A 57,671-nucleotide genomic window follows, 5' to 3' on the forward strand; every position below is an offset into this window, starting at 1 on the left:
TTTGATAAATAGAGAAAAATTTATGCTTTAGCAATAGTTTCTAAAAACACATTCACATTAGGGGAACGCCACTTTTTCTTATGCATAGCCGTATATATGGCCAGGGGAAATTCTTCAGAAGTGCTATGTCCATACAGCTCTTTATTCTCCAGCTCTTCTTTTATAGTGAACTGTGGGAGCATGGATGTTCCTAATCCAGCGAGCACACACTGCTTTATGGCTTCAATACTAGGCAGTTCAATTTTAAGAGCATCTTCTTTTCCTTCACTTTTTAAATACTCCTCAAAAAGAAAGCGCCAGCTGCAGGAATATTCTGGGAAAAGCATAGTTTCCGCACGGAAAGGACTGGATGATCTCACTAATAGCAGCTTATCTTCTACAACTTTCTCCACGAGCAGGTCGATAGGATCCCAAGCTGCATTTTCAACTAATAATGCTAAATCAAATTCTCCGCTTTTTAGCTGTTCAGATAGTTTTGTGTAATGGATAGGCTTAATAACTAACTCCACTTTAGGATAATCCTTCATAAACTTTCTTATGATCTTCGGTAACCAATAGATCATGACAGATTCACTTGCTCCAACCACTAATTTTCCGGAAGGATCATTCCCTCCTTTTATAATCTCTTTCGATTTGGAATAAAGATCGATAATTTCTATAGCATAGGGGTGGAATTGCCTTCCCTTCTGTGTTAATTCAATTTTCTTGCCCAGACGGTCGAATAGCGGGTAACCCAGTTCTTTTTCGATTTCTTTAATGTGAGCCGTAATAGATGACTGGGCATACCCTAATTCATCAGCAGTTTTCTTAAAGCCCCCTGTCTCTACAATGGTCTTAAATGTAATAAGATGACGTAATTCCAACTTTACATCTCCTTCACCTATCAATTTTATTGAACTATATTATCTAATATATCTATTTTACTGATTGATACAGTTATTATATGTTATAGGTACCGGGATTTCAATTTACGAACAGGAAAGAGGGCTATAAATGAAAATTCTTACAGTCGTTACCCATCCAAGGCAGAATTCCCTGACCTTTGTGGTTGCCAATAAGTTTGTTGAAGGGTTAAGAGCAGCCGGTCATGAAACTGAGATTTTTGATTTGTATCGCAGCGGTTTTAATCCAATGCTCTGGGAAGATGATGAACCTGATTGGGAGGCAGACCACCAGTCCTTTTCCCCAGAGGTCGAAGGAGAAATGAATCGATTAAAACGCTATGATGGACTGGCATTTATTTTTCCGCTCTGGTGGTGGAACATGCCGGCCATGATGAAAGGATATATAGATCGAGTGTGGAATTATGGTTTTGCTTACGGGCCTGACAAGCTTTCTCATAAAAAAGTAATATGGTTGCCTTTAGCGGGAGCTCCGATTTACAGGTTTGAAAAATGGCAATACGATCAAATGATACATCATTATTTTAATGTTGGTTTAGCGAAATACTGTGGGATAGCGGATTCACGTGTGGAAATGCTGTATGAAACTGTAAAGAATCCAACAGAGGATGTTAAAAAGAAGTGGATGTCGCTGGCTTATTCTGCTGGAACTTCTTATTAAAGGAAAGGGGGATGATATCATTTCTGTTTATAGTCGTAATGTCAGTTTTACTGCTGGTAAATAAAAGAAAGATGAAACATAAAAAAACCAGCTGGGCTTTACGCTCAGCTGGTTTTTAAGTCAGAAATCGAAAAAATATATTGTTTTAACATAAATGATGTGGTACATTTAATCAGTAACTCTTCATTGTTTTATAATGAATCATAGTATTCCTTATTTTAATTATAAATCAATATTTATCTGGAGTCAACCCCCAATCTGCATTTTAAAAAGGAGTGGTTTTCTTGAATGAAGAAATGCAAAGAGAACAGAAGTACTTGGACCAGGTGATGGGAACCATTGCAGAGCAAATCAAAGAGGTTGAAGCAGAAGCGGTCAAACGTAAAGAAGAAGTGATCCATATCCGCAAGCATTTTTGGGATGACCTTAAGATCAATATGGATACGTTTGACGATTATCTTGAAACGATTATCGGCATGCGGCAGCAGACACAGGATTTATCAGTAAGCCAAAGTACACACCGCCATGCTTATGACAGGCTGGCGAGACTAAAAAGAATTGAAAAATCGCCATTCTTTGGGCGGATTGATTTTACAGAAGAAGGAACGGACGATACCGAGCAAATCCATATTGGCGTTTCTACGATCATGGATGAAAAAGATGACACCATCCTTATCTACGATTGGCGGGCTCCGATATCGAGTATTTATTATGATTATCCACCGGGCCCGGCTGAATATACGATTCCCGATGGAACTATCCAGGGAGAGCTAGAGAAAAAGTTGCAGTATAACATAAGCAATGGTGTGATTGAATCCTTATTCGACACGAGCCTTACGATCGGTGATGAGATCCTGCAGGGAGTACTCGGTAAAGGTTCTAATAAACATATGCAAAGCATCGTAGCTACCATTCAGAGGGAGCAGAATAAGATTATTCGGAACTTGAGTGGGAGACTTTTGATCGTGCAAGGAGCGGCGGGAAGTGGAAAAACGTCAGCTGCTCTTCAGCGAATCGCTTATTTTCTCTATAAGTTTCGAGGAAGTTTAAAGGCGGACCAAATCATCTTATTTACACCTAATACGATGTTCAGCAATTATGTATCTCACGTGCTGCCTGAACTTGGCGAAGAAAATATGCAGCAGGAAACCTTCCAGAGTTATTTGGAATACCGGCTGGATGATTCTTTTCAAGTGGAGGATCCTTATGATCAATTGGAATATTTGCTGGAATCGTCAGATGATCCTCACTATCAAACGAGAAAAGCAAGTATTCAATTTAAAGCTTCCTACAGTTTTTTTGATGGAATCAGAAAATATCGAGAAGCCTTGGAATCATCCGGAATGATTTTTAAAGGGATTAAGTTCCGTGGCAAATCAATTGTTACATCTAAACAAATCGCTGACTATTTTTATAACGAAAATACTACACTTCGCTTTCATAATCGAATCGACAAGCTGAAAGAGTGGATATTGAAACAGATAGATCAAACGGAAAAGGCTGAAGTGAAGAAGCAGTGGGTGCAGGAAGAAATTGAGCTGCTCAGCAAAGATGATTTGCAGAAGGTTTATAAGCAATTAGATATCGAGGAAGATACGTTCGATTTTTATGATAAAGAGAACAAGCTGCTGGCCCGTATCATTGTTCGAAAGAAACTGAGATCTTTACGTAAAAAAGTAGAGGACCTTGAATTTATCCATGTCAAAAAGTTATACAGACAGATCTTTGAAGATTCCATAAGTCAGGAAATATGGGAGAAAAAAGATCTTCCGGCTGAGTGGGAAGAAATCTGCTTGCTGACAAAAGCGATGATGCAGGAAGGGCGGCTATATCACGAAGATGCCACGCCATATCTGCTGCTGAAGGAAATTATTTTAGGCTTTCAGTCCAATACTTCTATTAAATATGTGCTGATCGATGAAGCACAGGATTATTCTGTCTTTCAGTTCGAGTTTATCAAGAGGCTATTTCCACGAGCGCGAATGACGGTGCTCGGTGATTTTAATCAGGCGATATTCGCACACTCCAATCATTTTGCCGATTTTGGTTCTCTTACCAGCTTGTATGGTTCTGAGGATACAGAAAGAATCAACTTAGAGCGCAGTTACCGATCGACTAAGCAGATTATAGAGTTCACCCGTGAACTTGTGCCAGAAGGGGAACAAATCAAAGCTTTTGATCGAGAGGGAGAGAATCCGACACTGACAAGCGTGGGCGGCTATGATGAATTGCACCGAGAAATCATTTCTAAAGTTGATAACTTGCGAAAAAGCGGATCTCAAACGATCGCAATCATATGTAAATCAGCTTCCGAAAGTTCCTTCGCCTATGAGTCACTAAGGGAAATTGAAAACCTTAAACTCGTGAAAAAGAATTCAGGCGAGTATGAACAAGGTGTAGTTGTCATTCCAGCTTACCTGGCAAAAGGAATCGAATTTGATGCAGTCATTATTTATAATGCCTCAGAACAGGTTTATGGTGACGAAAGTTTACGCCGATTGTTTTATACCGCGTGCACGAGAGCGATGCATGATTTGCATCTATATAGTGTGGGTGAGGTTAATCGATTTTTGGAGAAGGTTCCATCGGGGAATTATGAACTGGGGACCTAATATTGGATAGGGGAAGCTGTCGGGAAGGGATCCCGACAGCTTTTTTGTGTTTGCTGGAGTTGGGGAGTTTTGTCGTCGTTTAGGTAGTCTTTATCGGCGGATCGGCGGGTTCTTTCGTCACTTCTGGGCTCTATCTCCGCTTCTCCTGTTTCTTTTGCCGTTTCGAGAGTGTTTATCGGCGGATCAGCGGGTTCTTTCGTCACTTCAATGCTCTATCGACGCTTCTCCCGTTTCTTTCGCCGTTACAAGGTTCTTTATCGGCGGATCAGCGGGTTTATTCGACGTATCTGCCCTCTATCGCCGCTTCTCCTGTTTCTTTCGCCGTTACGAGGATCTTTATCGGTGTATCAGTTGGTTCTTTCGCTGCATCTGCCCTCTATCGCCGCTTCAAAGGCGTACTTCGGCTACTGTCTACTCAATCCCTGTAAAAGTATCTTTATTAATATTTTGTTTAGAGACATCCTTCTTTTTTAAGTGAGTAGATATAGATTCAACCATGGATTTGGAGCCGGAAATAAAGTATTGCGCATTATTTTTATGTGTGGCAATAAATTGATCCACTTTTTGATAGAGATCATTTCTAGAATCGAGGTAGTGGATGACTATGGGAATTTCGCGGCCGATGTGATCAAACTCCTCCTTAAACAGGTGAGTGTTTTGACTATCTAAATACAGAATCTCTACAGGCTGGTTGTCTGTATGCCATTCATATACTAATTGTTTTACCATTGCTCGAAACGGAGTGATACCTATGCCTCCAGCCATTAATAGGGTGGGGGAGTTCTTTTTTATATAAAATGAACCGACAGGACCGCTCATCGTAATGGTCATCCCTTCTTCAAGTTCCAGCAGGGCTTTTTTAAATTCACTTGGCTGTTCATCACTCACCTTTGTTGTAATTTTAACTACACCTTCTGTAGGGGAGGAGGCTACAGTGAAGGGACGTATAGAATCTTTAAGTTTCTTGTGTGTAATCGTGAATAATCCATGCTGCCCGGCCTTCCATGATAAGTCTGCTTCCTTTTTAAAAATGAAGGTGTAAACATGATCTGCTTCTTGGATCTTTTTTAGAAACTGGAGTTCAGTTTTTTGAAAAATAGACAATTTATCTTTTAAAAAGCTCATTCCTCAATCTCCTTTTGGATTGATATCGTCGAACTCTTAAGCTTCCTCAAGCAATTCTTTCAGCTGATCTGCCATATGGGCCCAGCCATACTTCGCTCCCATATACGCCTGATTCTTTTCTTCAAATCCTGTGTGGTCAAGGTTTAAGTAAGTGGTTTCTCCTTCTTGAGTTAGTGTCCAGGTGACGATAGTGTCGATCGGGCCGCCTACCCACGTATAGGATAATTTATGAGGTTTGTCTACGACCAGCACTTCACTATCAACGACCAGATCAATTTTGTCATTTCGAAATTGGCATTTGTATCCGACGATAGGTTTGAAGTTATTCTCCATGACCCATTGGGCCAGAATTTCTGATTGTGTCAAAGCTTCCCATACTTTATCAATGGAGCTCTTGAACTTAAATTGCAAGGCTAAATCTGCCATTTTCTATTCCTCCAGTATGCTTTTTAGTTTGGCTGCACTCTCATTCCAGAACTTCTCATAAAAGGCCAGCCAGTCTTTTACTTCCTGTAAGGGTTCTGGATTTAGTTTAAATCTAGTCTCTCTGCCTTTTTTACGGTCAACTACTAAATTTGCTTTTTTAAGAATAGTCAAATGCTTAGAAACAGCCGTCCGCCCCATCTGAAAGTGAGTCGTTAATTCATATAGAGGCAGTTCATCTGATTCTGCTAACAGCCGGATTAATTTTCGTCTTGTAGGATCGGCAATGGCTACGAAAACGTCACGTTCCCGCTGAGTTTGATTCATAACCTCCCCTCCTTTTTTAAAAATAGGACACCAATTGGTAACATAATTATATGACACCATTAAGTGTCTAGTCAATTAGAAAATAATACAAATGAATGATGTCTGGGAGAGGGAATGCCTCTTTTTTGCAGAAGTAACACAACAAGAGGATTAGTTACGACAGGAGGAGCCAATGATTAAAGCTGTCATTTTTGACTTAGACGGAACTTTATTAAACAGGGAGGAATCGGTGAAAGATTTTATAGAGCATCAGTACGAGCGGTTGAATAAGTGGCTGCATCACATTCCTAAAGAAGAATATATACAAAGATTTATTGAACTGGATCATCGAGGTTATGTATGGAAGGACAAGGTATATAAACAGCTTATAAACGAATGGTCTATCAGGGGAATAACCTGGGAGGATTTGCTGCAGGATTACTTAAATCATTTTAAATTACACTGTGTACCGTTTACTGATCTCTTGGAAACACTGAGAGAGTTGAGGCGAGCTAACTTTCTAATTGCAATAGTGACCAACGGAAAAGGCCAGTTTCAAATGGACAATATACAAGCTTTGGGAATAGACCAACTCACAGATGCCATTTTGATATCCGAATGGGAAGGGGTGAAAAAGCCTGATCCGACTATTTTTTATAGGGCGGCGGAAAGGCTTAAGGTGCCCCCGAGAGATTGTTTGTTCATTGGCGATCATCCGGAAAAAGATGTGAAGGCAGCTCAACACGCTGGCATGAAAGGTGTTTGGAAAAGGGACCATCAATGGAGTGAAGTAGAAGCGGAGTATGTGATAGATGAATTAAATGAAATACCTACACTAATAGAGCGGTTGATATAGCGTGGTCTTGCTCGGTTGGTAATTTAATTTTTCAGTTGATATGTATCGTTAAAAAAGAGAAGAGGAAGAATATGATTTATTTTAAAACAGAACGCTTAATGATGAGGCAATTAGAACGAAGCGACATTGATGAATTCCACAACATGCAAAGCAATTATAAAGTGATGAAGCATACAGTTGGAAGAGCGAAAACGAGAGAGGAAAATGAGAGAGAATTAGAGAATATTATAGAAGAGTATAATCAGATTGAACCCTCGAAAATAATTATGGGGATATCAACAATATCCGATGATTCACGTTTATTAATAGGGGCATGCGCTGTGATCAATCACACCGTAGATTCTTTGGAAGTTGGATATAGACTGCTGGAAGAGCATTGGGGGAAAGGTTATGGCCTTGAAACTTTAGAAGGTCTATTAAGACATTGTTTAATAGATTTAAGAGCAAAGAAAGTAAGAGCTGAAGTGAACAAAGAAAATATTTACTCGATTCGTCTGCTCGAAAAGTCTTCTATGAAGTTTATAGAAGAATATGAGGATGAGAGTGGAACAGTATATGTCTATATGGCTGAAGGGGAATTGTTCGCCTGAAGAAACGTGAAGGAGGAGGAGACATGCAATTTGAAGTAAGCAGCCCGCAGGAATATTTTAATGCTCTGGATGATGACTGGAGAAAAGAGAAGCTTCTTATTGTTAGAGAATGGATTTTAAAATATGGTCCTGAGCTGAAGGAAGGAATCCAGTACAAAATGCTTTCATATGGAGGGGGTTCTGCCCCACTATTTCACTTAAACGCTCAAAAAAACTATGTAAGTCTTTATGTGGGCGATATTGAAAAAATAGAAAAGGCAAAAGAGTTTTTAACGGGTTTGGATTATGGAAAAGGGTGTATCCGTATAAAAAAGTCTGTCGATGTCAAAGAGAGCGGCCTTGAAGATTTTATAAAACAGACGATTGATAGCTCTAGAGCTGGAGGGGATACTTCCTGCTAGATAAGTGGTAGATCATCAAATAAATAAAATTAATAAGGGGGAGACCAAGTGGCAAATGTGTTGGAAAACCTGCCAGTATTAGAGACAGAGCGTTTGATCCTTCGGAAAATTAGTAAATCAGACGTAAACGATATGTACGCGTATGGTTCAAATCCATTAGTCTCCGAATATGTAACGTGGGAGACCCATACGTGTCAAGAAGATACTGAGGGATTTATTGATTTGATTCTGGAAGGATACTTAAATAAGGAAAAGGCGCTTTGGGCGATGGAGTTGAAAGCAAACGGTAAAATGGCAGGCACCATTGATTTTGTATCCATCGATAAAAAACATAGGAGTGGAGAGCTCGGGTACGTCTTATCCGATAAATTCTGGGGCCAAGGCTTAACGACAGAAGCTTCCAGGAAAGTCATTGAATTCGGGATAACTGAACTGGGATTAGAACGGATTCAGGCGAGGTGTCTGGCTGAAAATATCGGTTCTCAAAGAGTGATGGAAAAAGCGGGCATGACTTTTGAAGGGACGTTAAGAAAAGGGTTTTTTGCTAAAGGAAAGTTTCATGATTTAAAGGTCTATTCGATATTGAGAGAAGAGCTCCAGGGGTGAGTACCTGGCGGAATTTATAGTGCTTTGAAATGGTGATAGCATGTTGGCGGTAATATTCAGCTTGATAGGTTTTATTCTTATTCTGTCAAGCTTCCTCGTTTGGAAGAAAAGGATGTACTTCTTAATAGCGGGTTATTCGGAAGGCAATGTGATGAATAAAGAAAAATTCGGAAGGGTCAATGGAATATTTTTAAGCCTCTTCGGTCTGATAACAATTGGATATGGTTTTGTCGCTCATATCATACATATAGGTATATATATTGTTTGTATGTTAGGGGCTGTGATGGCTCAAATAATTTTAAGTTACCGGGTAGATAAATCATAAACACGAAGATTGATAGTTGCAAAATACATAGATTTACTCTGGAGGTGCATACAAAGTGAAAACAAAAAAGGTCAGAAATTGCGTGGTCGGTTTTTGGGCTGCAATTACACTGACTTTTGCCTCTGCTTCCAGCTACAGTGGTTATATAGAAGCCAAAACCACATGCGAGAAGAGCGACGGTACCATTACAGAAGATAATGTGAGTGTGTTAGCTTTTAATTGGTCAGTATCATGTGAAAATGAGGAATCCTAGTGAAAATCCCTTAAGTCAGCAAAAGACTTAAGGGATTTTTTATTTTTTTCTAAAAAGGCTAAACTAAGGACATTCCATATATGGCAGCGCTTACCTTAACATGAATATGTTAGGTTTCCTTACATTTAATGTTGCTTAATTGTCAGAATATGCTATATTATTCAACATATTAAAAAAATTGGAGGATGCCTATGTTACCATCTTACGTTGGCTATGGTTTGTTGTTGGTCTTTGGATTGTTCTTTACTTTGATTACTTTTGTAATGCAGCGAAGAAGAAAGCAAGCGATGACGGCGGAACAGTTCAGTACGGCTGGGAGAAGTGTCGGGGTTGGCTTAGCAAGTGCTTCTATTATTGCCGCCTGGACGTGGGCGGCGACACTGATGATGTCTTCCTCTACTGGCTATCAATATGGGATAAGTGGTCCTTATTGGTATGCGGCGGGTGCTTGTATTCAAGTTTTACTTTTCGCGATCGTTGCCATCCATTTGAAAAAACGAGCGCCGAATGCGCACACTTTCCTGGAGTTTATTGGCCAGCGGTTTGATAAGAAAAATCACCGTTTAATTCTTTGTTTTGCTTTAATGACGAACATTCTTGTAACATCCATGGTCGTACTTGGCGGTGCGATCGCATTGAATTCTCTTACAGGAATGAACATATATGCAGCTGCCTTTCTCATTCCTCTTACCTTCACGATTTACACAATGATAGGTGGATTGAAAGCCTCTTTTGTAGCGGACTACTTTAATACAGTTATGATTTTTGCCATCCTGGCTATTTTTGCGACAGTTGTTTATGTCAAGTTTGGCATTGATCCGATTTACGAAGGACTGAGCAGTATGCCAGAGTCTTCTTCTATGCTTACGATGGCCTCTGTGTCCGGTTTGTTTTTCGGAATGATTAACATTATTGGAAACTTCGGAGCGGTCTTCGTTGACCAGGCGTACTGGCAGCGGGCCATTGCAAGTAAAGATAGTGCGGCCTCAAGAGCCTACATATACGGCGGGATCGCGTGGTTTTCCATCCCGTTCGCGATTGCGACATTTCTGGGAGTAAGTGCTGCAGGTCTTGGACTTTCGGTTGCAACACCTGATGCTGTTGCACCGGAAATGGCGGCACATCTGCTTGGCGGTATTGGTTCGATCTTGTTTCTGGCTATGTTGTTTATGGCCGTGATGTCCACAGGCGCTGCTGAACTAACTGCGATTACGAACATTATCGTGACAGATATTTACAGGACATCGATCAACCCGAAAGCAAACAGTCAGCGGCTATTAAATGTTTCCCGTAAAGTGACGTTAGGATTTGGCTTGATGATGGGGCTGCTGTCAATTCTGTTGTTTAAAATCGGAATCGGATTGGGGTTCGTTTATATGGCGATGGGTATTTTTGTAAGTGGGGCGGTTATTCCTGTCACGCTTGGATTACTTTGGAAAAAAGCTACGAACGAAGGGACCTTCTATGGTGCTTCCGCAGGGCTGATCGCCGGGGTTATGGTATGGCTCACTTCAGCTAATCTTCTTTTTGGAGAAATTAGTATAAGTTCTCTCGGTGAGCTTCAGTCAATGTTTTTTGGAAATATTACCGTGTTTCTCGTAAGCGGCACGATTTCGATCGGCCATGCACTAATCGCCAATAGAGAGTTTGATTTTGAATCATTGAAAGATAAGTTCCGCAGCTTTGATGATGAAGAGACTAGCGACGATACCGTAGAGGAGGAGTGGGCGTATGAAGGAAAACGAGCATCAGCTAAGTAAGGACGCCAAGATGTGTACGAGGTGGGCTTTCACGCTGACAGCCCTGCTGATCATTGCGTTTCCAGGGATTATGTTCATTACAGGCTACAACTACAGCCTGCAGTTTTTTAAAGGATGGACGTATTTATCGTTTACCTGGTTAATTATTGCCGGTTTATATATTGCGTTTCGTCCGGTCGTTGAATATATGAAAGGGGAGAACGGCCAGCCGTAAAGGCATTTTTAAAGAGAGAGGAGGTGCTAATGTGAAGTTAACATCTCGAGAAATGGAAAAGCTGATGGTCGTGACGGCGGCTGATCTGGCAAGACGGCGCCAGCAGAGAGGGTTGGAGCTCAATTATCCAGAAGCCGTCGCCATCATTACATATGAAGTCGTTGAAGGAGCGAGAGATGGAAAATCTGTTGCCGAGCTGATGCAGTATGGCGCCACGATCCTTGAGAGGGAAGATGTCATGGAAGGGGTGCCGGAGATGATTTCTGACATTCAAGTGGAAGCGACTTTTCCTGATGGTGTAAAGCTTGTAACAATTCATGACCCGATTCGCTGATAAGGAGGCTGCACAATGATACCAGGAGAATTTTTATTACGAAAAGAATCGATTCTTTGTAATGAAGGAAAAGAAACAGTCAAAGTTAACGTGTTAAATCGAGGAGATCGTCCTATTCAAATCGGCTCTCACTTTCACTTTTTTGAAGTGAATCCTTACTTGGAATTCGACCGCGAGCAGGCGAGGGGAAGGCATTTGAATATTCCAGCTGGAACGGCCGTCCGCTTTGAACCTGGCGATGAAAAAGAAGTAGAACTTGTAGCATTTTCCGGAGAAAGGAAGATTTACGGCTTGAACAATCTCGTAAATGGGAGGGCCGAGATATGAGTTTTAAAATGTCACGAAAGCAGTATGCCGAAATGTTCGGCCCTACGACAGGGGATGCGATTCGATTAGCGGACACCGAATTATTCATTGAAATAGAAAAGGACTATACAACATACGGTGATGAAGTGAAATTTGGCGGCGGAAAAGTGATCAGGGACGGTATGGGACAGCATCCTTTAGCGACTAGCAAAGAGGCTGTCGATCTTGTCATTACAAATGCCGTAATTTTAGATCATTCGGGCATTTATAAAGCAGATATCGGTGTAAAAAGCGGATGGATTGCAGCGATTGGGAAGGCTGGAAATCCTTTGCTGATGGATCATATTGATATTGTCATTGGAGCTTCTACGGAAGTTGTGGCTGCAGAAGGAATGATTGTTACGGCCGGCGGCATTGACGCGCATATTCACTTCGTATCACCGCAGCAAATTGAAACCGCTCTTACGTCAGGAATTACGACGATGATCGGGGGAGGTACAGGACCGGCTACGGGTTCAAAAGCGACGACTTGTACACCAGGGCCGTGGAATATTCAAAAAATGCTGGCAGCTGCAGATGAATATCCGATGAATTTAGGTTTTTTAGGAAAAGGAAACTCCTCCAGTGAAGCTGCCATTCAGGAGCAGATAGATGCAGGAGCTGTAGGGCTGAAGCTTCATGAAGACTGGGGCACGACTGCGGCAACAATTGATACATGCTTGCGGGTAGCTGATCAAAATGATGTGCAAGTCGCGATACATACAGATACATTGAATGAAGGCGGGTTTGTAGAGCATACACTTGATGCGATTAATGACCGCGTCATCCATACGTATCATACCGAAGGAGCGGGAGGAGGACATGCGCCGGATATTATTGAAGCGGCGAGCTATCATAATATCCTCCCATCCTCGACGAATCCAACACGTCCTTATACAGTCAACACGCTTGAAGAGCATTTGGACATGCTGATGGTATGTCACCACCTCGATCCTAGTGTGCCTGAAGACATCGCTTTTGCTGATTCACGGATTCGAAAGGAGACGATTGCGGCAGAGGACATTCTCCATGATCTTGGCGTATTCAGTATGATTTCATCTGATTCCCAGGCGATGGGGCGGGTGGGAGAAGTGATCATTCGTACATGGCAGACTGCGGATAAGATGAAAAAACAGCGCGGTGCTTTAGAGGGAGATCATGAGAAGAAAGATAACTTCCGCGCCAAGCGATATGTAGCCAAATATACGATCAATCCAGCAATCACTCACGGTATCTCCGAGTATGTCGGATCTGTTGAAGTGGGCAAACTGGCCGATCTCGTACTGTGGGACCCAAAGTTTTTCGGCGTAAAGCCCGAGCTGATTATTAAAGGCGGAATGATCGCTAACAGCTTAATGGGAGATCCGAATGCAAGCATTCCGACACCGCAGCCGGTGTTTTACAGAGAAATGTTCGGTTCACACGGTCAGGCCAAATACAAAACATCACTGACGTTTTTATCAAAAATAGCTTATGAAAACAGCCTTCATGAAAAATTGGGTTTGCGTAAGCAGGTACGCCCGATTTCCGATGTACGGGAGTTAACAAAGCGATCCATGATCCATAATGGAGAAACACCAAAGATAGAGGTCGATCCACAGACATATGTCGTGAAAGTGGATGGAGAAGTTATCGATTGTGAACCGGCAGAAACCGTACCTTTAGCTCAACGATATTTCTTATTTTGAGGTGAAAAGATGATTATTGAACACATAGTTGGAAACGTAGCAACTTTAGAGAAACGCGCCCCCCATATCGAATATGTCTACTTAGAAAGCGATCAGCTTGTTAAAAGGATTCAGCGAATGAAAACAGATCACGGCAATGAGATTGGTGTCAGGCTTTCGAAAAACGACGAGCTTTCAGACGGTGACGTGTTGTATATGGATGAAAAAAATATGGTCGTCATTTCTGTGAAAAAAGATGATGTCTTAGTGATCAGCCCGACAAGCATGCAGCAAATGGGGGATATTGCCCATCAGCTCGGAAACCGTCATTTACCTGCCCAGTTTATAGGCGAAGAAATGATCGTGCAATACGATTATTTGATTGAAGAATTGCTGCAAGAATTAGGGGTGCCGCACAATCGGGCAAAGAAGAAGGTTCCGAAGCCCTTCCGCCATATCGGACATCATCATGACTAGCGGATTAATGCCGCTCCTGCAGCTCAGCGACTCTCAGTTTCCATCCGGCGCCTTTTCCCATTCTTTTGGTTTTGAAACATATATCCAGGAGGAATTGGTGACAGGAACTGAGAGCTTCAAGCAGGCATTGACCGTCTTTTTGAATAAACAGCTGAGTTATAATGACGGACTCGCCTGCCGGCTGGCTTATGAAAGTCTGGAGAACGGCATTCGTGAGGAGCTTATAAATATCGATCACGTGCTGTTCACAACGTGTGTAGCAAGGGAATCAAGAGAAGGCAATCGGAGAATGGGAGAACGCCTGGCGAAGCTGTGTATGGAATTATATCCATCCCCTGGTTTGAGTGAATATTTAGCCGCCATTAAGAAAAAGAATGCCTATGGCCATCCAGCCGTCGTGCTGGCGGCCGTTTATCATTCATTAGCCATTCCGAAAAAAGCGGCGATAGAAACCTTCTTGTTCACCAACCTTTCTTCGAATGTACAAAATGCAGTCAGAGGAATACCGATTGGTCAGACGGACGGGCAAAGAATTTTAGTACAGCTGCAGCCCTTTATCAAGGATGCCGTGGATTCTATTATGCACCTGTCTTCCGACGATTTAGGAGCGGGAAGTCCTGGTCTGGAAATTGCCCAAATGCATCATGAGCGGCTGAATGTGCGCCTATTCATGTCTTAATTAAAATTCAACATAGAGGAGTGGAAACGATGGAACCGATTTGTATTGGAGTAGGTGGTCCAGTCGGTGCAGGAAAAACAATGCTCGTGGAGCGGATCACCCGGGACCTTAAAGATGAATTGAGTATGGCAGTGATTACAAACGATATTTATACGAAAGAAGATGCAATGTTTCTTTTAAAAAACGGTGTGCTGGAGGAAGACCGAGTGATCGGAGTCGAAACGGGCGGCTGTCCGCATACGGCGATTCGCGAAGATGCGTCGATGAATTTTTCAGCGATTGATGAATTAAAGGAGCGCCACAATGATCTTGATTTGATTTTTGTAGAAAGCGGTGGAGATAACTTAGCGGCAACCTTTAGTCCGGAACTGGTCGATTTCTCAATTTATATTATCGACGTTGCCCAGGGAGAGAAAATTCCGAGGAAGAATGGACAAGGTATGATCAAGTCAGATTTGTTTGTTATTAATAAGACAGACTTGGCGCCATTTGTCGGAGCTGACCTCGAAGTAATGAGGGAAGATACGATCAAAGCGAGAAGAGAAAAACCTTTTGTTTTCACAAACTTAAAGACACAGGAAGGACTCAATGAAGTGATCGATTGGATTAAATCCAACGCCTTCCTTAAAGGATTGAAAGCATGAGGGAGACTGGCCTTCTCAGCCTTGAGGCGAAGAAGCGCCATGAGAGGACGATCATTCATGGATACTATGAGGGAGCCTTCAAATATACGCGTCCCGTTCGACTTGAGGATGAATCCCTGTCTGTCTACCTGATCCACGTGGGCGGCGGATATGTCGACGGGGATACATACGGAACGAGTATTACATTGAGTGAAGGAGCGCAGCTTTTAGTAACAAGTCAAGCCTCCACAAAAGTGTATAAAACACCTTCGAAGCCCGTAGTACAGCAGACAGCGATCCACTTGGAGAGCGATAGTGTTCTTGAATACTGCATGGACCCATTGATTCTGTACGAAGGAGCGAAGTTTATACAGAACACGACCGTATATATGGATCCTGGCGCGACATTCTTTTACAGTGATATCATTACCCCCGGCTGGTCTGAAGATGGAGGTCACTTCCGCTACGACTGGGTGCGCAATAGATTGAAAGTCTATCAAAATGGCAAGCTCGTTTTGTTTGATCACCTTTTACTCGAACCTGATGAGGAATTGGAAGGGATTTTGCAGCTGGAAGGACACACCCATGTAGGCTCTTTCGTCATCTCTCATCCGGAAGCCTCCCGTGAATTTGCGGCACGGTTGTATGAAAGCTTGTATGAAGACTTCTCCCATGTGCGCTTCGGGATCTCTGATATGGAGGCCAGCGCTATTGTCGTGCGTATTTTACACCATCGCACACAGACGATTGAAAAGATGATTCATCACGCTCACATGCTGGCGAGAAAAGAACTTTTAGGCAAAGGGGAGATCTCCTGAAGGAAATATTAAAAGCCGCCGCTTCTATAATCGGAGCGGCGGCTTTTAATGAATTAAGGCCCAGTGTAGTGATGGGAAAACCTTATTCGACCAGTTGCGTAAGTTGATCGACCGTTTGGGAAATCTCGCTTAATGATTGGAAGACTTCCGTGTTTTCAATCACTGAAGGATCCAGTGTACCATTTTCTATATTGTTTAAATAAACATCAATTCCACTAAGAGCCTGATGGTTATAATCGACGACCTGCTGATGAAGGTCGGCTCCGACGGACGGTTCTTCCAATTCATTAAACTCATTTATCTTCTGTTTCATGTCTTCCATACGTTGCTCTAAATCGGCAGCGGCCTGTTCATCTGTTACGGCCTGCTCAGCTAGTGAAGGAACTTCCTCTACAAAAGTGCTGACTTCATTCGCATATTCTGTGGCCTCATTGGCATAATTCAAGGTGTTATTTACCCCTTCAAGCATCGAACAGCCACTTATAACAACCGCAGCAAACATCAAAAATGCGATAGCTATTTTTTTCAATAAAAAAACCTCCTGAAAAATCTTTCTACACACAGCCTTCATTATAGCATAGACGTCTGGCGGGGCTATTTACTCGGGGTTTTTCTTATTGGGTGGGATTCTTAAATAAGTCCTCGTTATTCTCAAATATCTGCGGGGGATTCTTAAATAACTACCTATCATTCTCTAATAACTATACTCGATTCTAAAATAACGAATCCAACTCCTTTAATACACACCCTTAATGCTGGTAACATAAATCTAAAGTAGTAGTTTTAGAAGGAAGGAGGAAAATCAGTGAAATCTCATCAACGAATGGAAAAATGGAAGAAAGTCAGGGAAAACGGAAAAAAGCATTACATAATCAATTACGGAATACTAGGCTGGGGGCTGTCGACTGGAATATTATTTATTCTATATAGCCAGTTAGTAGGAAACGGTCTCCAGTTTTTGCAATACACAGCTGGGGATTGGGTAGCGAAGCTGCTCTTAACTTTAGGGATTTTCCTGCTGGGCGGTGTCTTGTTTGGATATGCGACATGGCAAATAAATGAACGTTTTTATTACAAAAGATATGCAGCGGCACGTTCAACATACTGAACGTGCCTTTTTCGAAGTAAGCTTGAGCTATTAATAGAAGAGACTGATGATCCCGGCAAGTAATAATAAGAGGGAACTTGAGAGTAGGGCGATTTTCATGGGACGATTTGCTTTGTGAAAGATTCGAAAGAACACTGGACTCACCCCCTTGGGAAAAATAGATTCACCTTTTATACGAGAAAAAGGAAGAAAGGATTCAAACCATATTTACCCAGTCTATTAAAAAAGCCTATATTTCAGCGAAATATAGGCATGTACCCTCGGTCTGATCGAAGCCTTGAGTAAATATTGAGATCTATAAATCTTCCTCTCGAACGCTGAGCCTGCCGTAACAGCCCTTCATAAGTAAAGTTCAACTTTTGCAGAACTCTGATCGAGTTCGTGTTCGGAGGCTCTACTTTGGCTTCCACCCGGTTCATCTGTAAGGAAGTAAAGGCGTAATGGATCAGAGCGCTTGCGACTTCGGTAGCATATCCTCTGCCCCAGGAAGCTTTAGCTAAATCGTACCCAATTTCAGTGACAGCATTTACATAATCTATGGAATTGTAGCCGCAGGATCCGATAATCTGCTGGGTATTCAATTCAATGATCGAATACCGAATCGCAGAGTATTCTTCTGTCAGCTGATTCAGATATGTAATCATATCCTTTACTTCATTCTCATTTTTAAAAGGATGGACGTTCATAAATCTGGCCACATCGGGGTCCGACCAAATCGGATACAGGCTGGATGAATCAGCAACTGTCATGCTTCTTACATAGAGCCGGTTCGTGTAAAATTCTTTAATCAATATTTTTACCTCCAATTCTGGGTTTTGGTGTGGGGTTAAAAATACTGATATCTGCGCATCGTTCAGTCCTTTCCAGAAACACTGTTTATCTTAAGTATACGAGGAAGAATGGTCTTTTACCATGAGTTTCTTATTTTTCAAAAAACATAAAGAAGAAGGGATACAAAAGCGGATGTCGAAAGTTGTAGAGGGGTGGAAATTAAAATATAAATTAGAGGAGGAGCCTATGCTTAAGCGAACGATTAGAGGATCTAATTACATAATGCAGCGTTATTTACCGGATCCATTCTTATTTGTCATTTTATTAACTTTTGTAGTATTTATCCTTGGGTTGATTTTTACGAACAATTCTCCTGTTCAGATGGTTCAATACTGGGGAGAAGGCTTCTGGGATCTGCTCGATTTCTCGATGCAGATGGTCCTTATTTTAGTTACCGGCTTTGTACTGGCCAGCAGTCCCATTTTTAAAAAAGGCCTCGGAAATTTGGCTTCCTTAGCAAAAAGTCCAGGTCAGGCCGTCGTTCACGTGACGTTAGTTTCGTTAATCGCAAGCTGGATCAATTGGGGATTTGGGCTCGTCATTGGTGCATTATTTGCGAAGGAGCTTGCCAAAAGAGTAGCTGACGTCGACTATCGGCTTTTAATTGCAAGCGCTTACGGAGGATTTATCGTCTGGCACGGCGGCTTAGCAGGATCCATTCCATTAACGATCGCCACACCTGACCATTTCTCACAGGATACACTCGGAATCATTCCAACCTCAGCCACTATTTTCGCCGGATTTAATCTGGCCATTGTAGCCGTTTTATTTATCGTACTGCCGATTTTGAATCGAGCAATGACTCCAAGCAAAGAAGATCGGGTGACCATCGACCGATCACTTCTTGAGGAAGAGTCCGGCATGGGAGCAGCTACTGTGGAGCCGTCAGCGGACACCCCGGCCATTCGCCTGGAAAACAGCAAAATTCTATCATTAGTAACCGGCCTGCTCGGAATCACTTTTTTATTGTACTATCTCTTAACATCCGGTTTTCAACTGAATCTTAATATCGTAAATTTCGCCTTTTTGTTCTTCGGTATTCTGTTCCACGGCACGCCAAGAAATTTTATAAACTCAGTGGCCGATGCGGTAAAAGGAGCAGGCGGCATTATTATTCAATTTCCTTTCTACGCAGGAATCATGGGGATGATGGTCGCTTCAGGACTCGCGGCTCTCATGTCAGAAGGCTTTGCATCGATTTCCAATGATTTCACCTTTCCATTCTTCGCCTTTATCAGCGCGGGAATCGTCAACTTCTTCGTACCGTCCGGCGGCGGACAGTGGGCCGTTCAAGCCCCAATTATGATTGATGCCGCTCAGCAGTTAGGAGCCTCTCTGCCTAAAACCGCGATGGCTGTCGCATGGGGAGACGCCTGGACAAACTTAATCCAGCCATTCTGGGCACTGCCGGCACTCGCAATCGCAGGATTAAAGGCCAAGGACATTATGGGCTTCTGTTTAATCACTCTTTTTGTAAGCGGTACCATTATATCGCTCGGACTGTTATTTTTATAAAAGTATTGAAAAAGCAGCTTGGAATCCCAAGCTGTTTTTTTGAGCTCTATTTGGGTTTATGGAGTGAATACGGTTTGTTGAAGAGCTGAAAGAGGATGGAGAAGCGCCGAAAGGGCGGGGAAAAATGCCAAAAGAGAGAAGGTGAACGTCGAAAGAGGGGAGAACCGCTGAAAGGGAGAGGAGGAGCGACGAAAGCGGAGGGAAAAACGCTGAAAGAGAGAGGATGAACGTCGAAAGAGGGGAGATCCGCTGAAAGGGAGAGGAGAAGCGACGAAAGCGGAGGGGGAAGAGCTGAAAGAGAGAGGCTGAATGTCGAAAGAGGGGAGATCCGCTGAAAGGGAGAAGAGAAGCGTCGAAAACGGAGGATGAAGAGCCCAACTCCGGGAAAATAAGCGGCTTGATACTCTAGTTTTCCTTTTTCAATGTTTTGTCTTCGGTTTGCTCTTCACGTTTCTAATCGACGCATTGGGGAAAAGAATAAACAGAGGCTATTATCTGGTTTATCTCTTACTTTACATATTGGCAGGCTGCTTCATGCTCATCCTGTTTATCGATGTAGTTATAGGCCTCGGCAACTCCCTTATATAGAGTAGGGTTTTATTTGTGGGATCTGCCGCATCAATTGTTTAAGCGTACTGTTTGATTCCGGAATAATCAAAAGAGCGGGGAGCTTTAGACATGGGAGAAAATAAGACGGAGCTGTCTAAAACGGAGAAACGAAAAGATATAGCACGGTTGCTCTATATCCTTGTGTTTATTTTGCTGAGTCCGTTTTTAACCTCGACATTCCATCCATTGATCGCACTTACCATTGTGCTTGGGCTATATCCTCTTTTGATGTCCATAATCGAGGAGATTACGAAAGAGTAATTTCTCCCTTCAAGATGGGGTGAAAAAGGAAATGAAAATTCATCAGAAAAGGCCCTCCCATAGAAAGGAGGGCCTTCGTTCTATCCTAATGCAACATCCAGTGTCATCATCACCGCAAATCCAACCATTAAGCATATGGAAGCGATCTGTGCATGCCCTTTTTCGTGAGAACCGGGGATGATTTCTTTAGCGACGACAAAAATCATCGCTCCGGCTGCAAAGCTTAAGGCGTAAGGGAGGAGGGGCTCAATAAAAATAACAGCCAGTGCTCCTGCGACAGCAGCTATCGGCTCTACAATGCCAGAGGCCTGCCCGTAAAAAAAGCTTTTCCTCTTAGACATTCCGTCCCGGCGCAGCGGCATTGAAACAGCCGTTCCTTCGGGAAGGTTTTGGATTCCAATCCCTAGCGCCAGAGCCATGGCACCTGTAAGGGAGGCTGTTGAGAAATCAGCCGCTAAGGCACCGAAAGCCACTCCAACCGCAAGACCTTCCGGAATATTGTGAAGGGTGATTGAAAAAATCAAAAGTCCGGTTCTCCGTTTGGCTTTTTTATCTTTAATATCATATAAAAATTTATCATTTTTCTCTAATATTGGCATGACCTGGTCCACCATGAGCAGGAACACGCCGCCTAACAGAAATCCGATTAAAGCCGGCATCCATGAGGGGGTTCCATTGGCTTCAGCCATTTCAATTGCGGGAGCCAGCAGAGACCAGAAGCTGGCGGCGATCATTACGCCCCCGGAAAAGGCAAGCATGCCATCCATCGCTTTTTGATTATCTTTCTTACCGATAAAGACAAGGGCTGCGCCTAAGGCGGTCATTCCCCAGGTGAAAAGCGAAGCTATAAAAGCTTGCATTACAGGGCTAAAGTTATTGAACATATCCATCATTGTCAGGAACTCCTTTTTGCATTAGCGAAATGTTTTTCCTTAGTGCAAAATTATATGCCTGTAGCAACTGGATTGTCAACCGTTGGGTTTATCCAGCAAAAAACTCTTCACCCCAACAAGGAGTGAAGAGTTTTACTTACTTATATTCATCCATCGCTGCCTGAATAGCAGCAGCATAGGCTTTAAAAGTTTCGGTTTGATTGGAGGCGTTATTCCTGGAAGCATAGCTGATATCGCCGTTTTTAAAAAAAGCTTCTCGCTGTGCCCGGGTAATTTCCAACTGTACACCTTTTCCTGTCTTCGTTCTGTTCGCGATGTTTTCCGGGTGATCACCGTCCAGATGTTCCGGAGGTTTTGTGACGACAAATCCTTTTTCTCTTAAGTGAAGGCAGATGATGTCTTTTAAGTTTTCATCAAGCCCGCCGATCATTGTCTGCGGCAGATTCCCTGAGGTCCCGTGAATAGAAATATTGGATTCAGCAGCACCTGCCATTTTTAAAGCCCGGGGTTCATCAAAGTGGGTGGCCGTAATGTGCAGGTTGCTGTAATTATTCGATGACAATCTTCCTTTAAACGTATAAAAAGGGAAGGAAGAGCCGGCAATGGCTTCCGCGAGATTGGAAGTCGCTGCTTCAATGCCGCCGCCGTGGATAGCACTGACAAGCCAGCGCTGATCACCGTTTGTGTTTGTCATAATTTCATAATCTTTTCCTTCCTCATACACCTCAGCAAGCTCGGCGTATGAGCAGAAACGATCGCCGGAACAGTCGTTTTCTTCCGCGTTTGATGAATCTTCGTTCCTGTTCATCAGGGAAACAATAAAAATTCCTAAAAAAGCTGCAGCGGCTAACACTGGCAAAAGTATTTTTGTATTCACCATCATTCTCCTCCTTCTACTTATAGTATCGGCTGCAAACTTTAAAAAATAAGTCCGGTGTCCATTACTAGGAATGAGGGAGGAGGTTTAGAAGATGAGACTATAAGCGATCCCAGGAGATTTTTCCTTCGTTTAAAAACTGTTCTCTTGCTTTCAGACGCTTCTTCTTTTTTATCGTGCGGCAAGCTTTGCAGTTTAAAAAATCCTGGCCTTTGCCTAAAAAGTGTTCATAAGATTTTTTCGTTTTGCATGTCGCACAAACTCTGTCACTGTGAAAGTCCAATATATCCCTACTTTATATGGAAATTTTCGTTCATTATAATAGATTTAAATTGATCTGTCGAACGTTATTAACTGAATATTAAGAATTAAGGTGTGAGTAATTGCTTTCGAAAATCATTGAGAAATACTGAAGGGGCGGGATTCCTCATCAGAAAGCAGCTGATTCTTTACTGGTTTATTACTCTGGGGAAATTTGTTTTTTATGTATAGAGGCAACAAGGTTAGAGCGGGCAGAGAGTTATTTGCCCGTTTTTTATTGATAAATAGGGGTCTCTGTGTAGAGTGGATGTCTAAGCTTAAAATAATTTGCGGAGTTCTTGCTCTTCTGTTTAGTGAATAATAACTGGGGATCGAATTTTTGAATGTAGTTCTTCCATATAAGGGCAGTATACTTGATGACTCAGTTTCGAGATAATATAAAAAGGTTGGGAATTGAATGTCTTAAACTGTCTGGTAAAGTGGATTTGAAAAATTATCTCTTCTAATATAAAAAATGAGAAAAGACACAGTACTAGCATAAGGTGGTAGAAATGGTATTAATTATAATTGCAGTCTTCATCTTTCTATGGATCATAGGCATTTACTTATATAAAAAAGCACCCAAAATTTTTTTACCGCGTTGATTGCGGTTGTTTTAAAGCAGGCAGGCATTCATATGGGAGTATGGAAAGTGAAACATATGCCGACAATTGTTTTACTGGAGTCCTTATTTTTAGATTTAGGAATCTTCACTATCGCCGGAGCCTGGTTCACCTAAATGCTGGTATACAAAAGCCTTAATCCTCTCAGTGTCTATATCATATTCATAGGAGGTATGGCGGGCTCTTCTAGTAGAAACAATAAAATATGATAAAACATGGAATTTCTTTTATAAGTTCCTAATGTAAATACCCCAGTTAATCACCGCGTTAATTTATTATTATATGAGTAGAATCTCTCTAAGGGGTGTTTTGATGTTTCAACACTCCCTCCGATTAATTACATCTTATGTAGAATTCTTTATTCCACAGTAATTTACAAATGGCTTTGTATAAAGGGAATTAGAAAGGGATATATATGACATACTTTCTCTCACCTTTGTTTAGGAATTGAAAAATTTCGAAATGCAAATATCTCAACCTCCTCTTTATCCCTTGTCTCTAATATCAATATAAGAGATATTAGTAAAGATTCTTAATAATTTGGAAGAGGACTCTAGGAAAAAATAATTCTATCTAAATAAGTACTATTCTAATCCGCATATTCATAGATTTAATTGTAAAATATGCTATGGGCGGGGGAGATAGTGATTAGGGAGAAGAATTATTTAATTCTAGCGGTAAAAGCCTCTTTTCTTTGTGTATTTGTAAGCTACTTTTTAGTATCTGTTATTACTAACCATTATATTAAAGAATATATGGAGTCTTCTATAGTAGAATCCCTTTCTAAAATTTTTCCAGAAGATCTTTACCTTTTTCTTATGGGACAAGAATTAACTTTATTAAGGATGTATTCTTTTGAAGAAGATAAAGAAACGATAAATTGGCTAGAATTGGCCACTAATGTAGAGATAGGTGACTTTAGAAGTTTGTTAGGTAGAGAAATTCCAGGGTTAGAGCGTTACCAAACTGAAATTATTATAGCAGGAGAGGGAACAAATATTGGTAACCTTCCAAGAGAGTCTCCTCCTCCCACAGGTCAAGAACTTGAAAATCAAAAAGTAAATCAAAAGGAGTTAGATAAAGCTCATGAAAAAGATCCGCCTAAAGAGTCCGAGGAGGTTAGTGAAAAGAATGTGTATATTTACCATTCTCATAGTTGGGAAGCCTTCAAACCATTAATAAAGAACGGAGAGGGTTCTCTGCAAGCTTCTAGTACAAATGAGGAGGCTAATGTGGTGGCGGTAGGAGAAAGGTTAAGAAATGAATTGGAAAGGAGAGGAATTGGTGTAATCCATAACAAAGATGATGTAGATAAAGAATTGAAAGAAAGAAACTGGAATTACAACAATTCTTATGAATTGTCTAGAGAAAAAGTTACTGAAGCTCTGGCGCAAAATGAGGAAATATCATATTTAATTGATATTCATAGGGATTCCCAATCCAAAGACATTACTACTAAAATTATTAATGATGTAGAGTATGCCAGGCTCTTTTTCGTAGTAGGAAAAGAAAACAAAAATTATGAAAAGAATTTAATGATCGCCAAAGAATTAAACTATGCCCTTGAGAAGAACTATCCTGGAATTAGTCGGGGAGTTTTTGTTAAAACTAAACTAGAAGGAAATGGGGTGTACAATCAAGACTTAACAGAAAGGTCTCTTCTAGTGGAATTTGGAGGAGTTGATAATAACCTAACAGAGCTTTACAACTCTATAGAAGCATTTGCTGAGACTTTTGGAAATTATTACGAAGAAGATGTAACGAAAGTAATGGGGACACCGGAAGTAGATAAGTAATAACCAGCCTATGACTTAGTCTTTCGAAAAAAAGTATTTTCTTGTCACGCATTAAGTATTTACAATTAAGAACGAGCGCATGGGTCTTTTAGTGGTAGGAGATAGTAGTATTAGGAGCTATAGGTCTATAATGAGCCTAGTAATATTCGTGTTTCTAGGACAAGTAACTTTGTTAACTAGTATGAAATTTTTAATTATCATTAATTAGAGTAATGATGGGAGATAGCTATTGAAGGAACACATTGCAGTCAGGATTGACAAAAAATAAAATCTGACATAGTCTAATAAAAAAGTTGCGCAATGCAAACAAATATGCATTACTAAAAAACTATTTTCATTACTAAGATGTGAAGCCTTAAGTGAGATGGAGTTGTGTCAAATGTGTGTTTCAAATAATGTCTTTGAATTACAAGCTTATCGTATGTATCAACAAATAATAAAGTCTTCGGTATATTCCCCAATCACGGTTGAATGTGCTGGGGGCAGAAATATAGATCTTACCTGCCAAGAAGTGGAATCCACCGATCTTATTAAGGAAATAGCTTTAAAGGACAAAGAAGGGCACCTTTTTAGAATTAAGCCTCATGAAGAAGGATTAAGGTTTGCTAATGGTGAAATAACTTATGAAGAGTACGAGGGAATCATTAAAATAAACAATAGGAAGGCTATTACTTACACATCTATTATGGCAGCATCTCTTATGATTACAGGGGTTGCATTTGTTACATTCTTTATTTAACAGGGATTGAAATAGATCGAATCGATTATTAAGCAGGAGAGTTGAATTTTTGAAACAATCTCTGCACAATTAATTTTAATTTTTTCCTTACGATCAAAAGTTTACCTCAATACGGAGTATAAATGAGGGTTCTTCCTGCAATCCCCCAAAATCAAATAATAAACACCCCGTCTTAGGTTAATTTTGACACAAGACAGGGTGTTCATTACATTATTTGACCGTTTGGTTTAACACTATTTTATAATACCTCTAAAGTACCAACCATTCCGGACTCCTGATGACCAGGAAGTGTACAGACGAACATATAAGTACCGCTTTCACTAGGAATAAATGTTACTCTTTGTTCTTCGCCCGGTGCAGCGTGCACGTGAACATTTTGTGAGGAATTGCTGTGGTCATGTTCGTGATTAGTATTAACTGTCTCTGTCGATAAGTTTATAATTTCCAAATCATGCTCGATGGTTCCTGTATTTAATAGTGTTAGTTCCACCTGATCACCTGCATTTATTGTTTGCTCCTGAGGAGAAAATTTAAATTCATCTGCTTGAATATACACATCTTTTTCATTAATTGGAGGCGTTGTTATTTCTTGTTCATTAGAAGCAGGCACTGGAAGGTAGGGATCGAATTGATTGATAAGGAGAAAAATTATCCCATACATAATAATGGTAACCAGTGGATTGGTAAAAAATAAAGACTTGTTGTTATTTATTTCATTTTCAAGGACCATCCACATAACCAGTAAGGTTGAGAAGCAAATAAAGAAGAGTATTTTTAAAAGAAAGTCACGATCCTCTGGGGTTATCATATTGCCCAGCATCGCTCCCATCATTCCACCCATAATTCCTGCAAATACCCCTTCTAATACAGTAATCGTCCCCGTTCGTACACCTGCAGCAATTCCAATAAACATTCCCGTTATTATTCCTAATACAGTAGAAACGAATAAATCATCATTAAAAATTACACCGAGAATATAACCAACCAGTAAACTAACACTCATCCCCAGTGACATAGCAATTGTCTTACTAGTCATTTTCGATATAGATTTGTGATATTTAAATCCTTTCCAAATTACTAAGAAGACTCCAAGTAAAATTATGAAAATGAGCGTGTATAATGAAAAACCAATAGTTATGATGAATCCCTCCTTTCTGGCTTGTCTTATTTTATCTGTATGCAATCTTTCTTATAGGAATTCCAAATAGTATTCCTTAGGAAGAAATACTAGTAACTAAATCAATTTTCTCGATTCTTAACAAATTAGGGGTGTAAGTTATTCTTAAATGTTCAGGAATAACTTCTAATTAGGAAGTTATAGTTTTCCAACGTGGAGGCATTTATGAGAAAAACCCACCAATTTTCAACTTCTAATAACCATCATCCTTATGACGAACAAAGTGGAAATGAAAATGACCATCATGCTGATGGAGAGATGATAAATGAGTTTTCAAGAGGGTTCACACCCAAATTGAAATTTTGCTGCTGGGACACTGGATTGAAATGAGGTCATTTATGGGCTCAGCCTAGCACTTGTGCTAGGCTTTTGTCTTGAAAGAAATATTAGTAAATACCCATACCATGTAAGAGTAAATTGTACTCATAGAATTGGGGGACTACCAGCAAGATTCTTTGACTTATTATAATTTGTAGCAGCAACCATTGAGATGACCATGTGCTGGTTATGGTGGAATGATGTATGGAATCTTCTTGTTAAAGGAAGGCAACTTAGATAAACATCTATTCTTCTCTTAAATTTTTTATAGTTAAAATAGCAATCAAACTTTTTATTTTTTTATATTTTAAGGAGAAAGATGAAGCGTAAGATTTTATAAAAAAACAAAATTTCATCTAAGCAATAATTTCTAATCCTGTAACAACTCTCTTTTTACATACCTATAAACTTTATCAGCCATAAAAAAGGGCGAAATCTTTTGATTTCGCCTGGAAAATCTTCCTGTTGAGCTCATACTACTCAGCTGAAAGTTCATTCGCTGTAACCCATTTATGGTTGGTGACTTCTTCTCCTCCATCCGTTGGAGTAAAGTCAATCATATAAACGGTAGTTTCCTCAGCTGAATCAATGACAGCCTCTGCTCCATCCATTCCTTCCATGTGGGAAGCGCTAAGGGTCACTTCTTCCCCTGGTTCGAAAGCTTTTTCCCCAGCCTCTTCAATTTCTTCATGGATGACCCATTTATGATTCTCCACACGTTCCCCGCCATTGGTCGGATCATAAGAAACAGAATAAGCTACCGTATCATAGGCCCCTACAATCGTAGCCTGTGCTCCTTCCATCCCACTCATGTGAGCCGCCTGGATGATCGCTGTGCTGCCCTCTTCAAATTCCGGATTTCCTGCTACTTCCAGGCCTTCCGGTATTTCACGGGATCCTGAGTGCTCCATTCCTTCATGGCCTTCTGAATTTTCCTCTGCATTTTCATCTGAAGATGACTCTTCAGTTTGGTTTTCGTTTTGCTCAGACGTTTCTTGCTGATCTCCTTCATTTCCCCCTGAGCAAGCAGCTAATACAAGCAATAAAACCCCAAATAATACGATTAAAAGAAACTTCAAATTTTTCATCTTGATTTTCCTCCCATTCTTCCCCATTGTTTGTAAAGTTCACCATTTTAATATATCCCCTTTATATGCATTTTTTGTGCAGAAAGGCTGGCCATGGTTGATTTAGCAAATATTACTCCGTTCTGTTAACACCTCTATCAATATTCCTCAATTTCAATGTTGCTACAAATTTATCACATCTATGCTGGAAATAATGCGCAGTTTCTCGATAAATGCCTACTACATTTAAAGAGATAAAACTTATAAAAGGGGAGAGTACTATGAAAAGAAAATGGATTATTATTTTGGTTGCATTAGTGGCAATAGGTTCTACATTTATATACCGGTAATTATCACTGGCTTCACCATCCGATACCGATGTCACTGCATCAGCATCCAAATCGGCTCCGATCGAATCGCCAGGAGTAGAAACATTGCACGGCGAAGAGGAAGAAGGAGTCAAACGGTTTAAATTGACAGCTGAGCCGGTGACACAGACTTTCACCAGTGGCTATCAGGGAAAGGCGTGGGGATACAATGGCAGCACGCCGGGTCCGACATTGATCGCAGAAGAAGGCGATAAGGTTGAAATTACGGTGACGAACACCCTTCCAGAAGCAACATCTGTCCACTGGCATGGCTTGAAGGTCCCAAATGACATGGATGGTGTAACCTCTATCCAGGATACACCGACCATTGAACCAGGTGATTCTTTTGCTTATTCCTTCACACTTCAACAGTCTGGCACCTATATGTATCACTCGCACACCAATGTGTCCAAACAGGAATTGATGGGGCTCGGAGGAGCTTTTGTCATACAGCCGAAAAAACAGAACCAGCAAGTGGACAAAGATATTGTCATGATGCTTCAGGAATGGACCCTTGAAGGCGCGGGAGGTCATGGTGATATGGAAATGGCCACTCCATCGTCCGAAATGAGTAAGGAAGAACATTCTGAGAAAGAAGAAGTGACGAAAAGAGCAGGCGAAGATTCAAAAGCCTATGAAATCAACCCGCTAGGGATGGAGCCGAATACGTTCACTATTAACGGAAAAGCTTATCCGGATACAAAACCGATTCAAGTGAAAAAAGGAGAGACAATACGTCTGCGGTTTACCAATCTCAGTGGTAATTCTCACCCAATGCACATGCATGGCGATGACTTTAAAGTGGTAGCTGCTGATGGCAACCGCATTGATGAATCTGCACAACTCACGAAGAATACTATTAATGTGGCTGCTGGTGAAACCTGGGATGTTGAGTTCACAGCAGAAAATATAGGCAAATGACCGATTCATTGCCATAAACCCCACCATACCATGAACGCGGATGGTGATACAGGCGGCATGTTTACTGTTGTAGAAGTAATAGAATAACTTCTCAGCAAACCATTGATTTAGGCTGATAATATTTCTCGACGGCCTATTAGTCTAAATAGCGTGGAAAAGTATATTCTATTTGTGTCGATATTCAAGGTAATTACTTAAACGGGTTATGATTATGAAAAACAAGTTGTAATGGTGAAAGCAAAGTTTTTCTTATTCTGTAACCCTAAATATAGTTAAATTCTCTTAAAGTGTAAAAATATGGAAATTATCCATTGAAAGTCTTACTTGGCTATAAAATTTATTTTCAATACAGCGGTGATTGTAGGAGAAATATATGGTAAAGGCATAAGAAGCTAATATAAGCCAAAGCGATTCATCCCCCATTACATACTCTTTCAAACTTACTAGAAGAATTAGAGCCTGCTGTAAGAGTTAAGCCGTTTCCATCCTAATGACTTAAAGGATCTGTTTTTCTTTTCAGGCTGGAACAAGCTAGAAATCTATTTTAAAGAAGGATTTAAGAATGGAACTTCGCCTCTTGCTAAGGGGAATCCTAGTTCTGTAAATAGTTGTCTTAATAGGCTGAAGGAAGATTTAGATAGCGGGGAGTGGCACCTTAAGCATGGTGATCTATTAATAATCTAATCAAAGTTTATCTCAGTACTGAGTCTTAAATAATTGAGGGCTAACCTTGAACAATGGTTGGTTCCTATTTCTAAGACGGAAATATTGAACTAACAGAGCATGATTATTGAAGAAGATGTGTTGCACTTAAGAGCTGAGAAGGAGAGGAAAAAATGTTTCCGACATTAGAAACAGAAAGGTTGGTACTTAGAGAAATATCGAAGGATGATGCAGAAGGTATATTTGCTTGTTTTTCAAATGAAAATGTAACACGGTATTATGGACAAGATAATTTGGAAAATATAGAACAAGCAGAGGCATTTGTATATTTCTTTGCAAATAGTTACAAGGAGAAAAGAGGAATACGCTGGGGGATTGAGATAAAAGGAACTCAAGGGATAATCGGCACTATTGGATTCAATGCTTGGTCCCCTAAACATAAACGAGCAGAGATAGGTTATGCTTCTTTTGTTCGGGTAAAATAAATGTAAAATTGGGCTCGTGAAAAAAAGCTCTCCCCATAGTTTGAGCCAATTTTTGTATTTGTCTGCTATCCTTCTTCAAATGAAAGGTTGAAGTATCATAGATTTCCGCCCCTTTTATGAATGATACTGTTCATTTAACCTCGGAAAACAACCAGCACCTTGTATGAATAACAAGTGTTTTTGTATATTACCCTTTTTTTGTATGTTTCCCTAGGCTAGTTACAAACAATTGCTATGGCTTTTCTTCCCGATCTCCAGCATACTACCTTGATTCATTTTCTACCGGCTTCATTTAAAATCTAAGTTAATTCCAAACTAATTTCTCCACTTGTCGAACTTTTACTTTCATTTTAATATATAATCCATATTACCTTCAGAGTGTAAATGCAAACGCCCACTCTTAAATTGAGGCGGTAAGAAAAGATAAAAATTAGGAATATATCTCGAATTCAAGTCTTGCGTAAACGGGGGCTTTAATAAAAGAGGTGGGAGATTAGAAATGAGGACCTTATTAGAACTTTTGCGTGTAATACTTATTTTTGTCCTACTTGGTGGCTTAGGTGGGGCGATTATAGGAAACATTTATACAATCAATGAACCAACAGAAACTTATTCGTGGCTCGGTGCATTAGCAATATTAGTTTTATACTTTGTATTATATAGAAACAAATTACAATTTTTGGGTTGGTATAACGGAAAGGGAAGAAAGAAATTGCCTAAAACAGTTTCCGTTACACTTCTTTTTGCTTCTATATTACTAATTATAGCACCATTTATTATGGGCTCATTATTAAACTAACGGGGCGATTGTTCAATATGAGCAATCGCTTTTTTTCTAACGGGCAGGATTGTGGAAGACTCAGTTTCGAGATATTGATCTAAATTATTGGATGATTACCTTGTATCTTTTTTGCTGATTTTTTGAAGGTTTCTGGAGCAGTAATCCTGAAGTTATTCTATATAAAGGCAAGTTTGTAGGTTAACTTGAATACTAAACTTCAAAATACCATGGAGGTGTAGAATTGATAGTTAAGAGAATTGTTGCAAATATTGAAACGCAGGACACTTCCGAAGCAAAACACTTCTACGAGGAAATATTAGGACTTAATCAACTAATGGACCTTGATTTTATTGCAACCTATGGATCTAATGAGAAAATGACCACTCAAATCAGTTTTTTATCTGAGGGAGGATCTGGCACACCAGTACCTGATTTGTCAGTTGAAGTTGATAACCTAGACGAAGTGCTTACTCGTATAAAAGATAATGGAATTCCAATTGTCTATGGACCAACTACAGAACCGTGGGGAGTTCGGCGTTTTTATGTTAGAGATCCTTTCGGAAAATTAGTCAATATTTTAACTCATTTATAAATTAATCAGGCATATTTGAGATTTTACCCAATGAGGTTAAGGTATAAGTATTTGTGTTCTTTAATACAGAATAGGGGGCGATTGTTCAATACGAGCAATCGCTTTTTCGCTAACAGGAATGAGACTCAGATAATAGAATGTATGAAACTAAATTGAATTGATTTCGTATGGCTATTAGGAAGCTTTATTACATAATCATAGCAAATTGAATTAATTAAACTGACGGTGCAGGATAGTTCAACAAGAGAGCAGCTTTTCGTTAAAAGGCAAGGTTGTCGAATAGGGGTGAGGTAGATATGAAATTGGTAAGCAGGATTCAAGAAAAATACAGAAAAAGTAATAAGTTATTTTTAGCTTTAAAAGTTCTATTAAGCGCTTTTACAATTTTCTTTGCTGTTAGGGTTTTATTCCTATCTATTTCGGGATTAGTGAGTTCGGATACTTCAACTGATTTTCCGAATTTATTACTTTTTGGTATGCTTTTTTCTTTAGGATTATCTAATGCTGTCGAACTAGTTGAAAAGTTCGTTACCAAGAAAAAAGAATATTTTACACTATTACTTATAACTACATTCTTCCTTCTTGGTGTCTCCGTATTTGTGTTGTGGGTATGAAATCGCAACACAAAATTAAGTAAGTTTTTAAACAAACAGATGCGTCAGTTTGAGATATACTCGAGAATATCTCGAAATCAAGTCTTACAGTAAAGGGGGCGAATCTTGGATAAAAAGATTTGGAACCGTCGCTGGGGAAATAAAGAATAAAGCTTTGAAAAACGCCTGACCGTATTTTTGGACAGGCGTTTTAACTTATGCTTTTGTCTTATAAGATGTGATGTGATCCTGCAGCGTGTCGTCACTGCCGAACAAGAAGTGTTTCTCCATATTCGGGGAATAGGTGGAGTTTACAGCTGTACGGCCGACGGTTTCTGCCACTTCACGAAGCATAGCCGGAGAAGCTCCACAGCAGAGTCCCAAATAGTTTACACCAATACTGTGGGCTTCTTTGGCCCACTCAGCAAGCTCATACCTGTTCGTGTATAGCGGATCCAGGGACGTTGGGAACGTTGTTTCCGTTGGAAGTGTACAAGCACAGCTGCCGTCCGGCAGGTTGAAGAAGGTAGGGTGTTCTTCTGTTGTGCGGTAAGGAATGGGAAGGGCACCTACATAACCGTCCACCGTATTACGTATTTTCTCTATATATGGTTGCATCGTTGCTGGTCCGCGGAAGCAGTTCATCCCCACAACAAGAGCGCCTTTTTCTTTTAATAAGCGGCAGGCTTCTTCTACTTCGTAGCCATCTCGCAGAATATTTTCTCCCATCAGGCCAAATGTGATTACGGCAGGAAGCTCTTGTTTTTGGATTTCTTCGAGAGCAATCAAGGCTTCTTCATAGTAATAGAAGGTTTCTCCGTTCACAAAGTCTACGCCTTCTTCCTTACACCAGCCGATCATCTCCGCAAACATGCTTCTTGTTTTTTCAACAGCTTCGGGATCATCCGGGTTGAACAGGTTCGTGTTAGAAATGTTCCCAGCTACGAGTGCTTCTTCCTCAGGGTGCTCCTGGGCTACCTCTTTGGCTAGACGGATGGCCTGTCGGTTAAGCGGCTCTAATAAATCCTCTTTGCCGATGATTCTCATTTTTTCACGGTGGCCGTTATAGGTAAAGGCTAAGACGACGTCAGAGCCTGCGAGCATATAGTCACGATACGTCTGTTTTAGTGCCTGAGGGTTATCCAGGGCTACTTCAGGTACAAAGGATCCGGCCTGTAAATAGCCGCGGCGCTCTAGCTCAAATAAGTAGCCTTCTCCACAAATAACGGGTCCATCCTGTAATCTTTGTTCTAATGATCGTTTCATTTCATTCAACAACCTTTCTGTTTTATAAGAATAGTTTATCTTTAGAAAGCAAGTGCTCTTTTACAAGGCACGATGGCTTTCGGTCGGATACGGGCTAAAATTGTTCAATCCTGTTGGGTCATATGGTAATCATCTCCTTCGAAAAAAATAAGGACCTCCTTGGGTAAGGAAGTCCTTTATGCATAAAGAGTCTCCTTATCTTCAAGGTATAACTACTACCTTCTGGATTTAGCACCGTGCCAATGGCTGGTTGCTGAGGTATCAAAGGGCCAGTCCCTACACCTCTCTGGATAAGTTTTACTAGTATGTAGTTTTTGAAAAACAGTTGCCCTCGTTACATGAGAAGCATTCTTAATCAGAAATCAAATAAAGAATTCATTTTGAAAATTAGATGTTGATAATTTCGCTTGCGTTTTACAATACAGGAAAACGAAATAAGAATCAATGGAATTTTTAGAAAAGAAGTTTTAAACTTGATTCTGATTTATTTGAAAATACATGCCAGATGTGTGGATGCTCACTGAGTGGTGCCTGCCCCGTATTGAAAGGNTTTGTATTATATAGAAACAAATTACAATTTTTGGGTTGGTATAACGGAAAGGGAAGAAAGAAATTGCCTAAAACAGTTTCCGTTACACTTCTTTTTGCTTCTATATTACTAATTATAGCACCATTTATTATGGGCTCATTATTAAACTAACGGGGCGATTGTTCAATATGAGCAATCGCTTTTTTTCTAACGGGCAGGATTGTGGAAGACTCAGTTTCGAGATATTGATCTAAATTATTGGATGATTACCTTGTATCTTTTTTGCTGATTTTTTGAAGGTTTCTGGAGCAGTAATCCTGAAGTTATTCTATATAAAGGCAAGTTTGTAGGTTAACTTGAATACTAAACTTCAAAATACCATGGAGGTGTAGAATTGATAGTTAAGAGAATTGTTGCAAATATTGAAACGCAGGACACTTCCGAAGCAAAACACTTCTACGAGGAAATATTAGGACTTAATCAACTAATGGACCTTGATTTTATTGCAACCTATGGATCTAATGAGAAAATGACCACTCAAATCAGTTTTTTATCTGAGGGAGGATCTGGCACACCAGTACCTGATTTGTCAGTTGAAGTTGATAACCTAGACGAAGTGCTTACTCGTATAAAAGATAATGGAATTCCAATTGTCTATGGACCAACTACAGAACCGTGGGGAGTTCGGCGTTTTTATGTTAGAGATCCTTTCGGAAAATTAGTCAATATTTTAACTCATTTATAAATTAATCAGGCATATTTGAGATTTTACCCAATGAGGTTAAGGTATAAGTATTTGTGTTCTTTAATACAGAATAGGGGGCGATTGTTCAATACGAGCAATCGCTTTTTCGCTAACAGGAATGAGACTCAGATAATAGAATGTATGAAACTAAATTGAATTGATTTCGTATGGCTATTAGGAAGCTTTATTACATAATCATAGCAAATTGAATTAATTAAACTGACGGTGCAGGATAGTTCAACAAGAGAGCAGCTTTTCGTTAAAAGGCAAGGTTGTCGAATAGGGGTGAGGTAGATATGAAATTGGTAAGCAGGATTCAAGAAAAATACAGAAAAAGTAATAAGTTATTTTTAGCTTTAAAAGTTCTATTAAGCGCTTTTACAATTTTCTTTGCTGTTAGGGTTTTATTCCTATCTATTTCGGGATTAGTGAGTTCGGATACTTCAACTGATTTTCCGAATTTATTACTTTTTGGTATGCTTTTTTCTTTAGGATTATCTAATGCTGTCGAACTAGTTGAAAAGTTTGTTACCAAGAAAAAAGAATATTTTACACTATTACTTATAACTACATTCTTCCTTCTTGGTGTCTCCGTATTTGTATTGTGGATATGAAATCGCAACACAAAATTAAGTAAGTTTTTAAACAAACAGATGCGTCAGTTTGAGATATACTCGAGAATATCTCGAAATCAAGTCTTACAGTAAAGGGGGCGAATCTTGGATAAAAAGATTTGGAACCGTCGCTGGGGAAATAAAGAATAAAGCTTTGAAAAACGCCTGACCGTATTTTTGGACAGGCGTTTTAACTTATGCTTTTGTCTTATAAGATGTGATGTGATCCTGCAGCGTGTCGTCACTGCCGAACAAGAAGTGTTTCTCCATATTCGGGGAATAGGTGGAGTTTACAGCTGTACGGCCGACGGTTTCTGCCACTTCACGAAGCATAGCCGGAGAAGCTCCACAGCAGAGTCCCAAATAGTTTACACCAATACTGTGGGCTTCTTTGGCCCACTCAGCAAGCTCATACCTGTTCGTGTATAGCGGATCCAGGGACGTTGGGAACGTTGTTTCCGTTGGAAGTGTACAAGCACAGCTGCCGTCCGGCAGGTTGAAGAAGGTAGGGTGTTCTTCTGTTGTGCGGTAAGGAATGGGAAGGGCACCTACATAACCGTCCACCGTATTACGTATTTTCTCTATATATGGTTGCATCGTTGCTGGTCCGCGGAAGCAGTTCATCCCCACAACAAGAGCGCCTTTTTCTTTTAATAAGCGGCAGGCTTCTTCTACTTCGTAGCCATCTCGCAGAATATTTTCTCCCATCAGGCCAAATGTGATTACGGCAGGAAGCTCTTGTTTTTGGATTTCTTCGAGAGCAATCAAGGCTTCTTCATAGTAATAGAAGGTTTCTCCGTTCACAAAGTCTACGCCTTCTTCCTTACACCAGCCGATCATCTCCGCAAACATGCTTCTTGTTTTTTCAACAGCTTCGGGATCATCCGGGTTGAACAGGTTCGTGTTAGAAATGTTCCCAGCTACGAGTGCTTCTTCCTCAGGGTGCTCCTGGGCTACCTCTTTGGCTAGACGGATGGCCTGTCGGTTAAGCGGCTCTAATAAATCCTCTTTGCCGATGATTCTCATTTTTTCACGGTGGCCGTTATAGGTAAAGGCTAAGACGACGTCAGAGCCTGCGAGCATATAGTCACGATACGTCTGTTTTAGTGCCTGAGGGTTATCCAGGGCTACTTCAGGTACAAAGGATCCGGCCTGTAAATAGCCGCGGCGCTCTAGCTCAAATAAGTAGCCTTCTCCACAAATAACGGGTCCATCCTGTAATCTTTGTTCTAATGATCGTTTCATTTCATTCAACAACCTTTCTGTTTTATAAGAATAGTTTATCTTTAGAAAGCAAGTGCTCTTTTACAAGGCACGATGGCTTTCGGTCGGATACGGGCTAAAATTGTTCAATCCTGTTGGGTCATATGGTAATCATCTCCTTCGAAAAAAATAAGGACCTCCTTGGGTAAGGAAGTCCTTTATGCATAAAGAGTCTCCTTATCTTCAAGGTATAACTACTACCTTCTGGATTTAGCACCGTGCCAATGGCTGGTTGCTGAGGTATCAAAGGGCCAGTCCCTACACCTCTCTGGATAAGTTTTACTAGTATGTAGTTTTTGAAAAACAGTTGCCCTCGTTACATGAGAAGCATTCTTAATCAGAAATCAAATAAAGAATTCATTTTGAAAATTAGATGTTGATAATTTCGCTTGCGTTTTACAATACAGGAAAACGAAATAAGAATCAATGGAATTTTTAGAAAAGAAGTTTTAAACTTGATTCTGATTTATTTGAAAATACATGCCAGATGTGTGGATGCTCACTGAGTGGTGCCTGCCCCGTATTGAAAGGCACTCGGTGCAAGATATAAAGTAAGTCGTTCACCCTCTTCATCCATGAGAATATAACCTAGGTTAGATGCAAAATACCTCTATTTTAAATCTTCCGTTATCGGGGGAAAATCTGTAACAAAAGGGTTTGTTCTTTATAATTTCAAAGTTTAAATTAAGAAAAGATAGCTCAATACATTAGAGCTATCTTTTCTTAGGTGCTTTCTATTTCTATTATAGTTAATCTTCAAGTACTAGTTTTTTCTCGAAACGGTTAATATCCTTGTCTGCCCCAATCACGATTAATATATTATTTTCCCTGATGGCTTCGATAGCCTGGGGGGATACAATCACATCTTTCTCTTTTTATGGAATGAATTTTTCATGAACTTTATCATGCAATACGTCATGTAGGCAACCATCATCGTCTGTAGATAAAATAGATTAGTAATGAGTTCGTGTCAAAGGGCTGAAAGTCCCTGCTTCTGATACTTCGTTCATTGTTATACCTCCAAAAATCGTGCGTCTTTTTGCAGATCTAGCAAGTAATACCAACGTATCAACTTTTACAGCTGGAACCAGATCGATAAATATCATTGTTTTTGAATAGCAAGAATTAGGGCTTCTTATTACTCCGAAGCCTTTTAATTTAATAAATATTAAGTATATATTCCTTTTTCGTCCAAACCATTAAAGAAAAACACCATATCTTTATTAAAGGAAGTTTATTATAATTTCCAAACTTAAATGAAAGGATGTGAGTTTAAATTGATTATTAACCAAATTTCTAATGGAGGATTTGAAACCGGGATACTTGCTCCTTGGGTAGGTTTTAATGCTTCCGTCACGCCAGCGGCCAGTCACACAGGTGCTTTTAGCGCACTTTTAGCACCTTCTGCCAGTTTAGCAACTATCTCTCAAACTTTTCCTATCAGTGAAGGAGAGAATTTTGAATTTCTTTCATCCTTTGCAAGAACGAATAGTAATCCCAGCCCTCCAATATCAATCACTTTGGTCTATTATAATGCAAGTTTTAATCCATTAAGTGTAGGTTTAAGTATAAATATCCCTTCTAACAGACTTTCAGCGGTTGGGGAGTGGCTGGAAGTGTATGAAACTTCTACTCCAGCGCCAGCCGGCACAGCGAGCGGAGTTTTGTCTATTCGAAAGCTTCCTCAAGCAGGAGCATCTAACGTTTATGTAGATGATGTTGCTTTATTAACGGTTGAAGGTACAGGTACCACTGGGCCGACAGGAGCGACAGGAGCCACCGGAGTCACGGGAGTCACGGGAGCCACGGGAGTAACTGGAGCCACGGGAGCTACAGGAGCTACGGGAGCTACCGGAGTAACAGGAGCAACAGGAGCAACAGGAGCAACAGGAGCTACAGGAGCTACGGGAGCTACAGGAGCTACGGGAGCAACAGGAGCAACAGGAGCAACAGGAGCCACGGGAGCGACGGGAGTCACAGGAGCCACCGGAGTCACGGGAGCCACGGGAGCCACAGGAGCCACGGGAGCGACTGGAGCGACAGGAGCGACAGGAGTCACCGGAGCCACGGGAGTCACCGGAGCGACAGGAGTCACCGGAGCCACGGGAGTCACCGGAGCGACAGGAGTCACCGGAGCCACGGGAGCCACCGGGGCGACAGGAGTCACGGGAGCCACCGGAGTCACGGGAGCGACAGGAGCCACGGGAGTTACCGGAGCGACAGGAGCCACCGGAGCGACAGGAGCCACCGGAGCGACAGGAGTCACCGGAGCCACGGGAGTCACCGGAGCCACGGGAGTCACCGGAGCGACAGGAGCCACGGGAGCCACGGGAGCCACCGGAGCCACGGGAGCGACGGGAGCCACGGGAGCCACCGGAGCCACGGGAGCGACGGGAGCCACGGGAGCCACCGGGGCGACAGGAGTCACGGGAGTCACCGGAGCGACAGGAGTCACCGGAGCGACAGGAGTCACCGGAGCGACAGGAGTCACCGGAGCCACGGGAGCCACCGGGGCGACAGGAGTCACGGGAGTCACCGGAGCGACAGGAGTCACCGGAGCGACAGGAGTCACCGGAGCGACAGGAGTCACCGGAGCCACGGGAGTCACCGGAGCGACAGGAGCCACCGGAGTCACAGGAGCCACCGGAGTAACCGGGGCGACAGGGGTCACCGGAGCGACAGGAGCAACAGGACCAACTGGTATTACCGAAGCAACTATCTCCAATGTCGGCCCTAATGTTAGCTCTCAATTTAATGAGTTAAGAACAGCTCAGCGAACCCCTTTAATAGAATTAACGTCTGTTTATGGGTTATCAGATTTAAGAGATGTCACCGAAGTAGGCGGAAGTGCTACGGTGGGAACGAATAACACTGAATTTGTTTTAAGCACAACAGCGAACGGTGCAGACTTTGCTGTGCTTCAAAGCGCCGAAAGAGGAAGGTATCAATCAGGTTTTGCTGCAGAATCGGGAATTGGAGTCAGGCTGCCTACTCCTCCTACTGGAGACCAAGTTGTAAGGTGGGGAATGTTCGATGATGAAAATGGTTTCTTCTTTGGCCAAAATGTAGCAAACGGAATTTTTATTGGAATAAGAAGAGGAGGTACGGACACCCTTATTCAGCAAAATTCATGGAATGTTGATCCACTTGATGGCACAGGTCCTAGTGGGGTGACTCTAGATCTGTCGGAAGGTAATATTTTTGAGATTGACTTCACTTGGTATGGGTATGGGGTTATCCAGTTTAGTGTAGTAGTACCGAATCCTGTTACTTTAGCTCAGGAAGTTGTAACGGTTCACCGCTATTCCCCAACCTCGCAGACGAGTGTTGAAGACCCTAATCTTCCAGTTAGGGCAGAAGTGAATAATGAAGGAACAGCTTCTGCGTTAACATTGTTTGTTGGAGGAAGACAGTATTCCATTATTGGAAATTATGACCCTGTATTTAGGGTGACTTCAGAAAGAAGGCAAATTACAGCAACCACTACACTGACTCCAATGATATCCTTCCAGAGAAAAACCGAATTTCCGGCGGGTTCTGGAAGACCTAATTCAGTGAGTGTTGAATTAGAAGGAATTGATCTAGTAACTCAGGAAGATATATACTATCAAATCATTCTTGGGGGAACTCTCAACGGGTCGTTTGTAGATTTCCCAACAGCCACGACCAATATTCCGACTGACGAAACGGCTCTTCAGGTTAATATTACGTCCACTACGATTTCGGGAGGGCAAGTTGTACTGCAAGGACTTGCAGCAGCAGCTGCCACAGGCAATAACCGCGTTTTAGCTTCTGCCTCCCTGCTTGACTTTGAACTTCCAGATTTTGAAACTATAACATTAGCAGTGGGTACCTTTGCGGGCTCTGGGTCAGTAGTAGCAACCTTTAGGGTGACGGAAGAATGGTAATTTTATTAAAAATACTGAAGGAGGGAGTAAGATGGCTGATATAATCATTTCCAATGTTGGTCCTAATGTGTCCTCCCAGTTTAATGAACTGAGAAATTCCGAAAAAACACCAATTATTGAACTTACTTCTGTGTACGGGTTATCTGATTTAAGGGATATCGTAGAAACCATTGGAACAGGATCTGTATCTAACGATGCTACTGAATATTTAGTAAGCACAGCAGCTGGCTCGACAGATGCTGCAATATTAGAAAGTGCTTTGCGTGGCCGGTATGAACCGGGGTATGCCGGAGAAGCAGGAATTGGAGCGAGACTGCCTGACGCACCTACAGGAGATCAAGTGGTACGATGGGGGATGTATGATAGCGAGAATGGTGCTTTTTTTGGCACTACAAGTACCGATATTTTTGTAGCTGTTCGCAGAGATGGAACAGATGATATTATCAACCAAGGCTCTTGGAATGTAGACAATTTAGATGGCACAGGCCCGAGTGGTGTGACACTCGATTTAAGTGAGGGGAACATTTATCAGGTTTTATTTACCTGGTATGGTTATGGTGTGATTGAATTTAGGGTAGTACTTCCTAACCCAGTTACCTTAGCACAAGAAGTAATTACCGTGCATAGGTATACACCGATTGGTGAAACGAGTTTTGTGGACCCCAACCTGCCACTTAGGGCTGAGGTAGACAATAATGGAACAGGTTCTCCTCTTACTTTATATATTGGTGGAAGAGCTTACGGAATTATCGGACGGTATGACCCTGTATTTAGAGTAACGTCTGAAAGAAGGCAGTTGACCGGTGTTACTTCTACGTTAACCCCTGTTATTTCTTTTATTAGAAAAACGGAATTTCCTGCAGGGTCAGGACGAGCGAATTCGATTGAAGTAAATTTAGAGGAGATTAATCTTATTTCCTCACTTGATATCGCCTATCAGGTTATTTTAGGAGGGACAGTTAACGGCACGTATAACAATTACCCAACAGCCACGACCAATATTCCTAATGATGAAACGGGATTGCTAGTAAACAATAATGCGACAACCATAACAGGCGGAGAAGTGGTTTTTCAAGGGATTACTTCAGGAGGCGGAGGAGCTGACCGAGTAACAGCAAAAGCGTTACTCCTAGATTTTAACTTGCCAACCGATTTGCCAATAACATTAGCCGTATCGAATTTAGAAGGTGGAACGGCCACTGTCAGAGCTGTATTTAGAGTAACTGAAAGCTGGTAAATATAACTTCAAGAATAATTGGAGCCGTTCTTTAAATCTTAAAGGCTGTAAGTTTTTCAATATTAATTAGAGGAAGGCGTGCCGCGTGCACGCCTTTTCTTATGAATTCGGTTTTAAATTTTAAAACATACCGTTTTACCTTTCAGTCATTAATGGGGAGTGAATTTTTGAAAGGGATGGAGAATTTGGTGACGACCAGTTTATGTATGATGGTCAACTGAAGAAGAGGTATTAGCCAGATGCCTAATTTCACTGACCGAACGGTAGAAATTGCGAAGGAGTACACCTTAGAGACATAGCTTATTTAATAAATAACTCCTGACTGGGAACATTAAGTTAAATAAGTAAAAGGAGTTCCCAATATGTGGATTAATATTGTAGTCGGTCTAGTTATTCCCTGGTTAACGATCGGTTATTTATTCATAAAAAATCCAGTAGTAATCATATTGATGTATCCACTAGGGGTAGCTACTGCATTTGTAGGCAGTGATTGGGGTTTTGGACTTTTTTGGGAAGTTACTCCGACTTATGAGCAGAACCATTCTTTGCCAGCGTTTCCTTTCAAAATCGGTTACTTCCCCCTATTGGCCGTTTTGTTTGGTTATATAAAAGCAAAGGAAATAATCAATACACCTCTGCTTATTATTTTATTCACGATCATTACCGCTTTTATGGAGCTTGTAGGGGTTTGGGCGGGTAAAATTATCTATTCTCATGGTTGGAACATTTTCTGGACACTTTGGATCTATTTATTAGGGTTTATGGGAACGACCTTCTATATAAAAATACTTAAGAAGTATAAAATTTTAGAGTAGAGACGTATTTCCCCTCTATTATACGACTAGTATAGGGTTAGTGTTCTTTTAATGCAGGGTATCTCGAAAACAACTCTTTTAGAAAAGGGGTAGAATATTTATTTGAGAATAGCATTGACACAGATTACCACCGTGGTATTGTGGAATTGGGAGAAATATGGAAGGTGGAATTAGATTTGCCAACAACTTGTAATGGTTAAAAAGTAATTAAATAGTACATTTTTTCTTATTATTTTTATTCATAGGAGAAGTGTGTCTATTTTTAACCATTACAGGGAACGCGGGATTAACAGTTGTTTAATTCCATGCGGGATTACTATAAGGTATCCTTTTTTTATGGGAAATCTTTCTCCACTCAACCGTTATTGGCGTTCCTCTGAATTATAGGAGGAGCGATGTATGAGCGTTAATGAATTATTAACTTATGAGATTATTCCTCAGGAAATACCCAGCGTCATTCGTAACTGTAGTAAATGTAAAAGGGATACAGCATTCTATTGTAGTGAGAAATTCAGGGTGAATGCAAATCAAAAAATGGTGGATGTTTGGGTTGTTTATAACTGTACACATTGTGAGGGAACTTGGAATTTCCCTATATTATCTAGAGTACATGTAAATAAAATTAATGCTGAAACATATTCCAAATTTATGAATAATGATAAAGAGACCATCTGGTACTATGCTTTTCAATTCAATCATTTGCGGAAACTATGTAATGAAGTGAATACAACTATACGTTACGAGTTAAGGGAAGAGAGGCTTGAATCAAAAACGAACCATCTTACCATTAGGTTTTCCTGTAAACATGATTTTGGTCTTAGAATTGATAAACTATTAGCAGAAATACTTGGCATTTCAAGGTCCAATCTAATAGAACTTGAGCGTAATGGAATGATAAGGCTAAACCCAAATATAAATATAAAGAAAAAAATTATGGATAACTTACAAGTAACAATTTGTGAATTATTATAAATAAGGAATAGGGGCTAACTCTCAGAAGGAGTTCAGCCCCTTCTTCAATACTGTAGAAGCCTCTGGGGAAGAAAGCTATCCAGACCTGTTAGGGAAAATCTTTTCTTATTAATCAATCCAGTTACGAATGGGGTTTTAACAAGATGATTTCTTTAAGAAATGTTCAAGATGCAGATTTAGAACGGCTACTACTGATTGAGAATGAGAGCTTTTCGTTAGAAGAAGCTGCGTCAAAAGAAACATTGTTGGAGAGGATTCAGTTGATAGCTGATACTTTTATTGTGGCAGAAAGGGATAGGGAAATTCTTGGATATATTAATGGACCTGTTATTGATCAACCTTACATAACCGATAATCTTTTTACGGAAATTAAAAAGAATCCGAAAAAAGGAGGATATCAGAGTGTTTTAGGGTTAGCAGTGTCCAAAAGAGCAAGAAATCAAAGGATTGCAAAAGATTTAATGGAGAGAATGGAAGAGATTGTAATAGAAAATGAAAGAGAGGGAATTACTTTAACTTGTAAACAGGAGTTAGTATCTTTTTATGAAAAATTGAGGTTTGATAACCATGGCATGTCTAAATCAAAACATGGTGGAGGAAGTTGGTATAACTTGGTCAAATTAAGAGCGGATATGAATTGATATTTCTTAAGAATAGGGGCTTATCTGTAGCAAAGATAAGTCTCATTGTTATGGAAAAAGTTGAGTTTCTGGATTCATTTTGAAATAATTGGTAGAAATAACAATAATAATCCTCCAAAGAATTGAAACTGAATACTACCTTCTTACATAGGTCATTGCATTTCTTACAATGAAAATCTCTTAACGTCAAAGTTATAGAGCGGGAAATACATACTCGAACGAAAACAGACACAGCTGGTAAAGAAGATTTAGTTAAATACAAGGAGTGGTGTTTGTGAAAAAGTATTTTGTCTGGATTTTGATTTTGCTCATACTGCCTCTTATGATAGGTTGTCATGCTCGTCCAACAGTCACGGAGGAATCGGACACAGAACCTCCTCCTGCCGAAAAAAGAGAACAGACCAAAGAAGAGAATTCGAAAAAGGAACAAAAAAAATTGTTACATCAAGCCAAAGCCTTCGCGCAACAATACGATTATGAGAAAGCTATAACCCTATTAAATGAATCCGATACAAACAAAGCAAAAGACATTCAAGAGGCTATGGAAACATACAAAAACGAAAAGAAAGAACTTATTACCTGGCCAGACAATAGCAAGATCCCGCATTTATTTTTTCACTCATTGGTAGTTGACGAATCGAAGGCATTTGACGGGGACTCCATGTCTAAGGGTTATCAAGATTACATGGTAACCATTGATGAATTTAAGAAGATTCTAAAGCATTTATACGAAAGAGGATATGTCCTTGTAGATCTTGATGATATTGCTAAACTTGATAAGAAGGGGAACATGGTTTTTCAGGAACTTCGTTTACCTGAGGGGAAAAAACCGTTGGTATTATCCCAAGATGATGTGAGTTATTATGAATATATGAAAAATGACGGCTTTGCAAAAAATTTAACGATTGACGATAACGGGAAGGTGACCAATACTTACGTAAATGAAGAGGGACAAGTCGTTCAAGGGGCGTATGATCTAGTCCCTATTGTGGATGATTTTGTTGCCAAACATCCTGATTTTTCTTACCGGGGAGCGAAAGGTATTATTGCGTTAACTGGATACAATGGGGTGCTCGGATATCAAACATCGGAAAGTGGCTATGGTTCAAACGGTGATCACCCCAACCCAAACATTAAAGAAGATCAGCAGCAAGCAAAAAAAGTAGCTGATAAAATGAAACGAGAAGGGTGGACATTTGCCTCTCATAGTTGGGGACACCTTGATGTAAACAAAATATCCTTGGGTTTATTAAAGAAGGATACTTCCAAATGGAAAGAAGAAGTGGAACCCCTTGTGGGACCTACAGACACTATTATTTTTGCATTTGGCAGTGACATTGGCAGTTGGCATCCCTATTCCAATGATAAATACAATTTTTTAAAAGATCAGGGTTTTGATTATTATGCCAATGTAGACGCCTCAAAGGATGCCTGGGCTCAATTAGGAAAACAATACTTTCGTCAATCCCGTATCAATGTGGATGGCTTACGGATGAAGCAAGCGGTGAATGGGGAAAACGTTGTGCTAGAACAATTCTTTGATGTTGAAGATGTATGGGATTCCTCAAGACCTGCAGCTAATTAGTTTATTTCGTCTATTATTTTTCCTTAGATTGTAAACCAGGAGGGAACAAGTGCATTTCTATTGGATGCTTATTAGAATTGAACGTGATCTCGAAGCATTACCTAATAAATAGTAGGGGGGAAATCTAATGAACATACATAATATACTGGTGGCAGGAAACTATGAAGAGGAATTTCAGGAAAAGTTACCAGCTAAAACTCCGCAGAGCTTTCGTTTTAAGCATTTGGATGAAATCACAGAAGAGGATTTGTTATGGGCAGATGCCTATGTCGGTTTCAAGCCATGCCGAGGCTTCCACTTTGGCGAGATAAAATGGGTCCATTCCTTTAATGCGGGAGTAAACAATTTTTTGGAAATGGAGGGGTGGAAGGAACATGATATCCTTCTAACCCGAACGGTTAGCACATTTGGACAAAGAATAAGCGAGTATTGCTTAAGCTATGTATTAAGGGAGCTTCAATTTCATCACTACTTTGGGGATAGACAAAGAGAGAAGAAGTGGGCTCCCAAAACTCCACAAATGGTGAAGGACCAAACGATTGTTATATTTGGTACAGGGGAGATTGGCCAGGAGGTTGCCAAAGTATTTTCGAGCTTCGGAGCTGCCGTTTTCGGCGTCTCCCACAGCGGCAGGCAGAAGGAGTATTTTCAAAAAGTGACAGACACCAGCTCTGCTGGCACGCTGACTGCACAGGCCGATTGGATTATTAGCACATTGCCTTTGACAAGTGAAACGAGTAAGCTGTTTAATCGTTCGTTTTTCAACAATCTAAATGGTGCTGCCTTTATTAATGTAGGAAGAGGTCATACGGTAGACGAGCAAGCGCTCATTGAAGCGCTAAATAACAGCAGGGTCCGTTATGCGGTGTTAGATGTTCTTGAAACAGAACCGCTTCCTGAGAATTCCGAGCTATGGAAACGAGACGATATCGTCATCACTCCTCACATATCAGCTGTGACAGAGCTGGATGAAGCGGTAGCCTGCTTTGTGGAATCATTGAAGAGAATCGAAAATAATGAAGTCTTACCTAATAGGGTGGATTTTTTGAAGGGGTATTAATAGATAAGTAAGAATCATTAGCGAAGAAGTATTGTTTAAGAGGAGTCTTTATGAAAAGGAATAAAACTGTATCAAAAAGGTTTGGCCTGTTTAGTTATAAGTAGAGGCAGAATTTTAGAAGAGATGGATTCGAAATAAGTAGATGGTGTTTATATTTGTTTATAGGGTAGATTAAAAAGTATAGAAACCATAAACCATGAAAGTGAGTTGAAGATGGTTGAATAATCTCTCCAAAATGAGAATTCACAAGTCGGCCGATAAGATTTTTGAAGCTTTTGTTGATCCTGAGTTAATAGGTAATTTTTGGTTTTCGTCAAGTTCTGAAAGGTGGGAGGAAGGTAAGACTATTACTTTAAGATATGAAGAATACGAGGCACAAGGTGATATAGACATTATTGAACTTCAGGAACATAAAAAGATTGTCTTTAAGTCGGAAGATAATCATAAAGTAACTATCAATTTTGTTCAAGAAGACGGAAACAGTACAATTGTTGAGGTCAATGAAGAAGGATTTGAGGGTAGCAATGAAAACCTTATGAATGAATTATTGGACAACAAAGAAGGTTGGGTATATATGCTTGCGTGTTTGAAAGGATACATGGAGTATGGTATCAATCTTCGAGCAGCGCTAGTTAAGTGAAACACAAAGTATGAAATAGGGACTAGTGTAACACAGTACTTTGCTGTTGAAATTAAAATGTTGTATGTGTCCATCTATAAGTTTTTCCCAAATACATATAACTCGATCCAGTGTCAGGACCAGGCAGGGTCATAGCGCCAGCATCCCTAGGAGAGGCGATTATTCAACAAGAATAATCGCCTCTTTTCTATAAAGCTTAATTTTTTCAAAATCAGAAGAAGCAACTGTAATATAAATACTATGTGTGATAAATTACTTTGACATACATAGTAATATGTTATATATTATAATCCATGGAGGTGGAAAATGTTGCCTAAGAAAATCTCGAATGACTTGATACGGGGCCATACCGATACCATTGTGTTAAACCTCCTGAACCAGCAGGATAGTTATGGTTATGAAATCTATAAAAAAATTCTCCAATTAAGTGACGGACAATACGAACTGAAAGAAGCTACTCTTTATACAGCTTTTCGACGGTTAGAAAAAGAAGACTTAATTACTTCGTATTGGGGTGATGAAACACAGGGAGGACGCCGTAAGTACTATCAGCTAACAGATGAGGGGAAAGAGCGTTACTATCAGAATAAAAGAGATTGGGAGTTTGCTAAAGAAATCTTAAACAAACTTATTGAAGGAGGGAGCTAAGCGAATGAAGCGGCAAAGCAGTCTTGATAAAAAAATGGAGACATACCTTGATAGGGAGTTTTCAGGGGTGGGAGCCAGTCAACAGCTTTATGAATTGAAGGAAGAATTAACCGTTAATCTTAAGGAAAAAGTAAGGGACTACGAAAAGGATGGAATGAGTGAAGAAGCAGCGATTAAAAAAGCCATTCAATCTATGGGAGACTTAAGCGGTCTTAAAGAAGATATGCGCCGCCTTGGAGTAGATACAACGAGAAAACAAGTGTATACCTCTATGTCCTCAAGAATTTCTAATGTGGGGTTAATTGTCGGGATATTAACTATGTGTTTTGGCGTCTTGACTAGTTTGATGCTGTATTTTTTGGGTCTTCCTGGAGAATCTGTGATTAGTCCTGCCATCTTTATTGTGATTGGAGGAGCACTGGTCACCTACAGTCTGCTTACTAGAGAGACCATGAAGCATTATGCTATGAGAAAAAGCATGGCATTGCTTTATACATTGGCGATCGGACTCCTTTTATTTAGTCTCTTTGTTGCTCTCACTTCAGGACTTGCGACAGGAGAAATGTTTGTCGCTATCAGTTCCTTTATGGTTTTCTTCCTTATAGGTTTAGCCTTGCTGCTTGTTCTTCTATTTATCCCGCAGATAAATAGGAAAAAGGAGAGGAATGTGCCGACTCCTTAACGATCTAGTAAACCGGCTGATTAAACAATTAAGGAGCAGGTGGACACTATGATAAATAAATTGATTTGTTTGATCCTTTTATTTATTCCTAACCTTGTTCAAGCCCAGGAAGTAAGTAGTCAAAATGAAAGTCTTCATTCGTATATGGAAAAAGCTATGGAGGAATACCATATTCCCGGAGCAGCTTTAGGAGTCATCCAGGATGGTAAGGTTACTTTCAAACAATCATTTGGAGTACAAAGTAACGATGAGGCAGTGACAGATAATACCGTTTTCACTTTAGGATCTGTGAGTAAACCCCTGACAAGCCTTGGGATGATGAAATTAGCGGAGAAGGAAGAAGTTAAGCTGGAGGACCCGATCGATAATTATATTGCTTTTGATTATGGACAGAAGGACAGCGAAAAAGAAATAACGATTAAACAGCTTCTCTCCCATACAAGTGGGATCAGCACATATGATGGACTTAAAATAGCGGATCAGAACTTAAGAGGAAAACACGCAATCTCGGAAGCAGTAGAATTATTGGAACCAGCTGAACTGACAGCTAATCCGGGGGATACTCATCAATATAGTGCAGCCAACTATTTGCTGCTTGGAAAAATAATTGAGGAAGTATCTGGGCGGCCTTTTGAAGAGTACATGACAGAAACAGTATTTGCCGACTTAGGAATGAGTCAAACAGCAGCAACTTATGAAAGTGCACTAAAACTAGATTATCAGCCTGGATTTCAATCGTGGTTTGGAAAACCTTTAAAAAGTGACGGTTGGTTTGATGACAGCGGGGCTCCTTATGGATATATGGCTTCTACACTTAACGATATGACTAAGTTTCTACAAAAGCTGCTAGAGCCGGATGAATTATTATCTCAACCGTTTGCGGACCTATATTTTTCTCCGCAAGTCCATCGAAAAGGAGACTCCTACTATGGCTTGGGCTGGAGAATAAACACCAATGAAAAAGACCCTTATCTTTTCCATGGAGGAGAAACCCCGGATTCAAAAGCAGAGTTGTTTGTCAGTCAAGCTAAAGATTATGCTTTTATATTACTCACAAATAAGAATAATTTTTCAGAAGTTATGCAAACAGCGCATATGAGAGATGGAATTCAATCGATTATTGAGAACCAAGAAGCAAAGCCATTGCCGAAAGTCAGCTCCCAAATGCTGTGGTCCACTGCGATAGCGACAGTCATCATAGGGCTCTTTTCTTTATGGAGTATGATTCAATTCTCCCGAAAAAAAGTGAGGAAACAGAAGGTATGGGTTTCTATCGCCATACTATCTCTTGTTATAGGGATTATTCTGATTCCTGTTTTAGTTAAAATATTCGGGTCACCGTGGCATACAATTGTTTCTTATGCGCCGGATATTGCTTTATTGGTAAAAGTAATCGTAGGTATTTTATTGATAAATGGGATAGGGTTATTAGCGATATACGGAAAAAGAAGAGCGGACACACTTTATTGAGCTAGATTTTAATGGAAGAAATACAGAAATTCCGTAATTGAGGGAGGTCTCTAAGTTGAACATTCGATATATCAAAAGCTCCGATTATTATATCCTCTCACCCATAATCAACGAGTGGTGGGGCGGCAGGCAAGTGTCAGGCTTGCTGCCTAAGCTATTTTTCGATCACTTTCAAAACTCAAGCTTTATAATAGAACAAAACAGGGAGACTATTGGATTTATTATCGGCTTCATGTCTCAAGCAAACAAGGAAGAAGCTTATATTCACTTTGTCGGCATTCATCCAGATTATAGAAAAAGAAATATTGGTAAGCGGCTGTATGAGGAATTTTATCAAGCGGCTCGTAAAGAAAACCGAAGCATTGTGAGAGCCGTAACTTCTCCTGTAAATAAAGGCTCAATTGCTTATCATACGAAAATGGGGTTTGAGATTGTGAAGGGCGATAAAGAAGTGGAGGGAGTGTCTGTCTTTGAAGATTATGACGGCCCTGGCAAGGACAGAGTTTTATTTAGAAAAAATTTACATACTGAGGAAAAATAAGAGGACGGAGATCTCCGTCCTCTTTCCTTTAGAATTCAGGTGACTCAGCATATTCCAAAGTTACGGGCTCATTTTCTTCCATAGAAGCTTCATAAAGAGTAATTTCTCCCTCTGGCGGATCCGGATCATTAGAGTGGCTCGCAAAATTTTCATTTAAAGCAATTGTCCATTCCGCTTCATCTTGATTTGTCAACACGATCGCAAGCGTCCCAAATTGAACAATATCATCATAAGGATACAGTTGAGGTTTCCCGGCGTCCTCTACAATAATACCTTCTGGTGTGGTAGTTACCTGCACATTTTCCCCACGCCACTTTCCTGAAAGCGAAGAAGAGACATAGGAATAAGAGATGCCGCTGTCTCGATAACCATAGGTGCCGATGTACTGGTGAAGGGTCCCGTCCGCTGCCTGATAGGTAACGGCGGCAACATCATCCTCCAGCCACTTTACTTTGAAATCTCCCTTCGTTTCATATGGCAGGTTTTCTTGAGGTCGGGCGAATAGGCCATACCGGGTTCGATAATAGGTTGACTGACCTGTTTCTACATCTTCTTTGAGCACTAACATTTGTTTAAGATCCGGCGACAGGCTGACCACATGGTGAACTCTATCGTTTTGGTTCATCATCATGACGATTTGAAAGGTCATCAGTCCGACAGCGAGCACAGGGAGGATGATTTTCCAGATTTTCGACATGCGAAAAACAAGAAAGAGACTGACTGTGAGACAGACGACAATAATGATATTTATGACATAAAAGAGGCGTAGATCGGTATATTCAACTTCAAACCTCGTATGAAAAAGCAGATAGGCGGCCTGCATACAAAAGAGGCCGACAGCTATTGTAAGGAGCACGCCTGTTAAAATTTTCGTAAGCTTAGTCCGTGATTTCATCGGGCTGTACCTCCTCATCAAATTCCCATGTCTGACCATTGTCAGCAGAAATGAATTTCCCTTGGACAAGTCCGCCGTTATAGTCCCCATTAGGGCCCTGCTCAATATAAACCGCTAAGTGGTCATTTTCCTTAAAAGGAAGCTTGGCCATAACAAACACTCTTTCATACTGCTCGGGAATTTCAACGTGAGAGGTATGCCAAGAAACTCCCCCATCATCGGTATAATACAGTGTCGGCTCTTCCGGATTAAGTGTGCCATAGGAAAGAAAACCGAGGTTTTTATCAACAAAACCGCCGTCATAAAGGAGACGCTGAACACCGGAACTCTCTGTTTCCTGCCATGTCTCGCCGCCGTCTTTAGTGAGGTAGATGGTTGATAATTCACTGGACATCGTGCGGCCGCCTGAAAGTACGGCATAACCGAAGGAGTCCTCAATAAAATCAATTTTTCTAAAACGCAGTCCGGAAATTTGGTTTGCCACAACGGTTTCTTCCCACGTCTCTCCCTTATCAAGGGAAGTAAGCAGAACAGCGGTCTCACCAGCGGCATACAGAAAGCTGGCCCGGTCTTTTGTAAGCACGTAGCTTCCTTCCATCAGCTCCTCCTGGCTGCCGTTATATTCTCCTTGAAACAGTTGATCTTTTTCAATAGGAACCTCCGTCCAGCTGTCGCCGTTATCATATGTAAGGTGAAGCTTATCTTTTTCCAGCGAGTACCCGATGGAGCCTTCGATCTCAGTTGGCTGAAGAGGAGCTGATTCTCTCTCTTCAAGGATCTCCTGATTTCTTGCAGTATCAATTGTAGGAGGCTTGGGCCGAGGTGATTTTTCAAATATAAACGGGCCGGTTATGAGACCGGCGAACATAAGAATAGCTGTAACGATCAACAGCGGCTTCATTTCATCCCTTCTTTCTTAACTTTTTAAGGTCAGGCTTTGCATGTTATAGTTAGGAATTATATACAATTTTAGGAAAATAGACGGTAGTCATGTATTGTATCTTATTGATCATAAAAGGGCAATCCGATTTTAATAGAGAAAGAAAGGAGAAAGGGTATGAATAGAAAAGTAGTAACTGCAGTCTCTCTTTTTATTATCGGTGGTTTGTTAGCTGCCTTTTCTATAAATCTGCCAGTGCTCGGTCATAAGAAGCTGATACATATCGAGGAAACATCCAGCTATGAAGTGATCAGCTACAACTGTTATGGAAAGAAAGTCAGCACCGTTCCTGTTGAAGGGGAGGCACAGGAACTGTTAACCCTTTTCCAACAGCAAAGAATTCTTCAACAGGTACAGTCCGGCGTGTTATTTTCTGGACTTGTCTCACTTGGCCTTTGGTGGAGCTGTGAGAAACGATGGCACATTTACAGTAGTTTAATTATTTGTCTATTATTCCTAATATGGGATATTTGGCTCGTCTTTTTGTATAACTAAATCGCATACTTGGAGGAATATCTGTGTTCTTTAAATCTATGTCAAAGCATCAGCACATCAATTGGAAAAAGGGAGCCATCGTCGGCTTCTATACCTATATGTTATTTTTGTTTGTCGATTATTCGTTTGTTTTGTTTACTGCTGCTAAACTTTTCACTTCAGGCTTCCTCTTTTGGTCTGGTCTTATCGCGGCTTTTGGCTATTCGGGTGTCTTAAATTTGATAGATAGAAGAAAAATAGAGAAGCTTCCTGAGGAAGGAAGCAGACATTAGGATATATATGGAAGGCATTGATTTATTTGAACGACAGGCATAAAATATATATGAATAAAAAAATAATTTATTCATATACAAAGATAGTAGAGGTGATAGTTATGCCTAGAGGTTTTAATCAAAAGGAGAAAGAGAAGATCAAAGAGACTCTTATAAACGAGGGGAAGCAGCTTTTTTCCCGGTATGGCCTAAAGAAAACAAGTGTCAATGAATTAACGAAGGCAGCAGGCATTGCTCCTGGTTCTTTTTATACCTTTTTTACATCAAAAGAAGAATTGTATTTTGAAATCCTGGAAGAGGAAGAAGAAATGATTAAAAAGGAATTTGTCCAATTTGAATTGCCTAAAGGAGAAGGGGCAAGGCAGGCGATTAAAGATTTAATTCTTCAAACGTTTACCATGATAGATGAGCATCCTATGTTCAGTCAGTTTTACTTTGAGAATGACCATGCTGCTCTTGTAAGGAAGCTGCCTGAAGAAAAACTGGAGGCTCACTTTAACAAGGATTCCGATACGTTGTCGCTTTTGACTTCTAAATGGAAGGAAGAAGGAATCTTAAAGGATATTGATGATGATGTATTGGCCGGTCTATTTCGAGGACTCTTTTGTTTGAGTCTTCATAAAAAGGAAATCGGAGAATCTGTTTATCCTCAGTCGATCGATTTGTTAGCAGGGCTTATTGTAGATGGACTGGTGATCAAGGAGGAATCTTGATGGAGACCGTAATCTATACGGAAAATCTGACAAAGAGCTATAAAAATGTGAGTGCTGTTGATCGTGTTTCATTGAGTGTGAAAAAAGGAGAGATCTACGGGTTTCTTGGACTGAACGGAGCGGGAAAAACAACGGCGATTCGGATGATGCTCGGGATGATCCGTCCGACGTCCGGGGCCTGCTTTATTAATGGGCAGAAGGTAAATCCAGGTCGTCATCACATGTGGAGAGATGTAGGTTATATGGTCGAGACCCCGTATGCTTATCCAGAGCTTACGGTAAGAGAAAACCTTGAAATCGCGTCACACCTTAGACAAATGCAGGGCGTGAAAAGGGTTAGTGATATTATACAGCGGCTAAATCTTAACGCCTATGAGCATAAAAAAGCGAAATATCTCTCGATGGGCAATGCCCAGCGATTAGGCATTGCAAAGGCCCTTCTTCATCAGCCGCAAATCCTATTACTGGATGAACCCGCTAATGGTCTTGATCCTGCCGGCATAGTGGAAATTAGAGAATTGCTAAAGGAATTGGCTTATGAAAACGGTACGGCCATTTTTATATCAAGTCACATTTTAGGTGAAGTTTCTAAGGTAGCTTCCAAAATCGGCATTATCCATGAAGGTCGTCTCATCCAGGAGCTAAGCAAAAGGGAGCTGGAAGATCAGAGAATGATCAAGCTTGTTTTAGAAACCCAAGGTAATAGGAGAGCTGCCCAGATATTAAGAGAGGGCGGTTATACGGTTTGGACAAATGAAAAAGGGAGGCTGGAAACGCAAGACAAACGGGCGGTTGAACATCCGGAACAAATCGCAAAGATGCTGTCTGATGCGCATAATCCGCCGAAAATGCTGTGGCTGGATGAGGAAGATTTAGAGTCTTACTTTTTAAGAGTGATTGGGAAGAAAGGGGAGGATGTTCATGCAGCAGATGCGCGCCCTTTTATGGACTGAATGGCTAAAATCACGAAAGTCCAAAGTAATCTGGATAGTCTTCGCCGCCTTTACGCTTTTGCCGCTCATGGCCGGTTTCTTTATGTTCATCTTAAAGCACCCGGATTTTGCCGAGCAATCCGGCATATTGGGTGCAAAAGCCCAGCTGGCCGGAAGTGCGGATTGGCCGTCTCTTTTTATGCTGCTTTCTCAAGGCATTGGAATTGGCGGTTTGTTTGTGTTTGGGTTTATTACAAGCTGGGTGTTTGGACGCGAATATTCCGAGCACACCGTAAAAGACTTGCTGGCCCTGCCTTTTTCGCGGATCCAGGTTCCCATAGCAAAATTTATCATCATCTTTATATGGTCGATTCTCTTGACGGTTTGGGTAATAGCGATTGGGTTTCTTATGGGGTGGCTCATCGGTCTGCCTCAATGGTCGGCTGAAGCTGTACAGCACGGATTATTTGTTTTAACGATCACTTCATTTTTAACGATCACGTTAAGTGCCCCCGTTGCCTTATTTGCGTGCTATGGTCGGGGCTATTTAGCACCGCTGGGATTTATCATTATCACCTTAATCTTTTCCCAGATCATTGCGGCCATTGGTTATGGAGGTTATTTTCCCTGGGCTATTCCTGCATTGTTTAGTAATGTGAACGGAAATGGAAATGTCATCGGATTAACGAGTGTTTTTATTCTTCTTATGACAAGTATGATTGGTTTTTTGGGGACACTGGGATATTGGCGGTATGCAGATCAGCATTGATAGGCCATGAATTTCGTTTAAGCGGGATGTTTTCTTGGTAAGAGAACATAGATGCAAACTTTATTCGGTGATTTTCACTTTTCTCTAATTAAAAGAACAAATACCGTCTCAGTTTTTCATTAAACCCATAAACTGTGATAAAAAGGGTGTTTTTTATGAAACACGATCGAACTCACAAGGTGTATAAGAAAAAGGGAATAAATAAGGTTGTGCCCACCACTGAAACAAATTACAGCACATATGAAAAGATATATCATTCAAAAAAGAAATGGCATATTCGTCCTAAGAACTGTATTAGAACGTATCCAGAAAACGGATGTGCGGTCGCAGAAGGAACGGATACGACAGCGTCAGGTTTTGCTTCCCATGCGGAAGGCGTGGAAACAACGGCAAGCGGAGATAACGGTTCCCATGCGGAGGGATTTCTTTCCACAGCGAGTGGTGTCGGATCTCATGCGGAAGGTGGCGCTACAACAGCCAGTGGTATCGTGTCTCATGCGGAAGGCGAGTTGACGATTGCCAGAGGAAATGCTTCTCATGCTGAAGGTTTTACTACAACAGCAAGCGCTTTAGCTTCCCATGCGGAAGGATATGAAACGACAGCCAGCGGCGACTTTGGCTCTCATGCAGAAGGTTATGAAACAGCAGCCAGCGGCGTTTTTGGCTCCCATGCGGAAGGGTACAGAACCACCGCCAGCGGAAATGCTTCTCATGCTGAGGGAGATAATACGAGAGCGGAAGGTGTATCTTCCCATGCGGAAGGGCTCGCTACTAATGCGTTAGATACAGGAGCCCATATTATGGGGTCTTTTGGAGATACAGAAGAAGATTTTTCATGGTTTTTAGCCAATGGCACCAGTCCTGCGAATAAAGGGTTAGCTGCAAAAATTTTGAATAATGGGGAAGCGTATGCCGATGTCGGCTGGTTCAGCGGCGGAGCGGATTATGCCGAGTTATTTGAAACGGCAGACGGGAAATCCATTGAAACAGGATATTTTGTAACATTAGAGGGCGATAAAATTCGTAAAGCGACTCAGGAAGATGATTATGTCTTAGGCGTGATCTCCGCTAATTCCGGGTTTGTCGGTAACTCAGGAGAGTTTCATTGGCAAGGAAAGTATAGTGCAGATGAATGGGGAAACGTCCACTATAAAGAGGTCAAACTGGTTCCCGGCAAGAAGGAGAAAAAGAGGACGAATAAACTTTCCGAAAAAATGAAGGAGCTTTTGGCTCAGAATTTTGAAGGAAAGCTCGATACGGAATCTAAGGAGAAAATAAAAGAACTTTACGCTAAACTCGAAAAATTCTCCCCCAAAGCCCGTGATTCTTTTTCAGTCAGCCGTCCGGTTCTCAACCCTGATTGGAAGCCTGAGCAAAAATATGTTCCCCGCTTGCAACGTCCGGAGTGGTGCGTTGTCGGTTTGATGGGGCAAATGCTAGTTCGTGATGACGGAACTTGTCACGTAGATGGATACTGTCAGCCTAATGCTGAGGGAGTGGCGACACACTCAACTGCAGGATATCGTGTGATGAAGCGTGTGAGTC

Annotated in this window: 60 protein-coding genes, 2 pseudogenes and 2 riboswitches (1 of these 64 cut by a window edge); of the genes and pseudogenes, 47 read left to right on the top strand and 15 right to left on the bottom strand. The window is 40.9% G+C overall.

Going from position 1 to position 57,671, the window contains the following annotated elements; all coding sequences use genetic code 11:
* Positions 1-20: 20 nt before the first annotated feature.
* The gene (locus B7E06_RS04205; RefSeq protein ID WP_082232819.1) at positions 21-863 is read right to left on the bottom strand and encodes a LysR family transcriptional regulator; all 843 of its coding nucleotides are present in this window, start codon (positions 861-863) and stop codon (positions 21-23) included.
* Positions 864-993: 130 nt separating this feature from the next.
* Between B7E06_RS04205 and B7E06_RS04210 the strand changes: the two genes are divergently transcribed.
* Both B7E06_RS04210 and helD read left to right on the top strand, forming a co-directional pair.
* Positions 994-1,563, top strand: coding sequence for an NAD(P)H oxidoreductase (locus B7E06_RS04210; RefSeq protein ID WP_082232820.1), 570 nt, complete (start codon positions 994-996; stop codon positions 1,561-1,563).
* A gap of 284 nt (positions 1,564-1,847) precedes the next feature.
* The gene (gene helD / locus B7E06_RS04215; RefSeq protein WP_082232821.1) at positions 1,848-4,175 is read left to right on the top strand and encodes an RNA polymerase recycling motor HelD; all 2,328 of its coding nucleotides are present in this window, start codon (positions 1,848-1,850) and stop codon (positions 4,173-4,175) included.
* A gap of 411 nt (positions 4,176-4,586) precedes the next feature.
* On the opposite strand, the gene B7E06_RS04225 is transcribed toward helD, so the two are convergent.
* The 3 genes from B7E06_RS04225 to B7E06_RS04235 are packed head-to-tail and all read right to left on the bottom strand — an operon-like array spanning position 4,587 to position 6,050.
* Positions 4,587-5,300, bottom strand: coding sequence for an FAD-dependent oxidoreductase (locus B7E06_RS04225; RefSeq protein WP_082232823.1), 714 nt, complete (start codon positions 5,298-5,300; stop codon positions 4,587-4,589).
* Between the two features lie 36 nt (positions 5,301-5,336).
* Positions 5,337-5,726, bottom strand: a complete 390-nt coding sequence (locus tag B7E06_RS04230; RefSeq protein WP_082232824.1) for an SRPBCC family protein — start codon at positions 5,724-5,726, stop codon at positions 5,337-5,339.
* A gap of 3 nt (positions 5,727-5,729) precedes the next feature.
* On the bottom strand, positions 5,730-6,050 hold the full coding sequence (locus B7E06_RS04235; protein ID WP_082232825.1) for an ArsR/SmtB family transcription factor: 321 nt from the start codon (positions 6,048-6,050) through the stop codon (positions 5,730-5,732).
* Between the two features lie 172 nt (positions 6,051-6,222).
* Between B7E06_RS04235 and B7E06_RS04240 the strand changes: the two genes are divergently transcribed.
* From B7E06_RS04240 to B7E06_RS04310, 14 genes are all read left to right on the top strand, one after another.
* On the top strand, positions 6,223-6,885 hold the full coding sequence (locus B7E06_RS04240; protein WP_082232826.1) for an HAD family hydrolase: 663 nt from the start codon (positions 6,223-6,225) through the stop codon (positions 6,883-6,885).
* A 71-nt stretch (positions 6,886-6,956) separates the two neighbouring features.
* A complete protein-coding gene (locus B7E06_RS04245) occupies positions 6,957-7,475 on the top strand; it encodes a GNAT family N-acetyltransferase (protein ID WP_082232827.1) in 519 nt (172 codons plus the stop codon).
* A 23-nt stretch (positions 7,476-7,498) separates the two neighbouring features.
* On the top strand, positions 7,499-7,876 hold the full coding sequence (locus tag B7E06_RS04250; RefSeq protein WP_082232828.1) for an iron chaperone: 378 nt from the start codon (positions 7,499-7,501) through the stop codon (positions 7,874-7,876).
* Positions 7,877-7,924: 48 nt separating this feature from the next.
* Positions 7,925-8,482, top strand: coding sequence for a GNAT family N-acetyltransferase (locus B7E06_RS04255; RefSeq protein ID WP_245807668.1), 558 nt, complete (start codon positions 7,925-7,927; stop codon positions 8,480-8,482).
* Positions 8,483-8,522: 40 nt separating this feature from the next.
* Positions 8,523-8,807: a DUF3784 domain-containing protein gene (locus B7E06_RS22385; protein WP_082232829.1), complete on the top strand. Its 285-nt coding sequence runs from the start codon at positions 8,523-8,525 to the stop codon at positions 8,805-8,807.
* A gap of 444 nt (positions 8,808-9,251) precedes the next feature.
* Complete coding sequence (locus B7E06_RS04270) at positions 9,252-10,820, top strand: sodium:solute symporter family protein (RefSeq protein WP_082232831.1); 1,569 nt, start codon at positions 9,252-9,254, stop codon at positions 10,818-10,820.
* Positions 10,792-11,034, top strand: coding sequence for a hypothetical protein (locus tag B7E06_RS04275; RefSeq protein WP_082232832.1), 243 nt, complete (start codon positions 10,792-10,794; stop codon positions 11,032-11,034). The genes B7E06_RS04270 and B7E06_RS04275 overlap by 29 nt, the downstream gene beginning before the upstream one ends.
* Positions 11,035-11,065: 31 nt before the next feature.
* On the top strand, positions 11,066-11,368 hold the full coding sequence (locus B7E06_RS04280) for an urease subunit gamma (RefSeq protein ID WP_082232833.1): 303 nt from the start codon (positions 11,066-11,068) through the stop codon (positions 11,366-11,368).
* A 15-nt stretch (positions 11,369-11,383) separates the two neighbouring features.
* The gene (gene ureB, locus B7E06_RS04285) at positions 11,384-11,695 is read left to right on the top strand and encodes an urease subunit beta (protein ID WP_082232834.1); all 312 of its coding nucleotides are present in this window, start codon (positions 11,384-11,386) and stop codon (positions 11,693-11,695) included.
* Complete coding sequence (gene ureC / locus B7E06_RS04290; protein WP_082232835.1) at positions 11,692-13,401, top strand: urease subunit alpha; 1,710 nt, start codon at positions 11,692-11,694, stop codon at positions 13,399-13,401. Before ureB ends, ureC begins: the two co-directional genes overlap by 4 nt.
* Before the next feature lie 9 nt (positions 13,402-13,410).
* Positions 13,411-13,857, top strand: coding sequence for an urease accessory protein UreE (gene ureE / locus B7E06_RS04295; protein WP_082232836.1), 447 nt, complete (start codon positions 13,411-13,413; stop codon positions 13,855-13,857).
* Complete coding sequence (locus B7E06_RS04300; RefSeq protein WP_082232837.1) at positions 13,850-14,536, top strand: urease accessory protein UreF; 687 nt, start codon at positions 13,850-13,852, stop codon at positions 14,534-14,536. The genes ureE and B7E06_RS04300 overlap by 8 nt, the downstream gene beginning before the upstream one ends.
* A 29-nt stretch (positions 14,537-14,565) precedes the next feature.
* Positions 14,566-15,180 carry an urease accessory protein UreG gene (gene ureG / locus B7E06_RS04305; RefSeq protein WP_082232838.1) on the top strand — a complete coding sequence of 205 codons (615 nt, stop codon included), beginning with the start codon at positions 14,566-14,568 and terminating at the stop codon, positions 15,178-15,180.
* A complete protein-coding gene (locus B7E06_RS04310) occupies positions 15,177-15,977 on the top strand; it encodes an urease accessory protein UreD (protein ID WP_082232839.1) in 801 nt (266 codons plus the stop codon). The genes ureG and B7E06_RS04310 overlap by 4 nt, the downstream gene beginning before the upstream one ends.
* An 82-nt stretch (positions 15,978-16,059) precedes the next feature.
* On the opposite strand, the gene B7E06_RS04315 is transcribed toward B7E06_RS04310, so the two are convergent.
* Positions 16,060-16,506: a DUF6376 family protein gene (locus B7E06_RS04315; protein ID WP_082232840.1), complete on the bottom strand. Its 447-nt coding sequence runs from the start codon at positions 16,504-16,506 to the stop codon at positions 16,060-16,062.
* A 276-nt stretch (positions 16,507-16,782) separates the two neighbouring features.
* Here B7E06_RS04315 and B7E06_RS04320 point away from each other — a divergent pair, with 276 nt between their 5' ends.
* Positions 16,783-17,085: a hypothetical protein gene (locus tag B7E06_RS04320; RefSeq protein ID WP_082232841.1), complete on the top strand. Its 303-nt coding sequence runs from the start codon at positions 16,783-16,785 to the stop codon at positions 17,083-17,085.
* A 236-nt stretch (positions 17,086-17,321) separates the two neighbouring features.
* Here B7E06_RS04320 and B7E06_RS04325 read toward each other — a convergent pair whose 3' ends face one another.
* Positions 17,322-17,876 carry a GNAT family N-acetyltransferase gene (locus tag B7E06_RS04325; protein ID WP_082232842.1) on the bottom strand — a complete coding sequence of 185 codons (555 nt, stop codon included), beginning with the start codon at positions 17,874-17,876 and terminating at the stop codon, positions 17,322-17,324.
* A gap of 226 nt (positions 17,877-18,102) precedes the next feature.
* Here B7E06_RS04325 and B7E06_RS04330 point away from each other — a divergent pair, with 226 nt between their 5' ends.
* Complete coding sequence (locus tag B7E06_RS04330) at positions 18,103-19,431, top strand: short-chain fatty acid transporter (protein WP_082235897.1); 1,329 nt, start codon at positions 18,103-18,105, stop codon at positions 19,429-19,431.
* 678 nt (positions 19,432-20,109) lie between these two features.
* Entirely contained in the window at positions 20,110-20,301 is a 192-nt protein-coding gene (locus B7E06_RS04335) for a hypothetical protein (protein WP_082232843.1), read from the top strand.
* Positions 20,302-20,381: 80 nt separating this feature from the next.
* Here the strand turns inward: B7E06_RS04335 and B7E06_RS04340 are convergent, their stop codons facing one another.
* Together B7E06_RS04340 and B7E06_RS04345 are read right to left on the bottom strand one after the other, a co-directional pair.
* On the bottom strand, positions 20,382-21,194 hold the full coding sequence (locus B7E06_RS04340; protein WP_082232844.1) for a ZIP family metal transporter: 813 nt from the start codon (positions 21,192-21,194) through the stop codon (positions 20,382-20,384).
* Positions 21,195-21,330: 136 nt separating this feature from the next.
* Complete coding sequence (locus B7E06_RS04345; protein ID WP_179133944.1) at positions 21,331-22,071, bottom strand: poly-gamma-glutamate hydrolase family protein; 741 nt, start codon at positions 22,069-22,071, stop codon at positions 21,331-21,333.
* 1,567 nt (positions 22,072-23,638) lie between these two features.
* Between B7E06_RS04345 and spoIIP the strand changes: the two genes are divergently transcribed.
* Together spoIIP and B7E06_RS04360 are read left to right on the top strand one after the other, a co-directional pair.
* Positions 23,639-24,790, top strand: coding sequence for a stage II sporulation protein P (spoIIP, locus tag B7E06_RS04355; protein WP_082232847.1), 1,152 nt, complete (start codon positions 23,639-23,641; stop codon positions 24,788-24,790).
* A gap of 379 nt (positions 24,791-25,169) precedes the next feature.
* Entirely contained in the window at positions 25,170-25,529 is a 360-nt protein-coding gene (locus tag B7E06_RS04360) for a hypothetical protein (protein ID WP_082232848.1), read from the top strand.
* A gap of 238 nt (positions 25,530-25,767) precedes the next feature.
* On the opposite strand, the gene B7E06_RS04365 is transcribed toward B7E06_RS04360, so the two are convergent.
* Positions 25,768-26,565: a plastocyanin/azurin family copper-binding protein gene (locus tag B7E06_RS04365; protein WP_143414450.1), complete on the bottom strand. Its 798-nt coding sequence runs from the start codon at positions 26,563-26,565 to the stop codon at positions 25,768-25,770.
* A 306-nt stretch (positions 26,566-26,871) separates the two neighbouring features.
* Here B7E06_RS04365 and B7E06_RS21730 point away from each other — a divergent pair, with 306 nt between their 5' ends.
* Positions 26,872-27,036 (top strand): hypothetical protein, encoded by a 165-nt coding sequence (locus B7E06_RS21730; protein WP_179133945.1) that lies wholly within the window; start codon positions 26,872-26,874, stop codon positions 27,034-27,036.
* Between the two features lie 464 nt (positions 27,037-27,500).
* Here the strand turns inward: B7E06_RS21730 and B7E06_RS04370 are convergent, their stop codons facing one another.
* The gene (locus B7E06_RS04370) at positions 27,501-28,112 is read right to left on the bottom strand and encodes a YdhK family protein (RefSeq protein ID WP_082232850.1); all 612 of its coding nucleotides are present in this window, start codon (positions 28,110-28,112) and stop codon (positions 27,501-27,503) included.
* 413 nt (positions 28,113-28,525) lie between these two features.
* Between B7E06_RS04370 and B7E06_RS04375 the strand changes: the two genes are divergently transcribed.
* From B7E06_RS04375 to B7E06_RS04395, 5 genes and pseudogenes are all read left to right on the top strand, one after another.
* Positions 28,526-29,380 carry a multicopper oxidase family protein gene (locus B7E06_RS04375; RefSeq protein WP_245807669.1) on the top strand — a complete coding sequence of 285 codons (855 nt, stop codon included), beginning with the start codon at positions 28,526-28,528 and terminating at the stop codon, positions 29,378-29,380.
* An 836-nt stretch (positions 29,381-30,216) separates the two neighbouring features.
* A pseudogene (locus tag B7E06_RS04380) lies at positions 30,217-30,504 on the top strand (GNAT family N-acetyltransferase); the annotation flags it as partial.
* Positions 30,505-31,027: 523 nt separating this feature from the next.
* Entirely contained in the window at positions 31,028-31,327 is a 300-nt protein-coding gene (locus B7E06_RS04385; RefSeq protein WP_082232852.1) for a hypothetical protein, read from the top strand.
* A gap of 223 nt (positions 31,328-31,550) precedes the next feature.
* Positions 31,551-31,901: a VOC family protein gene (locus tag B7E06_RS04390; protein ID WP_082232853.1), complete on the top strand. Its 351-nt coding sequence runs from the start codon at positions 31,551-31,553 to the stop codon at positions 31,899-31,901.
* Between the two features lie 296 nt (positions 31,902-32,197).
* A complete protein-coding gene (locus B7E06_RS04395; RefSeq protein ID WP_082232854.1) occupies positions 32,198-32,515 on the top strand; it encodes a hypothetical protein in 318 nt (105 codons plus the stop codon).
* Between the two features lie 195 nt (positions 32,516-32,710).
* On the opposite strand, the gene B7E06_RS04400 is transcribed toward B7E06_RS04395, so the two are convergent.
* Positions 32,711-33,760 (bottom strand): homocysteine S-methyltransferase family protein, encoded by a 1,050-nt coding sequence (locus B7E06_RS04400; protein WP_082232855.1) that lies wholly within the window; start codon positions 33,758-33,760, stop codon positions 32,711-32,713.
* A 192-nt stretch (positions 33,761-33,952) separates the two neighbouring features.
* Positions 33,953-34,057, bottom strand: a riboswitch (SAM riboswitch).
* Between the two features lie 626 nt (positions 34,058-34,683).
* Between B7E06_RS04400 and B7E06_RS04405 the strand changes: the two genes are divergently transcribed.
* Positions 34,684-35,034 (top strand): VOC family protein, encoded by a 351-nt coding sequence (locus tag B7E06_RS04405; protein WP_082232853.1) that lies wholly within the window; start codon positions 34,684-34,686, stop codon positions 35,032-35,034.
* 296 nt (positions 35,035-35,330) lie between these two features.
* Entirely contained in the window at positions 35,331-35,648 is a 318-nt protein-coding gene (locus tag B7E06_RS04410) for a hypothetical protein (protein WP_082232856.1), read from the top strand.
* A gap of 195 nt (positions 35,649-35,843) precedes the next feature.
* On the opposite strand, the gene B7E06_RS04415 is transcribed toward B7E06_RS04410, so the two are convergent.
* Positions 35,844-36,893 (bottom strand): homocysteine S-methyltransferase family protein, encoded by a 1,050-nt coding sequence (locus B7E06_RS04415; protein WP_082232855.1) that lies wholly within the window; start codon positions 36,891-36,893, stop codon positions 35,844-35,846.
* Positions 36,894-37,085: 192 nt separating this feature from the next.
* Positions 37,086-37,190: riboswitch (SAM riboswitch) on the bottom strand.
* A gap of 470 nt (positions 37,191-37,660) precedes the next feature.
* Positions 37,661-37,786: pseudogene (locus B7E06_RS21510) on the bottom strand (potassium transporter Trk); the annotation flags it as partial.
* 402 nt (positions 37,787-38,188) lie between these two features.
* Between B7E06_RS21510 and B7E06_RS22190 the strand changes: the two are divergent.
* The 12 genes from B7E06_RS22190 (at position 38,189) to B7E06_RS04475 (ending at position 51,110) form a co-directional block, all read left to right on the top strand.
* The gene (locus B7E06_RS22190; protein WP_425432186.1) at positions 38,189-40,819 is read left to right on the top strand and encodes an NTTRR-F1 domain; all 2,631 of its coding nucleotides are present in this window, start codon (positions 38,189-38,191) and stop codon (positions 40,817-40,819) included.
* Positions 40,820-40,850: 31 nt separating this feature from the next.
* On the top strand, positions 40,851-42,056 hold the full coding sequence (locus tag B7E06_RS04425) for a hypothetical protein (protein ID WP_082232857.1): 1,206 nt from the start codon (positions 40,851-40,853) through the stop codon (positions 42,054-42,056).
* Positions 42,057-42,418: 362 nt separating this feature from the next.
* Positions 42,419-42,871 carry a hypothetical protein gene (locus tag B7E06_RS04430; protein ID WP_082232858.1) on the top strand — a complete coding sequence of 151 codons (453 nt, stop codon included), beginning with the start codon at positions 42,419-42,421 and terminating at the stop codon, positions 42,869-42,871.
* A 399-nt stretch (positions 42,872-43,270) separates the two neighbouring features.
* Complete coding sequence (locus B7E06_RS04435; RefSeq protein ID WP_082232859.1) at positions 43,271-43,843, top strand: DUF1062 domain-containing protein; 573 nt, start codon at positions 43,271-43,273, stop codon at positions 43,841-43,843.
* Positions 43,844-43,986: 143 nt separating this feature from the next.
* Entirely contained in the window at positions 43,987-44,484 is a 498-nt protein-coding gene (locus B7E06_RS04440) for a GNAT family N-acetyltransferase (RefSeq protein ID WP_082232860.1), read from the top strand.
* 274 nt (positions 44,485-44,758) lie between these two features.
* A complete protein-coding gene (locus tag B7E06_RS04445; RefSeq protein ID WP_082232861.1) occupies positions 44,759-46,069 on the top strand; it encodes a polysaccharide deacetylase family protein in 1,311 nt (436 codons plus the stop codon).
* A gap of 127 nt (positions 46,070-46,196) precedes the next feature.
* Positions 46,197-47,129: a D-2-hydroxyacid dehydrogenase gene (locus B7E06_RS04450; protein ID WP_082232862.1), complete on the top strand. Its 933-nt coding sequence runs from the start codon at positions 46,197-46,199 to the stop codon at positions 47,127-47,129.
* A gap of 217 nt (positions 47,130-47,346) precedes the next feature.
* Positions 47,347-47,769 (top strand): SRPBCC domain-containing protein, encoded by a 423-nt coding sequence (locus tag B7E06_RS04455; RefSeq protein ID WP_082232863.1) that lies wholly within the window; start codon positions 47,347-47,349, stop codon positions 47,767-47,769.
* 306 nt (positions 47,770-48,075) lie between these two features.
* Entirely contained in the window at positions 48,076-48,417 is a 342-nt protein-coding gene (locus B7E06_RS04460) for a PadR family transcriptional regulator (RefSeq protein ID WP_082232864.1), read from the top strand.
* 4 nt (positions 48,418-48,421) lie between these two features.
* Positions 48,422-49,099, top strand: coding sequence for a permease prefix domain 1-containing protein (locus B7E06_RS04465; RefSeq protein ID WP_082232865.1), 678 nt, complete (start codon positions 48,422-48,424; stop codon positions 49,097-49,099).
* A 48-nt stretch (positions 49,100-49,147) separates the two neighbouring features.
* Positions 49,148-50,569 (top strand): serine hydrolase domain-containing protein, encoded by a 1,422-nt coding sequence (locus B7E06_RS04470; protein WP_082232866.1) that lies wholly within the window; start codon positions 49,148-49,150, stop codon positions 50,567-50,569.
* Positions 50,570-50,624: 55 nt separating this feature from the next.
* A complete protein-coding gene (locus tag B7E06_RS04475) occupies positions 50,625-51,110 on the top strand; it encodes a GNAT family N-acetyltransferase (RefSeq protein WP_082232867.1) in 486 nt (161 codons plus the stop codon).
* Positions 51,111-51,138: 28 nt separating this feature from the next.
* Here B7E06_RS04475 and B7E06_RS04480 read toward each other — a convergent pair whose 3' ends face one another.
* Together B7E06_RS04480 and B7E06_RS04485 are read right to left on the bottom strand one after the other, a co-directional pair.
* On the bottom strand, positions 51,139-52,005 hold the full coding sequence (locus B7E06_RS04480; protein WP_082232868.1) for a hypothetical protein: 867 nt from the start codon (positions 52,003-52,005) through the stop codon (positions 51,139-51,141).
* Complete coding sequence (locus B7E06_RS04485; RefSeq protein ID WP_082232869.1) at positions 51,989-52,906, bottom strand: WD40/YVTN/BNR-like repeat-containing protein; 918 nt, start codon at positions 52,904-52,906, stop codon at positions 51,989-51,991. The genes B7E06_RS04480 and B7E06_RS04485 overlap by 17 nt, the downstream gene beginning before the upstream one ends.
* Before the next feature lie 156 nt (positions 52,907-53,062).
* On the opposite strand from B7E06_RS04485, the gene B7E06_RS04490 reads away from it, so the two are divergent.
* From B7E06_RS04490 to B7E06_RS04515, 6 genes are all read left to right on the top strand, one after another.
* Positions 53,063-53,440 (top strand): hypothetical protein, encoded by a 378-nt coding sequence (locus tag B7E06_RS04490; protein ID WP_082232870.1) that lies wholly within the window; start codon positions 53,063-53,065, stop codon positions 53,438-53,440.
* Between the two features lie 23 nt (positions 53,441-53,463).
* A complete protein-coding gene (locus B7E06_RS04495) occupies positions 53,464-53,712 on the top strand; it encodes a hypothetical protein (protein ID WP_245807670.1) in 249 nt (82 codons plus the stop codon).
* A gap of 101 nt (positions 53,713-53,813) precedes the next feature.
* Positions 53,814-54,425, top strand: a complete 612-nt coding sequence (locus B7E06_RS04500; RefSeq protein WP_179133947.1) for a TetR/AcrR family transcriptional regulator — start codon at positions 53,814-53,816, stop codon at positions 54,423-54,425.
* The gene (locus B7E06_RS04505; protein ID WP_218672912.1) at positions 54,425-55,378 is read left to right on the top strand and encodes an ABC transporter ATP-binding protein; all 954 of its coding nucleotides are present in this window, start codon (positions 54,425-54,427) and stop codon (positions 55,376-55,378) included. The genes B7E06_RS04500 and B7E06_RS04505 overlap by 1 nt, the downstream gene beginning before the upstream one ends.
* Positions 55,347-56,126 carry an ABC transporter permease gene (locus B7E06_RS04510; RefSeq protein ID WP_082232873.1) on the top strand — a complete coding sequence of 260 codons (780 nt, stop codon included), beginning with the start codon at positions 55,347-55,349 and terminating at the stop codon, positions 56,124-56,126. The genes B7E06_RS04505 and B7E06_RS04510 overlap by 32 nt, the downstream gene beginning before the upstream one ends.
* A 155-nt stretch (positions 56,127-56,281) precedes the next feature.
* Positions 56,282-57,671, top strand: partial view of a peptidase G2 autoproteolytic cleavage domain-containing protein gene (locus B7E06_RS04515; protein WP_082232874.1) — the 5' portion only. Its footprint extends 29 nt past the window's final position; 1,390 of the gene's 1,419 nt are visible here — the first part of the coding sequence; it begins with the start codon at positions 56,282-56,284; its stop codon lies beyond the right edge, outside the window.

The sequence above is a fragment of the Halobacillus massiliensis genome, assembly GCF_900166625.1.
In the GTDB taxonomy this organism is placed as follows: Bacteria; Bacillota; Bacilli; order Bacillales; family Halobacillaceae; genus Halobacillus_A; species Halobacillus_A massiliensis.

Coding starts and splice junctions, on each gene's coding strand:
- B7E06_RS04210 (WP_082232820.1), top strand. CDS start 994: ATGAAAATTCTTACAGTCGTTACCCATCCAAGGCAGAATTCCCTGACC.
- B7E06_RS04225 (WP_082232823.1), bottom strand. CDS start 5,300: ATGAGCTTTTTAAAAGATAAATTGTCTATTTTTCAAAAAACTGAACTC.
- B7E06_RS04230 (WP_082232824.1), bottom strand. CDS start 5,726: ATGGCAGATTTAGCCTTGCAATTTAAGTTCAAGAGCTCCATTGATAAA.
- B7E06_RS04235 (WP_082232825.1), bottom strand. CDS start 6,050: ATGAATCAAACTCAGCGGGAACGTGACGTTTTCGTAGCCATTGCCGAT.
- B7E06_RS04240 (WP_082232826.1), top strand. CDS start 6,223: ATGATTAAAGCTGTCATTTTTGACTTAGACGGAACTTTATTAAACAGG.
- B7E06_RS04245 (WP_082232827.1), top strand. CDS start 6,957: ATGATTTATTTTAAAACAGAACGCTTAATGATGAGGCAATTAGAACGA.
- B7E06_RS04250 (WP_082232828.1), top strand. CDS start 7,499: ATGCAATTTGAAGTAAGCAGCCCGCAGGAATATTTTAATGCTCTGGAT.
- B7E06_RS22385 (WP_082232829.1), top strand. CDS start 8,523: ATGTTGGCGGTAATATTCAGCTTGATAGGTTTTATTCTTATTCTGTCA.
- B7E06_RS04270 (WP_082232831.1), top strand. CDS start 9,252: ATGTTACCATCTTACGTTGGCTATGGTTTGTTGTTGGTCTTTGGATTG.
- B7E06_RS04275 (WP_082232832.1), top strand. CDS start 10,792: ATGAAGGAAAACGAGCATCAGCTAAGTAAGGACGCCAAGATGTGTACG.
- ureB (WP_082232834.1), top strand. CDS start 11,384: ATGATACCAGGAGAATTTTTATTACGAAAAGAATCGATTCTTTGTAAT.
- ureC (WP_082232835.1), top strand. CDS start 11,692: ATGAGTTTTAAAATGTCACGAAAGCAGTATGCCGAAATGTTCGGCCCT.
- ureE (WP_082232836.1), top strand. CDS start 13,411: ATGATTATTGAACACATAGTTGGAAACGTAGCAACTTTAGAGAAACGC.
- B7E06_RS04300 (WP_082232837.1), top strand. CDS start 13,850: ATGACTAGCGGATTAATGCCGCTCCTGCAGCTCAGCGACTCTCAGTTT.
- ureG (WP_082232838.1), top strand. CDS start 14,566: ATGGAACCGATTTGTATTGGAGTAGGTGGTCCAGTCGGTGCAGGAAAA.
- B7E06_RS04310 (WP_082232839.1), top strand. CDS start 15,177: ATGAGGGAGACTGGCCTTCTCAGCCTTGAGGCGAAGAAGCGCCATGAG.
- B7E06_RS04330 (WP_082235897.1), top strand. CDS start 18,103: ATGCTTAAGCGAACGATTAGAGGATCTAATTACATAATGCAGCGTTAT.
- B7E06_RS04335 (WP_082232843.1), top strand. CDS start 20,110: ATGGGAGAAAATAAGACGGAGCTGTCTAAAACGGAGAAACGAAAAGAT.
- B7E06_RS04340 (WP_082232844.1), bottom strand. CDS start 21,194: ATGATGGATATGTTCAATAACTTTAGCCCTGTAATGCAAGCTTTTATA.
- B7E06_RS04360 (WP_082232848.1), top strand. CDS start 25,170: ATGTGTGTTTCAAATAATGTCTTTGAATTACAAGCTTATCGTATGTAT.
- B7E06_RS04365 (WP_143414450.1), bottom strand. CDS start 26,565: ATGACTAGTAAGACAATTGCTATGTCACTGGGGATGAGTGTTAGTTTA.
- B7E06_RS21730 (WP_179133945.1), top strand. CDS start 26,872: ATGAGAAAAACCCACCAATTTTCAACTTCTAATAACCATCATCCTTAT.
- B7E06_RS04370 (WP_082232850.1), bottom strand. CDS start 28,112: ATGAAAAATTTGAAGTTTCTTTTAATCGTATTATTTGGGGTTTTATTG.
- B7E06_RS04385 (WP_082232852.1), top strand. CDS start 31,028: ATGAGGACCTTATTAGAACTTTTGCGTGTAATACTTATTTTTGTCCTA.
- B7E06_RS04395 (WP_082232854.1), top strand. CDS start 32,198: ATGAAATTGGTAAGCAGGATTCAAGAAAAATACAGAAAAAGTAATAAG.
- B7E06_RS04400 (WP_082232855.1), bottom strand. CDS start 33,760: ATGAAACGATCATTAGAACAAAGATTACAGGATGGACCCGTTATTTGT.
- B7E06_RS04410 (WP_082232856.1), top strand. CDS start 35,331: ATGAAATTGGTAAGCAGGATTCAAGAAAAATACAGAAAAAGTAATAAG.
- B7E06_RS04415 (WP_082232855.1), bottom strand. CDS start 36,893: ATGAAACGATCATTAGAACAAAGATTACAGGATGGACCCGTTATTTGT.
- B7E06_RS04425 (WP_082232857.1), top strand. CDS start 40,851: ATGGCTGATATAATCATTTCCAATGTTGGTCCTAATGTGTCCTCCCAG.
- B7E06_RS04430 (WP_082232858.1), top strand. CDS start 42,419: ATGTGGATTAATATTGTAGTCGGTCTAGTTATTCCCTGGTTAACGATC.
- B7E06_RS04435 (WP_082232859.1), top strand. CDS start 43,271: ATGAGCGTTAATGAATTATTAACTTATGAGATTATTCCTCAGGAAATA.
- B7E06_RS04440 (WP_082232860.1), top strand. CDS start 43,987: ATGATTTCTTTAAGAAATGTTCAAGATGCAGATTTAGAACGGCTACTA.
- B7E06_RS04450 (WP_082232862.1), top strand. CDS start 46,197: ATGAACATACATAATATACTGGTGGCAGGAAACTATGAAGAGGAATTT.
- B7E06_RS04460 (WP_082232864.1), top strand. CDS start 48,076: ATGTTGCCTAAGAAAATCTCGAATGACTTGATACGGGGCCATACCGAT.
- B7E06_RS04465 (WP_082232865.1), top strand. CDS start 48,422: ATGAAGCGGCAAAGCAGTCTTGATAAAAAAATGGAGACATACCTTGAT.
- B7E06_RS04470 (WP_082232866.1), top strand. CDS start 49,148: ATGATAAATAAATTGATTTGTTTGATCCTTTTATTTATTCCTAACCTT.
- B7E06_RS04480 (WP_082232868.1), bottom strand. CDS start 52,005: ATGAAATCACGGACTAAGCTTACGAAAATTTTAACAGGCGTGCTCCTT.
- B7E06_RS04485 (WP_082232869.1), bottom strand. CDS start 52,906: ATGAAGCCGCTGTTGATCGTTACAGCTATTCTTATGTTCGCCGGTCTC.
- B7E06_RS04490 (WP_082232870.1), top strand. CDS start 53,063: ATGAATAGAAAAGTAGTAACTGCAGTCTCTCTTTTTATTATCGGTGGT.
- B7E06_RS04500 (WP_179133947.1), top strand. CDS start 53,814: ATGCCTAGAGGTTTTAATCAAAAGGAGAAAGAGAAGATCAAAGAGACT.
- B7E06_RS04505 (WP_218672912.1), top strand. CDS start 54,425: ATGGAGACCGTAATCTATACGGAAAATCTGACAAAGAGCTATAAAAAT.
- B7E06_RS04510 (WP_082232873.1), top strand. CDS start 55,347: ATGCAGCAGATGCGCGCCCTTTTATGGACTGAATGGCTAAAATCACGA.